This window comes from Phycisphaerae bacterium (assembly GCA_018003015.1).
Taxonomy (GTDB): Bacteria; Planctomycetota; Phycisphaerae; order UBA1845; family PWPN01; genus JAGNEZ01.
Window position 1 is genome coordinate 1 of the sequence record JAGNEZ010000036.1, and the last position, 57,671, is coordinate 57,671.

Sequence of the window (57,671 nt, forward strand, 5' to 3'; positions counted from 1 at the left end):
GGAGCCATGCCTCAATAAATCCCGGGGCCTGGGGCAGAGCCCCAGCGGTGCCCGACCACACCCAGCTTCGAGGGCAAACCCTCAAATAACGTGATCCGAAGTCCCTCAGAAAACGCGAGCACGCTCATCTCCCAGCGAGACCACGACTGTGGTTCTTCGGAAATGCATCGGATGCCAAGAATGCGCGGGCGAGAAGGACATCGAAGGGTTTCTTGAGCGGCTTTCGATAAAGCCAAGAGCCTTCTTCGAAGAGATTGACGGCGACTGGTCTGGGAGGCCGTTCATTGGCCAGCACGTCTTCAGGGTCGTTCAAGCGGCTGGTTACGGGGGAACGGAGGACGACCTGTGGCTTTCCGTTACCGGCGGTGCGGCTCCCTATGGTATTAAGGGGCATAAAGTCCAACGCAAGGTGTCTGCCGTCGCCAAGCTCAATCCGGTGGTCAGGCCAACCCGTCGTGCCCGAAAAACCCGCCCCGGATCTTCATCAGAGTGACTAATGCAATCCTGACGGCGGCTCAACGGCAAGGCATGGCTCGAAGGAGTTCTGAAGCCAGATCATGGAGAGCGGCGGAATTCTCTACGGTTTGCCGCCAGCTCGCGGGAATGCCGTCAAGGCCGTTGTACGCGCCGCTGATCGCTCCTGCGATACAGGCAATGCTGTCCGAATCACCCACCGTATTTGCCCCAGTGATGACCGTCTGTCGGTAGTTTCCTGGGCTTCGACAAACACAATACAGGGCACTGGCTACCGCTTCGTGGCCTACCCATGACTCCCCAAGCACCCCGTCGCACAGCACCTCGTCGGGATGACGAGCCAGAACATCTGGAATCCGTTCAACCAGTTCAGCCACCGGGTGACCGCCGTCCATCTTGCCCATGATGCTGCTCAGTCTCTCTGGATAGCGGGCGGGGTCATCGCCCCGAACCGCCCATGCGACCAGCAAGGCGGCTGCCGCCGCCGACGCCTGGGCGGTGGGATGACGATGGGTCAGGACTGAGCTTGCCCTGGCCACCCCAATCAGTCGGGCTTCGTCATTCCAAAAGTACAGCCCAATCGGTCCGGTCCGCATCGCACTGCCGCAACCCATGGAGCCTGGGACACCCGCCTCGCGCCAGGGCAGCCCCTTCTGGAGATTGCGGCAGTCTGTACTGCGTTCGAGGCTTCACCTGCACAAAGGACAGCGTTAGGATCTTGCCATGAGCAGTGCCGGTCGAGAGCCCGCCGAGGATGTCAAGCGACGGATCGTCATCGTAGCCTGGCGAGACGCAGGTCTGACGGTGCTTTCCGCCCTCCTGTCAGCCGTCAGGTTGGGGCTTCGGCTTTCGTAGGTGCGAGTATCGAATCATGCGAGGCATCACGATTTCCGAATGCGTCGTCGGACTCCCGAACATCTGCGGATTGGAGGAGTCGATAAGTGAGGCTGTGGCCTGGCCCGGTTCCCTCTATCTGGCTAAGAGCGGCATCGACTTCAGCCGCATCAAGAGCGCTTTCGCCATCGCGCTGCACATGCACCAACCTCTGATCCCCGCCGGGGCTATTGATCTGCGGACGCCGGTCATCAGCAACCTCAAGTACATGATGGATAATCCAAACACCGGGGACAACCACAACGCGCCCGTCTTTCACCAATGCTACAAGCGGATGGGCCAGTTCATCCCTGAGCTCGTCCGCGAGGGGATGCGGCCGCGGGTCATGCTTGATTACTCGGGCTGCCTCCTCTACGGGCTCCGCGCGATGGGGCTGGACGACGTGTTCGACAGCCTCAAGGCCATCACCTGCGATCCTTCGTACTGGTGCTGCGTTGAGTGGCTCGGTTCAGCCTGGGGTCATCCGGTAGCGCCGTCGACTCCGGTGCAGGACTACCGACTCCACGTCCGGGCCTGGCAGCACCAGTTCGCCGCGATCTTCGGCCTTGAGGCGCTCAGTCGCGTGCGAGGGTTCTCCCCTGCCGAGATGGCCCTGCCCAACCACCCGGATGTGAACTACGAGTTTGTGAGAACCCTTAAGGAGAGTGGATACCGTTGGGTGCTGGTCCAGGAGCATTCGGTGGAGCAGGCCGAGGACGGAGGCCCCATTCGTTATCCTCACGTCCCGCATCGACTGCTGGCGAAGAATTCACGCGGCGAGCGCCTCAGCATCACCGCCATCATCAAGACCCAGGGTAGCGACACCAAACTCGTCGGCCAGATGCAGCCGTACTACGAGGCCAAGGGCCTTTCGCGCGTGTGGGTGGCTGGCGAGTCGCTCCCCCCGCTCGTGACACAGATCGCCGACGGCGAGAATGGCGGCGTGATGATGAACGAGTTCCCTCCCAAGTACCACGCTGTCATGCGGGAGTGTTCGGGAAGTGACACGCCCATCGTGAACGTCACGGAGTACCTGGAGTACCTCGAATCGATAGGCATTACTGACGAGGACTTGCCTGCCATCCAGCCCATCATGCAAAAGCGCGTTTGGGACCGCTTCGAGAATGGTGCCGGGCCGGAAGCGCTGGCCAAGATTCTCAGGCAGTTGAAGTCCGAGGACGGCAGATTCCACATGGAGGGCGGCAGTTGGACGAACAGTATCTCGTGGGTCCGCGGCTACGAGAACGTGCTGGGGCCGATGGAGACAGCGAGCGCGTTGTTCGCGGAGAAGGTGCTTGATCGCGGCGTGCCCACGTCCGACCCTCGGTATCGCAACGCGCTCTATCATCTGATGATGACCCAGACCAGCTGCTACCGCTACTGGGGCCCGGGCATTTGGACCGACTACGGGCGCGACTTGTGCCGGCGAACCATGGACATTCTCGAACATGACTTTTGATCGGACGCGGGAGGAGGTTCGACGTCGGACGGCTCGGTCATCCTGCCCGAGACGCCTGCGATGATCACCTGCGTGTCAGGAAGTGCCCTGCGCCAGAAGACGCCCAAACGGACTGGGGATTGGAAGTCTTTCTCTGGCTGGGCGGGAAGGCCGACGAGGGGGCGGGCCACGGAGCGAGGGATGAACACCCCCGAAACAGGGCACCCAATATGGCAACGGACTTCAGCCCCACCCCGGTCCCAGGATTCGCCACGATCTTGGGGTCCCATCGCGAACGTTGGAACTCGTCACCTGCCTGAGTTCATCCAGGTGATCGCGAGTTGCAGCACGCTGGCGATTGAGACCCAGACGAAGTAAGGCAGCTGAGCCATTGCGACCCACCGGTAATGCGGCCACACGGCAACCGCCGCCCAGATGATGGTGGTCCACAAGATCACGATGTCCACCGAAGCCAGAGGCAGGTTCCGCATCCCGAACTGGATGGGCGTGAAGATCAGGTTTGTCACAAGGTTGACGGCGAAGGGCAAGGCAACAACCCAGGCCACCTTCCCACGAAACGCCTGCACGAAGACGAATCCGAAGGTGACGATGATAATCGGGTAAAGAATCTGCCAGATTAATCCGATGGTCGGCGGCGATGGCGTCCAACTCGGTTTGGCCAGTCCGTTGTACCAGGTCATCCAGTCCACCGGCGAATCCTCATTGAGCAGAAAGCTGACATCTTCCGCATTGTGGCTCGGCATCGAGCGTTCGTCTACCATCAACGCCGCCCTCACTCCTCATCCTCCAGCAACCATTCCTTTGCCCGCTCCACCAGTAGAAGATCCCTGGCCGCCTCGCGGATGTCCTCCTGTCGGTCCATCTCGATCTCCTCGGGATCGTCGTCTTCGTCGTAAAGGCTGGGGTCAAACGGCTCGCGCAATCGGGCCTTCTCCAAGTACTCGGCAAGCTGCCAGCGTTCAAAGATGATTTTGATTTCACCAACGAAGGCGGGGATTTCCGCGCGAAAGTCGGCGTGGGTCTCAGCAGCTTGGAGGAAGTTCAGGAATTTCTCTCCAATCAGATACTCCAGGGCCTTGTCGGTGCCGAACTGGCCTTCGATGTTCTGGGCAGCCTCACATTGCTCGATCCAGATCTTGCACGGGTTCATTGTTGTCTGTACCCCCTCAAAACTCGAACGGTATCGACTCTACCGTCGCCCGCTTGTCCTTCGGCATGAAATGAATGTACCTGCGCGTTGTCTTCGGGTCCAGATGCCCCACGAACGCTGCGATCTGATCCCATGTCTTCCCCTGCGCCACCAGAATCGAGATGAACGAATGCCGCAGCGCGTGATATCCGTCGAGCCTCTCGAAGTCCGTGCCCTCAACCAACTTCTCAAACAACCTGTCCGCCTTGTCACACCGCCGCTGTTCCAGCGTCCGCTTGCCGTTGCCTTTCCACCGGGAATTGATGCCCGAGTAATTCATGTCATCGAAAATGGGAAACAGGATCTTGCTGCCCTTCGGTAGCTTCTTGATGTGCTGCTCCAGCGCCTTCGATACCGAATCCTTCAACTCAATCGTGAGTTGGACCTCCGACAGACCCCGTTCCCTTGCGCCCTTCTTGCTCGTGATCGTGAGTGTGCCTTTCACGTAATCCGTCGGTTTGAGCCGAACGAGCTGTATCCGCCGCATCCCCGTCGAGCAAACGAGTTGGATCGGCAACAGCATCTCGGACATCTTCTCCGCCGTCTTTTTCACGAACTTGTTGATCTCGTCCAGATCGAGCACCCAGCGAGCGGTCAGGTCTCCCTGCTCCGTGGCCGGTGTGCGAGCAAGAAGGCGGTTCATTTCTTCCGTGGGCAGAAACGGTTTCAGGGTGGAACTTCCAAGTGACGGAATCGTGAACGGGCATGAGGTCAGCAGCGGCGGCTTGCGGGTCACTGCCCAGTTGATCGCGGACTTGAGCGACTTGAAATCGGCCCTGATGGTCCCGTGGCTGACGTGGCGTTTCGCGACGGCAGTTCTCTTCTTCTCCCGCTTCGCATCGGACTTCGCGGCCTCCTGCCCGACCTTCTTCTGTCTGGCGGCGTTTTCCTGTTCTCGTTTCTGCTTGAACTTGGCCATGTCGTTGTCGGTCAGGCTCATCACCCGCTCGTCCCCCAGGACGCGGATGAAGTGGTCAAGATGGATGCGGGTGCCTTCGAGGTGGCCGGGGGTCCGATCCGTAGATTGCAGGTGGTCGATGAAGGCGTCACGGAGTTCGGACAGGGTCAGGGGATTATCGTCGGATGGTTTTGCGAGCAGGTGTCCGATTTCGGGGGAGCCGAACAGGACGTCGAGGATGGAATGGCCGTCGGCGAGGAGTTTGGAGGCGAGGGCGCTCTTGCCGTTGCGGATACGGGCAAGTTGGTCTTCCGCGTCCTGTTTGATTTGCATGGCTTCGGCTTCGTTGTCTGTTCCGAGGGCTTTGATGTGTTGTTTGCCCTTCCACCAGAAGATCAGGGAGTAAACGCCGTTTCGTATTCGTAAGGACGCCATAGCCTTCACCTTTCACAGCCCACGCGCCAGGAAACACGTTGGCGTTCCGTTGGCTAACCGTTGTCAAAACGTTGGCGCGCATCATTATAACGGAAAAAGGACTCACGCCAAGGTTTGACGTAAGTCCTTTATTTGTATGGGTTTAATTAATCGGGGCGACAAGATTTGAACTTGCGACCTCTTGACCCCCAGTCAAGCGCTCTAGGCCAGGCTGAGCTACGCCCCGATGGTCTCGGGACCCTGCCCAACCAGAGGAGGCCGGCGCCGCGCCGTCGCCTGCCACCGTGCTGCCCGCTTGGGCGGAGTCCAGTCGTTCTTCACTTGCATGTCATACTAGCAGATCGTGCCTCGCCCGTAAACAAGGCTCCCGCCCCCGACAAACCAGACCACTGAACCGGGGGAAGATCTGACCTGGAGGTGTCGCGAATCCGACGCTCGGAGCACATCGGCCACCGCCGCCTCAGGGCTTCCTCGACGCCGGCTCGTCGCCGTAGCGATCATCGTGACAAGAAGCCCCCAGCGTGGCGGTCATCACCGGCCCAGCCTTGGGCCTCACCTGGCGTTGACGACCTGTGAGGCCGGATGGTGCTCCCGTAAGCGGTTCAGGTGCGAGTTGCGGATGACTACGTCCATCTCCACCGCGTGGTCGGCATAGCGGCGATCCAGTACCTCGGCGTGCCGTTCGACGTAGGCAATCGCCCGCCCGTCGGTCGTACTCAAGCGGATCACCGCCCGCTGGGAGGGGCCACCCGCCAACTCCCGGACTCGTTCGGTCAGCTCCGTCAGGCCCACCGCCGTCCGAGCCGAGATCGGCAATGCGTCCGGTAACTGGTGCCGGAGAACCTGGAACATGGCCTGATCCTCCACCGCATCGGTCTTATTCAGCAAGACGAGCGAATGGTGCCCCGTACAGCCGAGATCATCGAACACCCTGGTCACCGCCTGGTACTGGCTCCAGGCCGTCGGGGCAGAAGCATCCACGATATGGAGGAGCAGATCCGCGTGAATGGCCTCCTCCAGCGTGGCCCGGAAGGACGCCACCAAGTGGTGGGGCAAACGCTGCACGAAGCCAACGGTGTCGCTGAGCAGCACACAGTCACCGGCCCCCAGATTCCAGCGTCGCGTCTTGGTGTCAAGCGTCGCGAACAGCCTGTCCACCGCGAGCACGCCGGCGTCCGTGAGGGCGTTCATCAGCGTGCTCTTCCCGGCGTTGGTGTACCCGACGAGCGAGACATTGAAGTGGTCGCCTCGCGAGCGGACCTGCCGGACCTTGCGGCGATCGATCTCGGAGATCTGACGCTTGAGCATGGTGACCCGGCGGTTGACGATCCGGCGGTCGATCTCGATCTGCCGCTCTCCCGGTCCACGCGTGCCAATCCCGCCCACCGAACCAACCCCGGTTCCGCCGCCCGCTCCGGCGATCCGCTCCAGGTGGGTCCACATGCCGCGAAGCCGCGGCGCGGTGTACTCGAGCTGAGCGAGTTCGACCTGCAACCGAGCCTCATGGGTCCGGGCCCGGTTCGCGAAGATGTCCAGAATCAGCTCGCTGCGGTCGATGACCTTGCACTTGCACGCCTCTTCAATCTCGCGAATCTGGGTGGGCGAGAGGTCGTCGTCGACGATGACCACATCGGCCCCCTGCCGCTCGACCGTTTCGGCGAGTTCCTCGACCTTCCCTTTACCGATGTAGTAGCGGCCGTCCGGACGCTGCCGGCGCTGACGCACCACCCCGACAATGCCAGCACCGGCGGATTCCGCCAGCGATGCAAGTTCCTTCAAAGAGGCCGCAGGATCGTAAGGGGAGTCGTCGAATGCAACCCCCACCAGGACGGCTTTCTCGCGTTGAACCGAGATATTGTCTCTTAGTTCCGTTCCCAACTCGATTCCATTATAGCCGCCCGACGCCGCCAGGGTCAATCGGTCAACTTGAAGGTCCGCGTCACGGCCCGCTTGAGCCCCCGATGCTCGACCTCAACCGTAAGGGTCGGCCGGCCGTCGGGCATGAAGAACGGCATCGCGAAGTAGCCGCTCGGGCGGACGGTCGGGACCGACCGGCCATCAACGGTGACTCTGGCACCCGGCGGAACCAACCCCCGGATGCCAATGTGGCGCGGGCCTGCCGGCACCACCGCGCCTTCCGGCGGAGAGGTCTGCACGACTAGCAGGGGCCCGGTTCGAAGGGCTTCAATCTCCTCGGCCAACGCCTTCCGGGCCTCGAGCAGGACGTCCGGATTGCGGGTGTAGTCGTGGAACGACCATATGACCCGCCGGCACAGCTCCAGCGGACGCTGGCGGGGATCGAGCCAAAAGGCCTCCTTCTCGCCGACCTGCTGCTTGATCTGTCGCAGGCGATTCTCGAGGACCCAGAGATACTCATAGTCCTGCAGCCCGTCGCGCTGGGTGCTGAACCGCAGCGAGCCGACCAGCCCGGTCCGGCCGGGGTAGGCGATTGCCCGTTCGCCTGGCGAATAGGGCGAGCCAATCGCTTTCTCACTGTACGGATCCCCCTCCGCGAAGTGATTCAGTGCCCAATGCAGGAAACCGCGGAGGTCGTACAGGTAGTTGAGCCAGTGCAGCACGCGGACGTGGAGCAGTGGCTGATCGACCCATCGGTTCGGGTATCGCCCCACAGGATGGCAGCAGATGTAGAACCACAGCTCGGCCCCCTGGTGGCGGGCCTCGTCGAACCTCGAATACCACAAGTTCAGGTGGCTGTATTTGGGGATCCAGATGTCGAGCTTGCCCGGGTATTCCGTTTCCACCGCCTCGGCACAGCGGACGCCGGGCGCAGTCTGGTGAACGCGGTCGACCAGCGCGGCATACGTCTCCTCGTGATGCACGAACGGCTCGTCGCTGATACTGACCACGAAACGCCTTGACCAGCCCCGGCGCTGAATGAGTTGCTCCAGGGCCGCCAGACGCCGAAAGTTGGGCTCGATCGCAGCAACGCGGCTGGCTGGATCGAGGATCTCGGCGGTGAGGCGCCCGACCGAATGCAGATGAATCTGCCGGATGCCGGCCTTGAAGACCGTGTCGGCGTATCGTTCGAGCTTGCCTGTGTCCTGGGTCCAGCCCTTCTGGTCGTCGCCGGTCTCGTCGATCAGCCCGATCGAGGTGTTGATGTCCGTCTGGCGATGCTCGACCAGGAACGCGCAGAAATCCGCAAGCAGCTTCCAGTACTCGTCGCTGTACAGCTTCACCCGGTCGTCGAAACCCGGACCGGGGAACCGCCACCAGTTGATCATGGACAGGTGGCGTTCACGTGGAAGCTCGAAATCCCATACGTGGAGCCTGACCCGCAGCACGGCCGGGGCGACGCCACCCTTGACCTGGAGCTCACCTGTGTACGCGCCGGCCTGGGCATCGAACGGGACGTGGAACTCCAGCCAGATTGGCTGGGCCTGGTTGGCCTTCACCGCGATCGCAGCATCCTCCCAATACGGATCGGGCAGGCTGACTGGGGCGGCGGCCACCAGTTCATCGCTGGGTACGCCCTGGCTGTTGCGGGTCAGGTCGATGTAACGAACCCACTGCAGTTTGACCCCCGAGGCTGGGATCCTGGCATCCGAAAAAACGCCGACCAGGTCGCTGATACTCGAGGTTGCCGCGGGCAGATCGGTCGGTACCCGAAACACGGCCTGGGCACTGACGATCTCGCCGCGAGCCCCCCATACCTCCAGGGCCGCGGGAGCCGAGCCGGCCTCGGCCGTTCGCAGGACCTTGGCCAGGCAGCTCTCCGGCCAGAGAAGCCGCGGCTCCGCGGCCATACCCGAAGACAGAACAGCCAGTTGGATGGCAACCGCAGCGGTTCTGATGCAAGCCTTCCGTGTCGTGTTCATGGGATTCCTCGGTCGAAAAGACCTAAAAACCTCCGCAGCCGGGCGTGGCCCTTTCCGAGCCCTCTGCCGTCGGTCCATGCCCGCTCAGGGCACCATTAGGCAGTCAAGCACCTGCCGCTTGAGCCGAATCCTGCTGGCGGCGCCGAGTTCCATCGCCGGGCAGCCGTTGAAATCCAGTCCCGTGACCTTGAGCCGGCCCGCGTCGGCACGCTGCAACTGAACGAGACCGGCCAGGTCCTTCACCTGCTCGACGGCCTTTTCCTGCTCGTCTGGCCCAGCACGTAGATACTGCTCTGGCGACGGACGATGTGGTGGGTCGGATGAAGGGCTACCTTGCCTTGCGGTGTATGAACTTGTCCAGGTTGGCGAACATCTGGGCCCGCCGCCTGGGGTCGCTTTCCAGGAAGGTGAACATGGCCGCAGCCACGACCTTCTCTCGGATATAACCATGCTTGGCAGCTTCCTTGTCAAAGGCGGCGATCAGTTTCGCGGGCAGGTAGTACGCCCGTTTGGGCTTGTCCATCGCGTTTCTCCTGTCACAGCATCGAGCATTCCTCGGTACATTAGACAGGCGACAACCGGTGGTCAAGGGCAAAAACCAGACCGGACTGTCAATCTACCTCCATGACATCGTTCCAGCGCCGAACAGGCGGGTCTGAGATCGAGGCTCGCCCAGGAATGCCCTGAGAGGCTCAGGTCCGAATCACCTCCTGGACTGTGAGGGGCATCTCCCTCCAACGAAAGGTGCACCACGGCGCGGTCAACCGGCCTCCTGGCGCATTCGGGCGAATGTCTCAGTCACCGTCGGCCCAGGGGGCTTGTCCAGCAGGCTGACGGTGACGATTGCCAGACTGGCCAGGGTAAACCCCGGAATCATCTCGTAAAGGTCCCACAAGCCGTAATGACGCCAGAGAATCACCGTGGCGGCGCCGATCAGCATCCCGGCTAGCGCTCCGCGGCGGGTCATGCGCGGCCAGATCACGGAGAACAACACCAAGGGTCCGAAGGCGGATCCGAACCCGGCCCATGCGTAGGCGACCAGGCTCAGTACCCCGCTATCCGGGTTGGAGGCAATCGCAATGGCAATGGCGGAGACCAGCAGTACCATCGCCCGCCCGATCCAGACCAGTTCCTTCTGCGAAGCACCCGGATGACAGAAGACCTTGTAGAAGTCCTCCGTCAACGCAGAGGAGCAAACCAGCAACTGACAGGAGAGCGTGCTCATCACCGCCGCCAGGATGGCCGACAAGAGAATGCCGGCCACCCACGGGTTGAACAGAACCTGAGACAGCGTGATGAACACGGTCTCGCGGTTCGCCCGCACCGGCGCCGCATCCTCCGGATGGGCCGCGAAATAGGCGATGCCAAAAAAACCGACCGCCATGGCGCCCAGCAGGCACAGGACCATCCAGATCATCCCGATCCGCCGGGCGCTGGGGATGACCTTGACCGAGGAGGCGGACATGAAACGAGCCAGAATGTGAGGCTGGCCCATGTACCCCAGCCCCCAGGCCAACAGCGAGATGATCCCCACCCACGAGGCGCCGCGAAACCAATCGAGACGAGTGGTATCCAGCGATCGAATCACATCCCACGCTGCTGCTGGACCACCCACCTTGGCGAACACGACGAGTGGAGCCAGCAACAAAGCGAGGATCATCAGCGTGGCCTGGACGGTGTCGGTCCAGCTCACCGCCAGGAAACCACCCACAAACACGTACACGATGGTGGTGGCCGCACTGGCCCAGAGGGCCGTCGGATAATCCATCTGGAAAGTCCTTTCGAACAGGCGAGCTCCCGCCACCATCCCGGACGCACAGTAGATGGTGAAGAACACCAGAATGACCAGGGCCGAAAATACACGCAGCAGGACTCTCTCATCCTCGAAACGATGTGTGAAATAGCCGGGCAGCGTCAGGGCGTTTCGGGTTAACTCGGTGTACACCCGCAGCCGGCCGGCCACCAGCCGCCAGTTGAACCAGGCCCCCAACGTGAGACCCAGGGCGATCCAGCTCTCCGATAGCCCGAACGCGTACAATGCCCCAGGAAGGCCCATCAGCAGCCAGCCGCTCATGTCCGAGGCCCCGGCACTCATCGCCGTGACGAAGCTGTTCAAACGCCGGCCGCCGAGAATGTAGTCCGAGAGGTTGCTCGTGCTCCGCCATGCGACAAATCCGATGACGACCATAACCGCGATGTAGATCAGGAAAGCGATCGTGGTCGGATGGCTCAGGTTCATCAGACAGGATCCCCGGTGACCTCGCCGGATCAGCCAGGCACCTTACCTGTGAACCTGTACCGCCGCAATGTGTCTCGCCGGCTCAGGAGTCCGAAAGGGCTTCGTGATTGCCTTCCAAGTCCAGTACCCTGGTCGTATCATGCACAGCCTGGTTCGAGGGAACACTGTCCACCGCTCAACTGGGAGGTCACTGATGAAGCCGCTGCTATCAGGTCCGTGGGCCCTATTCACGGTCGCCGCCGCCGGGGGTGTCTTCGCCGAAGAGGCGCCGCGGACTATCGGGATGGAGGAACTGCATCGGCTCGACCTGCTGCCGGCCTTCAAGACGTCGGTCAAGGTCGCCTCCATCTCCACCTATGACCACACCGGTGGCAACGACGACGGCTTCTCCGGCAAGTACTCGTTCGTCCGCAAGGAAGGCGACGATCTGGTTCTGGCCGACCTGAAGGGCCCCGGCTGCCTCTATCGCTTCCATACTCCCACGCCGACAGACGACTTGATCGAATTCTACTTCGACGGTGAGGTCGAGCCGCGGATCAGGCTCCCCCTGAGGCAGATGTTCACCGGCCAACATGAGCCCTTCGTGGAACCGATCTGCGGCCACGGGGCCGGCGGGTTCTACAGCTACGTCCCCTTGACGTACAAGAGGTCGCTCAAGATCCTGCTCAGAGCCAAGTCGTTCCAGTTCTATCAGCTCAACTATGCCACCTATCCCGAGAACGCCTTCGTCGAGACGTTGATGCCGGTGCACTCGGCCGCCTACCTAGATCACCGGGCGAAAGCTGCGGCTCTCTTCTCACAACGCGGCCAGGATCTCTTCGAGTTCAACCTGCCGCCCGGAACGACCGTGAAGCGTCAACGCGTCGAGGCCTCGCTCCAGCCGGGCCAGACGTCCACGGTATTCAGGACCGAACACCCAGGCCGGATCGCCGCTCTTCGTCTGGGACCGGCCGACGCCCTGGCCGGCAAGGACCGTGACATCCTCCTGCGAATCACCTGGGACGGCGACGATCAGCCTGCGGTGCTTTGCCCGGCGGGCGATTTCTTCGGTTACGCCTGGGGAAAACCGGCCACCGGTTCCTGCCTGCTGGGCACCGCGAACCAGGCCAACTACTGTTTTCTTCCCATGCCGTTCGATCGCTCCGCGGCCATCGAGCTGATCTCCGCCCGCCGGGAAGGCTCACCGGTCAGCGTGACCGGCGAAGTGGTCACCGCCGAGCTACCCCGCCGGCCGGACGAGGGCAAGTTCTACGCCATCTGGCACCGGGAAAACCCCACCACCAAGGGCAAGCCCTTTACCTTCGTTGACACCCAGGGGCGCGGGCACATCGTGGGCCTCATCCTCCAGGCTCAGGGCCATTCGACCGGCACGACCGGGTTCTTTGAGGGCGACGACCAGACCACCATCGATGGCGAATTGGCCGTGATCGGGATCGGATCGGAGGACAACTTCAACGGCGGATGGTACGACGTGGTTGACCGGTGGGACGGCGCCCTGTCCCTCCCGTTGAGCGGATGCCTGGGCTATCAGAAGCACCTCGGCCGCACCGGCGGCTACCGCTTCATGATCGGCGACGCCTACAGCTTCAGGAAGAGCGTGCGCCAGACCATCGAGCACGCCCCTGAAGGCAACACTATGATCACCGACTACTGCGGCATGACCTACCTCTACTGCGAGCCGCGCCCCACGGTGGCGTTCCCCATGCCCGACGCGGCCGCACGCCGGGTGGTCGATTTCAGCAAGATCACCTTCGCCGCGGGGTGGAATCTGCCGATCCGCGGCTTCTGCTATCAGGGTGGCACGCTGACCAAGCAGGGGGCCAAGATTGACGGCCGCGATGTCCGCTTCTTGTCCCTGCGGGCCGAAGGACACGACTTCTTCGGGCCGCCGTTCATTTCCATCACCTGTGACCTGCCAGAGACGGCCAGGTACACGGTGCACATCGAGCCGGTCAAGGGGCCCCAGCAGGGTCACGTGCAGCTCTTTCAGACTGAAGCGCCTGTCGGCGAACCGGCGGACCTCTTTGCCGAGAAGCCGACCCGGAGCGGACCGATCAGAATGGGCGTGATCTCCGCCGCCGAAGGCCCCAACCATCTCATGTTCAAGATCGTGGGAAAGAACAACGCCTCGAAGGCTCTCGGATTCGATCTCGTGAACATCATCTGCGAACGCGAGGAGTAGGAGCCTACCGGAGCCGGGGGTAGTGATGCGATTGACTTGCAGGTGATCACATTCAGCAGCTCCCTGGTCAAGACAACCTCTTCCCGAGGTCAGATCAGAAGCCGGGGTACACACCGAACCAGCGGCGGCTGTTGGACTCGCTGCCGATCACCTTCAGCCGTAGGGGTTCCCCTGGGGCGGCAAGGGACGACGGCAGCGTCAGCGTGAACAGCCCGGATTCAGGGAGCGATGGGTCTCGGGTGTATCTCAGCTCGACCTTCTCGTCCGGGCTGGACCAAACAGCGTCCTGCTCGCTGATCGTGGGGATTGCGATGACCTTCACGTCATTGACGTACAGCGCGAACGAACCTTCCGGCTGGGCGAAGTAACCCATGCCTCCGTTCCACGAAACGGTGAATGTCGGCCGTTCGCCCACGTTGGCGGGTGCGGGGTAGGTCTCCCAGGCAAGCACGTTTTTGCCCTTCATCGCTCGGGCGACATCCAATCGCCAAAAGCCGGGCGGCAGGTTGTCCTCGGCCGAATCGCCCGCGGTCACCGTCTTCCGCCAGCCGGTCTGCGCGTGAACCGCAAGCTCGACCTCGCCACGCGGTTTGAAGGCGTCCGACCGTGCGTAGGCAATCAGACCGTCCAGGATGCAGGTTCCCTCGGGATGACCCGCAAGCAGATCCAGTCCAAAGGTCAGCAGGACCCGTCCCGCCCCGACGCGACCTTCCGCCCCGTACAAGAAGTAGCTACTTCCACCCTCCCCGACGGCGAACATCTCGTCGGGCCGCAGTCCGGACAGCGCCGGCAACCGCAGACCTTGTTTCAGGATCCTGAACGCCAGCGGCGAGAGATGGCCCGCATGTGGAAAATCGCCCAGAGCCGGGTGCCGGGCGAAGGCGGTGCCCACCTGCGACCCCATCCACCACCACCCGAGGCTGACGTTCGGGGAGCCTTCTGTCCGGTTGATGAGGATGACGCTCTTGCCGGCCGCCAGGGCCGGAGCGACATCGGGTGAACCGAAACGGGAGATGAGCAGGCTCGCCTTCTCCGCATCGGGCGTGCCAGCCTCCGCCAGGTCGCGATACAACGGCCTCAGCGCTTCCCTTAACGGCGCGGAGACGGCGATGCCCTGGCCGCTCGCCGTCGTGCGTGTGGGAAAAACCCAGAAGTCCCAGACGTTCTTTATAGGGGTATTCTCGATGGATACTTCGAGCGTGGCATGCGAAGGCCGCTTGAGGCCCGGGATCTCGATCTCGACCTGGGCCAGCTCGCGCACAGCACCCGGTTCGACCACCCCACCTTCACACACCGCTCCGGCCAGAAGCGTCTCGCGGGCACGCAGCGTCCAGATGACTCGGGTCCGCTCCAGCCTCCGCGGACCATAATGCGAGATCCATAGACGCAACCCAAGACGCTCCCCGGCTACCGCGACGGGCGGCTCGCGCTCCGTCTTGAGCAGCAGGACGGTCTCACCGTTGAACAGGCGGAATGTCTCCGGAGTCGAGCCGTTGGATTTCGCCTCCCAGAATGCGTTGAGCAGTCCCTGGGCACTGTACGTCCTGCCCTGGCTCACCATGACGTCCACAATCGTCCAGAAGCAATATCCGTCGCAGGCGGGATCCATGCGCGCGGCCTCGATACCCTGCTTCTGGTAATAGCCCTGCAATGCGTGGGCGGCATCCTGGCAGGCGTCGCCCCAGCGGCGATCAAGTCCCGCCTCGGCCAGCCATTGGTCGCGCATTTCAAGCGTCACCGGCGGCTGCAGGACACCGGTGAACTTCGGGGCCAGACGCGGATCGAGCTTGACGCTCAAATTCAGATACTCGTGGGCGACAAAAGGCGCCTCGCAAGGGAAACCTCCCGGCGGCCAGACGTTGATCGGACCGCTCCGGTAGTCCGAGTTCTCCGCGGTGTTCAGCGTGCCGTCCTGGTGCAGCACCAGACGGTCGGGATCCAGGCGTTTGGCCAACTTGTACAACTCGTGATCCAGCGGCCGTCCGAGCAGCCCCTCGTTACCCATGCAGTAGGTGGCCAGCGAGACGTGGCGGCGGTAGTGGGTGATGAGCTCCTCCAGATCGCGCAGCGGATCAAACGCGAACGCTTCGGTCGGATAGTCGCCGTAATAGGGCAACTCCGGCTGGATCATAATACCAGCCTCGTCCGCAGCCTCGAAGAACTCGGGCAGCTCGCAATGGGTGTGCAGGCGGACATAAACGAAACCCGACGCCCGCGCGGTTCTGAGATGCTTCAGGTGCTCCTCGCGCGAGGCGGGCGACATCAGCGTCAGCGGGTAGACGGCATCGTCGCCGTAGCCGCGGAAGAAGAAGGGAGCGTGGTTGAGGAAGAAGCGGTCCCCGCGGACTTCAAGCTTGCGCACCCCGAACCGCTCGGTCCAGCCGTGCACCGGCCGCGTGCCATCGCAGAGCGTCAGCTCGGCGTGGTAGAGCGACGGCGTCTCGGGCGTCCACGGCTGAAAGAGCGTCAGCGGGACGCGGCACACTGCTTCGGCCCGTTTGTCCTTGTGGCCCAAGGCGATCTCCTCGGCACCCTCGCCCGCAAGCTGTCCGTCAGCGGTCTTCACCCTGATCCGCAGCATCGGATCGCTGAGCATGGCGCGCGGCTCGCTCCACGCGAGCGTCGCGTGGACCTCGGCCGTACGCCCGTCGAAATCGCCCCGCACCCATGCATAGTCGATGCGCGTGTCGGGTGTCGCCTCCAGCTCGACATCGCGGTAGAGACCACCGAAGCGATGAACCGCGCTGAACAGGCCCTTTCGGCTGGGCAGAACGTTGCTGACCTCCGCGACGACGGTTGCCGGCTTGCCAGCCTGGACCAAGTCGGTCACGTCATACTTGTAGGTGCCGCAGTAGTGGTCAACCCAGGCCACCGGTGTGGTGTTGACCCAGAACCAGCCCTGCGAGCGCACGCCACCAATCTTCAGCCACACGCGCTGCCCCCGCCATGACTCCGGAATGGCGACCGTCTTGCGGTACCAGGCGTCACCCTTGTACACGTGGCGCAGCGGCTTGGCGCAGTGGTCCCACTTGCAGTCCCACGAGTCGCCCATGCCCGGCTCGCCGACTCCTTGGGCCTCCCAGCATCCCGGCACCTGAACCGTACGCGCGCTCGGCCAGGGCTTGGCGAAAAACGCATTCCAGGTCGGGTGACGCAGCGGACTGACCTCCCGGGTGACGAACTCCCACTCGCCGCGCAACGAAACCGCGGTCTGCAGCGGCGATCGCACAACCGGATTCACTACCGCCGGCAATGCCTGCCGCCCGGCCCACGAATCCGCCCCCCCCAACCAGCCGCCACCCTCCTCGGCCCGGCTCGGACTCGCCAAGAGCAAACCGGCCAGAACAGAAGCCGCCGCGGCAGTCCGAATGACTCCAGCATGCCTCGTCAATCGGTTGGGGCAACCGGTGCGGACCGGTCGCGTTGACATCGCCTGCTTCATGGCAGCTGCCTCAGTATCTGACAGTCACCGACAACCTGCCTGCCAGGCCAGTCAGTTCGACGGTCTCTTTCTGCTTGTTGAAGCGGGTCCACGGCTCGCCGTTGACCTGCACGCCCTGGATGGGGAACGCCTTTGGATGGCGTAAACGTAGGAATACGCTCTGAGGTAAGCTCCGATTCGGTATGTCAACGGTGGCGGTGATCCTGCCGTTGTCAGTGTCCGAGACGATTTCGTACGCCAGGAGTCCGAAGTGGGTCGGAGCGTTCCTGACCGCAACCCTTTTGCCCTGCTCCAGCCAGGCTCGCGGCGTGGCCCGGGCGATCCACAGGCACCGACTGTCCTCCATCACCAGCAGATTGCGGAAGTTCTCCATGAACCAGCCCGCCGTACCATTGTCCGGAGCTTCGCAATTCGTGTACCCGCCCAGATGCCAGTGCTCCCAGAGCTTGCCATCGGCACCCACCACGGCAGCGTAGGAGTTCATCCAGAAGCGCAGAAAGTTCGGAACGTCGTCCTGCAACAGGTAGGTGTTGGCGGTATGCGAGGCCTTCGGCAGGATGACGTAGGACTTCCAGAACCAGGCATCGTCCGTGGAGAGCCCCTGTTTCTTCTTCGCCTCCTCCAGCTCGCTTACGGCTTTGGCGGACGTGCCCATCTCCTCCATGATGCTCACCGTGTCGACCATGCGACGATCCTCGGCCTCCACCGCCGCGAACGGCTCGACCAGCGGGAGCCCGCCCATCCAGATGTCGCAATCCGGGAACTGGGGGGCCCCTAGCTCGGGGCCGGTCAGGCCGTGAGCATACGGCATCCGCGGAACGTAGTGGTGATACATGCCGTCGTGGCCGAGCCGGACCGGCGACAGAGCCGCATCACGGTCAACGACCCGGCGGAGGTCGTTGCGAAACGCTGCGGCCTCGTCGAGGTAGGCGCGGGCGGCCGGGGGATCGAGCACTGCCAGGGCGTCGGCGAACCGCTGCAAGCCCTGGAGCGCAAAGGCGTTGTCACAGTAGTACCAATGCCAGTCGCAGGTCGGTAGGGCATAATCACCAAGCATGCAGGGCGGCATGAGGCCGGCCACAAGGAGGTTTCGACGGTTGGGGATGTCCTTCATGTAGAGCGCTCGCTGCCGGATGATCCAGTCGGCCGCAGCCTGCATGCGGACACGGTTCCGCTGGAACCACGCCTTGTCGCCGGTCAGGAAGAAGCGTTCGGCCATGCCGAACAGGAGCCTGCCCGTCGAAGCATGCGTGCCGTCGTGGCTGTAGCCCATGTCGTGTCGCATGGAAGTCGCCCATTCCAGAGCGCCGTTGCCATCCGTGTAGTCGCCGTCCGACTTGGCCCCGGGCCCCTTCAGAAAATGCTGATAGACCTTGTCAGCCTCCTCGTGCAGACCAACGAGGTCCATGCCATGAGCGACTCGGGCAACCTCGAATGCGAGCCCGCCCCACATGTGCTTGCCCTTCAACTGGAACGAGGCCGCCCGCCAGGCATCGGTCCAGCCCGCGTCCGGCAGTTGAACCTGCACCGGAGGGTCCTCGACCTTGGGAAACGGTGGGATGGCCGTCCCCGGCGGGCACGTCCACAGCCTGACTTCGCGCATCACTTCGTCCCATGAGGCGGCCTCGCGATGCTCGCGGGTCATTTGGCAGACGCTCTTGCGATTCTTGGTCGCCAGTTCGCGGACGAACTCCCTGGCGGTTTTGCCGCTGCCCACCTTGGTGACGAAAACACCGTGCTCGGGAATGAGGATCGGCCCGTTTTCAGTGTCACTGGGACGGAAAGTGAAACCCCTCGTCCGGGTCCAGACCGTCACGCGGGTGTCCAGAGCGGGGCGGCCGGCCGAAGCATACAGCAACGGCACGACGATGCCCCGCCTGGCCCCGCCTGCGCCGCCTCGTGACTGCCAACTCTCCGTGCCAGTCACCGTGGTACTCTTGTCCTGGCTCAAGGGCGACACGGAGCCGATGAGGCCCACATGGGACTCGACCCGGCCGTCAAAGTCCGCCGTTTCGGTTCCTTCTCGGAAGCCCCACTCGATCTCCAGGTCGATTCGCTGCCAGACACCCACCTCCGGGCTTGTGACGCAGATGCTGGGCACGACGGGCCAGGGACTGCCCTGCGTCGGTTCCGCTTCACAGAAGACCGCGACCATTTCCGTAGCCGCATCGACCTGGGTGCTGTAGGCAAAGTCCATCTTCGCACCGGGTCCGCTCCTGTAAGTCCACGTGCGCCGATCCGCCGATAACTCCGGCTTGGCCAGGATCCTGTCCACGGTCCAGCCAAACCAACCATAAGAGGTGGGGTAGACCCGAACCTCGACGGCTTCAGGCAGTGGCACCGTCTGGACGTTGACTGGCCAATGGAGTTGCACCTGGTAGTCGGCCAGTCGGCCGGTCCAGAGCAGTCCGGTGAGCAGTTGACCTTTCGGTTTGGGCGGAAACGGCTTCAGGAGATCGGGCATCTGGTAGTAGATGCTCTTCAACTCTGACTCGGGCAAGGCCTGACGCGCCATGCGATAGATCCGGTCCAATCGCTCCAAACGCCGCGGAATGAAGTAGGCCTCCGGCTGTGCCTGGGCCGCCAGATCGGCCCGCCACACGTAGCCCCAGGGCGCAATGTCAATTGGCTGGCCCACTCGCCAGCCACCCTCCTCAAAGCGCACCGCAGACCCCCACCCTGCGAAACCGCCGTAGCCGGGGAATAGAACGGGTTGACTGACGCCGGGGCCGACAAGAACCACGCGGCAGTCTTCCGGCCGGGCTCTTGAATCACCACCTTCGACCACGATCGCGCGGGGATTCGACGGGTCTGCCGCCGCGGATGTCGTCGATGCGGCGCCGGATGCCAACAGCGCCGCCAGCAGGACAACCGCGGGTCCGAGATTCGGGATGAGAAGTGTCATTCTGGCCGCATCGTACCGAGGCCGTCCGGCTCGTCAACCGGTCGCACTCGCAGGACTCGCCCGATCGTGAAGCCCTGAGCCGGCAATCCCATACCACGGGCCGATCATCATCGCTATGATCGTCTCCTGCCCGGCCAGGTCAACCGGTCGAGGAACGCAAACCGCGGCGCGATGCGCCCGCCTGGGGCGAGGCAACCGCCCACGTGGCCAGGCCACGTCCTCCCGGGTCCGGACTTTCGGGGGATCGGAGATTCAATGATGCTCAACGAGGAATCGGCATCCTGCATCGAATCGGAAGCGGGTCGCTTGCGGCTGACGGTGCTGCCGTCCGGCGAATGGCTGGTGTCGGGCGGCCTGTACGTCCATGACCGCCCCGGCGAACTCGCCGAAGTGTCTTCGGCGATCGCGCGACAGGGCGCAACCATCGAGCGCTTCTTCTACAACCGGTCCGAGGATCCTTCCATGGTCAGCATGACCGCCCGCGTTTCAAAGGCCGAGACTGCCGGCCTGCTGGCGGACGAACTGCGCAAGGCGGGACGTCTGGGGCCGGCGCCAGCCCAAGGCGGCGATGAGTCGGAAGTGACCGATCCCGGCGGCCTGCTGCGAGTCAAAGTGCACATCGAGCCCAGCTCAGGCTCGCTGGCAGCATTCGCGGCCGTGCTGAAGGGACACCGGGCCAACGTTCTTTACCTTGCCTACGACGCGAGCCGATCGCCCAGCCTGCTGGAGATGGCCATGGCCACGGAGTCGCCCGAGGAGGTCGCCGCTCTGCTAAACGACTTCAACAAGCGATCCTACCACTACCATGTGGAGTGGCAGGGTGCGGCCGGTAGCCCGATCGGCGACGTCATCGGCCTGAACTCGGTGGAGCGGTTCCTGCTGAACCTCAAGGTCGTTCTCCCCCGCGACCGCCTCCATGAGCTGGAGGGGCTGATCCGCTCGTCGAAGGAACTGCAGGAGACGCTGCTCCGCTTTCGGCGCGAGGCCGGCGGCAGCGACGAGTCGATGGCCGCCTCGGAGATCTTTACCAAGATCCTGGAGCTGGCCACGTCTTCAATCAGCAGAACCGGGGCCGCCTTCTGCCTGCACCTCGCCGGGCCCGTGCCCCTGAACGAGAAGGTGACGCTTTGCATGATCGCCTGCCCGACGGGCGCCAACAGCTACCTGCTCCGCTGCGACGGGGAGTACACGCTGATCGACTCCGGCTACGGACTCTACTATCCCGATGCGAAGGCCGCCCTGGCCGGGCACGGCATCGACCCGTCGCGCATCCGCAACGCCCTGTTTACCCACGCCGATGCCGATCACGCCGGCTGGGCGGCTCATCTCGAACGCGACTTCGGCACCACGGTGTACATCCATCCCGACAGCCTGGGCATCTTCGAGCACGAGAATCGGGCCTTCGGCAGCGACAGTCACCTGATGGCCCTCAACGCCCAGTTCACTAAGCTGATCAACCGGTTCACCAATCTGCACCCGCCGACTTCACCCCGCCCGTTCCCACCGGCCACCGGCCGGGCCGGCGACTTCGACGTGCTGGGCAGTTACACCATAGGCAACATCGAGCTGCAGGTGCTCAAGAGTCACGGCGGCCACGTGCCCGGCCAGGTCTTCTTCTTCGCTCCGCGCGAAGGGTTGCTCTTCAGCGGCGACTACCTGATCGACTTCGCCAGCCTCTCCGATCGCGAGAAGACCACGCTGAGCATCCCCAGGTTCCTGATGACCAGCACCAACGCCGACGCCCGCGTCTTCGGCCGCGAGATGCACAAGCTGGCGGAGCTGATGATGACTACGCACGCCCGCTTACAGGAATCCAACCGCGCCGCCCGCGTCTTCCCCGGCCACGGGAGCTTCTACCGCGTGGATGAGGCGAACGCCATGCTCGCAGGCCTGACGGCCGGACAGCAGGTGTGACAGCCCGTCGCTTGACTTCCCTGGCCCCCCGGATTGTTCCGGGGGACACTCGTAGCCTGGGCGACCCTCTCGATCCTGGCGCGGGCCGAAGATGCCTTTCATGTCAGCCCGAAGAACGCTGATGAGGCCGAGAAGTTCGTCACCGCCGCGGAGATCAACGCTCGGTGCGAGGTGGCCGTCCCGGTTGTTGCGGCCACGAAATGCCCAAACGAGAAAGCCCCGCGTATCCCACGCGAGGCTGTCTCAGCTGCGCGGCAGGCAGGTCATGGGAAGCGACTGGCCGCGCTGATGCTCGAGGCTATTGCCGGACTCGTCAACGTGCGCCCTGCACTTCGTACAAACCTACGGACTCACGCGAGCCGGCGCTTGACCCAGCCAACTAGACCGAGGCCCAACAGGCCTAACGCCATCGCCGCAGGGGCCGGGGCGACCGGTGTCTTGGTGTCGGGCACCGCGATCTTGCAGAGAGCATTGCCCTGCGCGTCAAAGGCACCCGAGAAGTTGTACGGGTCGGCCACGTTCACCATGAAGTCCTTGTTCCACGCGGTCGGCACTTCCCCGTTCGCGCCCCCCTTGGCGTAGAAGTTGCCCCACATCGCCGCACGATCCGAATCGAACGACAGCGTCAGCAACGTCGACCCACTTCCATCGAACTTCAGGCCGAAGATGTTGCCCGGCAGCTGCGGGTTGGAGTTGCCCATGGCGCCGGGCTGGTACGTACGGGGATCACCAGAAGCCGGATCAATGGAGGGCTCTATCAAGTCAGCAAGCGTGAAGTTGTCAGAGACCTGAAGCAGCATGTGACTGACGCTCTTGGTCAGGGGATCCCCGTTATCGGCGGACAACGTATACACGTAGTGCAACGTGCCGTTGTGGTTGTCCGTGATATTCCACGTGATCTTGAAGAACGGCTCCTCCGCCCACTTGTTGGCCGCTGTCACTCCACCATTCATCGAGGTCAACGAGCCTGAGCTTAGATCCGCTTGGGCAACGACCGGGCACAGCAGCATTGCCGCACCTAGGGCCCCAAACAACCGCAGTTTCCAGCTGGTCCTGGGATTCATGATTTGAAGGCTCCTCTCCGTTCTTCTGGGGGACTTTGTCTTCATTCTCCTCCAGCGAACGCGCTCGCTTCAGGACGCTGCCCCAAAGCACCGCGTTGCCAAACAGTACCGTCCGAGGAAGGACCCCCCGCTTGCAGCTATGGTCCCCGACAGACCGATCCCTACTACGCCAATCATAAACTGTCACCGGAGGGATAGCAAGTGTAATTCAGTGCCAAAGTATGGCGTGAAGAGGCTTTCATGAGTGTTATCGGACGACTGCGCGGGCTTGGAGGGGGAACCCGCGAGTCATCAGGCCGGCTTCACTACTCCATCAGGCCCAACCGGAGCGGCAGCGAAACCCGAGAGACGGCGGCTTGGTTCGAACCGCCGTTCCGCCCCGCAGCCGCTTGGCCGACGACCGCCGCTGCCGCCGCCAGCGCTCCGGCCAACTGATCTTTGCGTCTCTCCAGGACCCCCATTAGACTGACCGCGGTCCCGGATCGCTCGCCGGCTCGGTTAACTGAGCGAACGGCACGCCGAGATAGAGAGAGAGCGGCGAATGCACTCAAAATCAATCGTCCGAACGTCTCGCGTCTTCGCGACCTCTGGTTTGGCCGCTGTCTTCCTCGGATCGCTAGTCGGCTGTACCTCGCCGGAGACTCGGATCAACCTGACTACCTTCGATGCCCAAGGGCAGGATCAGCAGCACTATGCCACGTTCACTCAGGCCAGCTACCGCCTTACCCCCGGGGGCACGTTCGAACTGGCTCTGCACACCACCCGGCCCAGCAGCCTCGATCCCACCCAGAGCATCACCCAGATCATCTACCTGAAATGCCTGTGGACGCCGCGACCGGGTACAACCTACGCCGAACCTTCACAGATTAACGCCAAAGTCCAGTACGCGATCCTTACCCCTCCTACCGGAGTGCGCTACGACGGCAGTGCTTTCCTCTCCTGTAAACTCGATCAGGGCTCGGGAATGCTGACCGGTCGAATCGAATCCGGGACCCTTTCCGCCCGATTCCGCGTGGGCGAGGCGATCGAGCCATTCGCTTTCGCCAAGTTCACCGGAGCCTTCACGGCCGTGGACAACCCCCGGGAGGTGGTCCGCGCCGCCCAGTCGCTGAACGCCCAATTCACCGCTCCGATCAGCGAGGAGAAGCCTTGATCACTACCGTCTCGCCCCGGAATCTTCGCCGGCGTGCTATAATCCGATAGACGAAGGACCCTCGGTCCGCGGAGTGTCCCTGATGTCCGTTCGCTGGCACATCCCGGCTGCCGTATGCGCCGTGACAATATCGGTCCTCGCCGCGGTTGGCGCCGATCTGACCGGCTACGAGTCACTGGCCGACTGGTCGGCCCTGCCCAACCCCAAGGTCGGCATGGTTGCCGGGTTGGCCAGCAGCTACGACCGGGCCGGGGCCAACAACGATTTCAGCCAGTTCGAATCACCCGTCGGCCTGGTGACCAGCGACGTAAACACGGTCGTCAAGACCATCACCGGCCCCGGAGTGCTCACCCGCTTCTGGATGCCTCACGCATGCGCGGACGAGGCCTTCACCGTCAAACTCACGATTGATGGTACGCTCCTCATCGATACCACGAGCAATGTAATCCTCGGAGGCAGCTTCGGCTACATGCAGAATCCCCTGGTTCGTACCCTGATCGGCGGCCAGGTGAGCTACGAGCCGATCGCGTTTCAGAACTCCGTGGTGATCGAATCCAACAACTACGCCGCCGGGCTCCATGCCCGGACCCACCATTTCTACCAGTACGGCTACCATGTGTTCACCGGTGGGCAGACCATCCCGTCCTACAGCGGCTCGTTGAACGCCGCCCAGCAGACTGCCCGCGACAGCGTGGTCGCCATACTCGGCAACCTCGGCAAGAACCCGGCCGGTACCAGTGAGCAGGCCGCTTTCATCGCCACCGAGGGGCAGTCCATTGAAGCCGGCCAGGCCCTGACCTTGTGTGACCGCGTCGGCAGCGGACGAGTCCGGGCGATCCGCCTGAAAATGACCGGCCCCACCGATGAAGCCCTCGATGGCCTGCGTCTCCGCGTACGCTGCGGCGGGCGAAGCCAGAACGTCGTCGATGTCCCCGTCGCCCACTTCTTCGGGGCCGGACACAAGCGGGTGGCCTTCAAATCCCTGCCCCTGGGAACGGATGGCCCGGACGGTTTCTACTGCTACTGGCCCATGCCCTATCGCGTCGGCCTGATCATCGAGCTGTACAACAGCACCACATCCGCCATCGCCATCGATTCCGCGCTCGTCGAGTATGAGTCCGGCGCCCAGCCCGCGGTGATCGGCTGTCTCTACGCCTCGTTCAGCGAAGAGACAACAGTCAGCGGACAGAAATACCATCAGTTGCTCAGCTCAACCGGCGCCGGGCACTACCTGGGCAGCCTGTTGTATGTCCAGAAGGCCGGGGTGGCCAAGATCCTCCTCGAGGGCGACGAGATCGTGACCGTCGACGGCACCACGATGCTCTTCGGCACCGGCATGGAGGACGCCTACAACGGCGGTTACTACTACAACAACATCGCCAACAGCCCACAGCGAAACACACCCGACGATCCGCCCTGGCCGGACAATGGCGTCGCGCCCTACCACGGTCTGCTCAATATCGACGACCCCGACCCCAAACGCCCAGGCAGTACCGATACGGTCTTCCGCGCCGACCAGTACCGCTGGCTCATCGGCGATGTGGTGCCTTTCACAACCGGCATCGACGTCAAGATCGAGAACTACGGGTCCTACGCCAACACGCTCTTCGGTTCGACCGCTTTCTGGTACCAGCTTGATTGGGCCGCCGATTTCGACCAGGACGGCGACGTGGACTCCGACGATTTCGCTCACCTTCAGCTCTGCCTGAGCGGCCGCGGCCAGCCGTACGAGAGCGGGTGCGACAACGCCGACCTTGACGTGGACTCCGACGTCGACGCCGATGACCTGGCCGCATTCCTGCCCTGCGTCTCCGGAACCGACGCCCCCGCCAACCCGGGCTGCGGTTCCTGACGATTCCTTGGCCGCTTGACGCTGTCCGTGTCCACCGACCGGATCTCGGCATCCTGCCCGATCCTCAGTCGAATCGCCACCGCCCACCCGTTCCCCCGGAACAGCCCAGGCGGCGCCGGGGCAGGGATGCGGTACAATGCCGAGACGCAGAACGGGCAGCGTGGCCGGGCGAGGACCGCCGGGACAGAGGTCTTCATTTCGCAGATTGAGGAGAAACGCCATGGGCAGACTGACCAAGCGGCTTGACTCGAGCCGGCGAGACTTTCTGAAAGTCGCTCTCGCCGGTGGCGCCGCTATATCGGCACCTTGGATCGTGTCTTCACGCGCGTGGGGCCGAGGGGGCGCGGCCGCGGCCGGCGAGCGGCTGACCTTGGGTGTGATCGGCTTCGGCCCACGCTGCAAGTACGACCTGGCCGCCATGCTCAAGTTGCCCGACCTGCAATGTGTCGCCCTGGCCGAGGTGCAGGCCAGCCGGCGTGATGCCGGCAAGGCCACGGTCGACGGACACTACGGCAATACGGACTGCAAGGTCTACCGCGACTTCCGCGAAATGCTCGAGCGCAAGGACATCGACGCCGTGCTCGTCGCGACCGGAGACCGCTGGCACGCACTCGCCTCAATCCTGGCCGCCGAGGCCGGTAAGGATGTGTACAGCGAGAAACCGTGCGGATTGACTATCGCTTGGTGCCAGAAACTCGCCGAGACGGTGAAAGCCACCCAGCGCGTGTTCCAGGCTGGAACGCAGCGCCGCAGCGTGCCGAACTTCCAGCAGGCGGTGCAACTGGCCCACAGCGGCAAGCTCGGCAAGATCCATACGGTCTACGCCTCGGTCTACACCCCTCAGATCGAGACCACCTGGCTGCCCGGCGAGCCGACCCCGCCGCCCGAAGTGTGCGACTGGAACCTGTGGCTCGGGCCAGCCCCCTGGCGGCCGTACAACAGCAAGTACGTGGGCGGCGGCTGGCGCGGCTACTGGGACTTCGATTCGGGGGCCCGCCTGCTGGACTGGGGAGCCCATACCGTCGATCTCTGCCAGTGGGCCAACCACGCCGACGATACCATGCCCGTCGAGTACGAGCCATCGAGCACGAATATCACCTGCCGGTACGCCAACGGGGTCAAGCTGGTGCTGGATTTCCTGAAAACGCCGTTCGGCGAGCGACCGGGGTGGATCACGCGGCTGGGAACCTGCCCGGTGCGGTTCGTGGGCGACGAAGGCTGGGTAGAGACCGGCGACAACGGTGAGACCGAGGTGCACCCGGTGTCGCTCAAGAGCGAGCTGAAAGCGACCGCAGCCGGGACCCAGGGCCTCGACGTCTCGGCCCATGCGCGGAACTTCCTCGACTGTATCAAGTCACGCGGCGAAACGGCGGCCAACCCGCGGGTGATGCGTCATTCGCACATCGCCTGCCACGCCGCCGCCCTCGCGTGGATGTTGAATCGGAAACTGTCGCTCGATCCGGCGAAGGAAGCGTTCGCGGACGATGACGAGGCGAACGGCTTGCGATCGCGGCCTGCACGCGACTATGCGGACTACTCCAAGTCATAGAAAGGTGAAGAATGCGCACACACATGGACCACGCGATGCTCAGCGTAGTGACGGCGACGGTGTTTGCGGCGACTTGCCCGGGGGCGGAGATCAACCTCGCCCCGATGGCCAAACCGTCGACTTCCTTCGTGTCCGGGCATGAGACGCTCGATGCGATGAACGACGACTTCCAGCCGGGCGGGGTGAACGACCACAGCCACGGATGCTACGGCAACTGGCCGCAGACCGGCACACAATGGGTGCAGTACGAATGGAGCCAGCCCGTCAGCACCCGCAAGGTCGATGTGTACTGGTGGGACGATGCCCGCGGCGTGCGCCTGCCCAAGGCGTACCGGTTGCTGTATTGGGACGGGAAAGCGTTCGTACCGGTCAAGGAGGCGGCCGGGCTCGGTGTGGCCGGCGGACGATACAACTCGACCACCTTCACCGAGGTCACGACGTCCAAGCTTCGGTTGGAGTTCGACGGGAACGAGAGGTTCTCGACCGGCATCATCGAGTGGAAAGTCTACGACTCCGGCAAATCACCGAAGTTCGCGCCGCGCGTGGAGGCGGGCGTCGATCGCGTGACCGTGTTGCCGGCCAAGACATATCTCGACGGGGAGGCCCGCGGAGTAGTTGATTCGATCGCCTGGAGCAAGGAGACAGGTCCGGGGACGGCAACGTTCGCGGAGGCGGACAAGCTCGAGACAACTGCGCAGTTTGCGGAACCCGGCGACTACGTGCTCAAGCTGACCGCAAAAAACGGCGACCGCAGCGCGTCGGACACGCTGAAGGTCCACGTCGAGCGAGCCCCGACAGCCTCTCATCTTCAGCCCGTGCCCACCGTGGCGTACAAGGTCAACAGCCCGTTCTGGGGGCCGCGGCTGAAGCACCAGATCGAAAACTGGATCCCACACTGCATCGCACAACTCTCCAAGACGGGCCTCCAGGAAGGCGGCTTCGAGAACTTCATCCAGGCGGCAAACAAGAATGCGGGGCGCCCGCACAAACCGCACGTCGGTCCGCCGTGGGCCAATGCCTATACGCTGAACACGATCGAATCGATGTGCCTGGCGCTCATGGTGGACGCCCAGGGCGACGCGGATCTGGCTAAAGCCCAGGCGGCGATCCGCGCGAAACTCGACCAGTGGATTCCAGTGGTGCTGGCCGCCCAGGAGCCGGACGGCTACCTCCAGACCCGGTTTACGCTCGGCGATCCGAACGAGAACGACCGGCCGCCGCCGCGCTGGTCGCGACGCGGCGACCACGAGGGCTATGTGGCCGGCTATCTCATCGACGCCGCAATGGCCCACTATCGCCTGACCGCCGGCCACGACCGGTGTCTGTACGACGCGGCAAAGAAGATGGCCGACTGCTGGGATGCCAACATCGGTCCGCCGCCGAAGAGGCCGTGGTATGACGGGCATCAGGAACTCGAGCAGGCCCTCATCCGCCTGGCGTGGCTGGTGAACGAGGTCGAGGGCGGTGGCAAGGGTGACAAGTACCTCCAGCTCTCGAAGTTCCTGCTCGATTGCCGTCGCGACGGGGAGAGCTACGATCAGAGCCACTTGCCGGTCGTGAGGCAGTACGAAGCCCTCGGCCACGCGGTTCGGGCGGTCTACTGCTACGCGGCGATGACCGGCATCGCCATGGCAACCGGCGACCCGGAGTATCACAGTGCGGTCAGGTCCCTCCACGACAACATCCTGAACGCCAAGTACTATGTCACCGGCGGTGTCGGCAGCGGCGAGACTTCCGAGGGATTCGGCAAAAACTACTCGCTGCCCAACAACGCGTATTGCGAATCTTGCGCGGCTTGCGGGCAGATCTTCTTTCAGCATAACATGAACCTCGCCTATCGCGAAGCTCACCATGCCGACCTGGTCGAGGAAACCCTGTACAACGCGGTGCTGGGCTCCGTGGATCTGCCGGGCAGAAACTTCACCTACACCAACGCCCTCGACTCCAGCGAGGCTCGGTATCTCTGGCATGGCTGCCCGTGCTGCGTGGGCAACATCCCGCGTACCCTGCTCGATCTGCCGAGATGGATGTACGTGAAGGACGCGGAGAATCTGTACATCAACCTGTTCATCGGCGGCACCGTCCGCGTCGGGACTGTGGCGGGAACAGACGTCGAGATCGAGCAGCGCACCGAGTATCCGTGGAAGGGGCGGGTCGAAATCGTCGTCAGGCCCACGGCGGCTAAAAGCTTCACGCTGCGCGTGCGCGTGCCACAACGCGGTGTGAGCGCCCTTTATCACGCTACGCCCGAAGCCGACGGTCTGGCCTCGCTGGCGGTGAACAATACGCCGGCCACCCCGGAAGTGAAGGACGGCTACGCGGTGATCACGCGAACCTGGCAGTCCGGCGATACCGTTCGCCTGGAACTGCCGCTCCAGATTCAGCGGATCAAGGCCGACGAACGCATCATCGCTGATCGCGGGCGAGTGGCCCTGCGTTGCGGAGCGCTGATCTACAACATCGAAAGCGTGGACCAGAACGTCGACGGCATGCTCAAGCCCGACACGCCCCTGACCATGGAATGGAAGCCCGACCTGCTCGGCGGAGTGATCGTGATCCGCGGCCAGTTCGCCGACGGCTCGCCACTCCTGGCCATCCCGAATTACACCCGCCTCAACCGCGGCGGAAGGTCAATCGTCTGGATCAGGGATCGGTAACCGACAGACCCTCGAACGGCAAAGCGCCCAGCACCCGACGACACCAGAACCGCGACCTGCGGCCCCTGACGCCCTCCAAAGCATGCCCACGACAACCCGGACCCCTCAGGTTGTCAGGCGGCCAAGGACTTCCGTACAGCAGATCAACGCTCGAGGCAGATGGAACGGATCCTTGACCGGCAACGCCACAACCGTGGTGAACGGCCGGCCCTGGCGATCGAGCTTCTGCGTCCACTCGCCGTGCTCCTTCACCGGGTAGTGACCATAACTGTACTCGCGGATCCGCTCGTGCCACTGTAGACACCAGTCCTCCCGGCAGCACTCGTAGGCCAGGAGCGTCGCATACAGGGCCTCGACATGCGGCCACCAGAGCTTGGAGTCATGGAACGGCCAGGCGGGCTCCTTGCCGCCCTCGGCATCCACCGCCAAAAACAAGCCCCCGTACGCAGTATCCCAGCCGATCTCCAGGTGCCGCCGGATGGCTCGAACGGCGCAATCGATGGTCGCCAGATCGCCGGCCGAGCGCGCCAGGTGGATCTGGAACCACATGGATTCAATGGCATGGCCGGGCAGCACCAAGGTCCGGTCCGGCGGTTCAACTTCCCGGCCGTCACCGGTCAGCCACTCGACGACCAGGCCGCGGTCCGGCCGCAGGAACGCTTCCATCACCCGCCGATGATGGCTCCGGGCGGCGCCGCGCACAGTCGAATCGCCCGTGGCTTCCGCCAATTCATGATACGCCAGCGAGAACAGCATGCTGATGCCATGATTCAAACGGTCGGAGGGGATCGGGTAAGGCCAGGCGGGCACTGGCTCGTCACCATGCAGGGCGTGCTCAGTCCCCTGAAACGTGTCCATGGCCAGATCGAGCACCGCTCGCTCCCCTGTCGCCCGCCACAGCTCGACGAGGGCGTAGATGGCGAACCCGTCGGCGTAAATGCTCTCGTAGCCACGCGTGATCCGCCCCTCGCCGTCAACCAGCAACGGCCAGTGACCGTTGGCCAGCGGGCCATGAGCGACCTGGAACCGGTAGATGCCCCGGGCAATGTTCAGCCATTCCGGCCGATGCGCCACACCGTTGTACAACCTGCTGAACACCCACACGGCCCGCCACTGCGACCAGCTCCACCGGTCTCGACTGACCACCCGTCCGTCATCCGTGATGCACGAGTTGATCGCTCCGTCGGCGTCGACGGCGTGCCTCGTCCAGAAGGGGATGACGTCGTCCAGCAACGTTTCGCGGTAAAGCTGGAGCAGCCCTGGGAGATCCATGCCCTCAGCTTGTACCAGGCAGCGATCGGCGTCAATCCGGACAAGTCTGGCATGAGGGCAGGACTGCGCCAGGCGAGCGGCTTCGGCCCGTTCGCCGCCCAGGGTGCATGGGCCGGGTTCACAGTCGCTATGCCGGGCGAGTCGTCGCGGCGCCTTCGGCGCGTGTCTCGCGAGGTTTGAACGCCAAGGCCTGGGCCTGGGACCAGACGCCGGGAATGGCCGTTCCGCACTTAGGACATTTGCCTTCTTTGACTGCGTTGGCGGCGATGCGATAGCCAACCCGGCGGATCAGCTCTGCCTTGCACTGGTGGCAGTAGGTGTTCTCGCCGGGGTGTGACGGCAAATTGCCGACGTAGACGTAGTGCAGGCCCGTCTCGAGGGCGGTTTTGCGGCAGCGGTCCAACGTGGCGGCGGGCGTGGGCGGCAGATTCTTGACCCGATAGGTGGGGTTGAATCGCGTAAAATGCACCGGCACGTCCGGCCCGAGGTTCTTGAGTATCCAATCACTCATCTGCCTGATCTCGTCCGCCGAGTCGTTCTTTGTCGGGATGATCAGAACCACCACTTCAAACCAGATGCCGATATGCTTGAGCGTCTTGAACGTGTTCAGCACCGGCTCCAGCGAGGCGGAGCACATCTCCGCGTAGAATTCCTGGCTGAAGGCCTTGAAGTCGATCTTGACCGCAGTCAGATGGCCACACAGTTGACGAAGCGGTTTCTCCTGCATGTAACCATTGGAGATGATCACGCTGCCGATCCCCGCCCGGCGGGCCAGGGCGGCCGTGTCGTGCACGTACTCGTAGGAAATGGTCGGCTCGGAGTAGGTGTACGCGATCGTCGGGCATCCTCGGGCCTTGACCATCTCGACGAGCCGCTCCGGCTTGACCTCGACGCTCTCGATCTGCTCCGGACGAAACTGGCTGATCTCCCAGTTCTGGCAGAATCTGCACTCGAGGTTGCACCCGGCGGTGGCAATGGAAAACGCCGACGAGCCGGGCAGATAATGGAACAGCGGCTTCTTTTCGATCGGGTCGAGGTTGGCCGAGCAGAGTGCCCCGTACACCAGTGTCTGGTACTGCCCACCCTGGTTCTCACGCACGCCACAATAGCCGCGCTCAAGATCGACAACCTTGCACTCCCGCGGGCAGAGCAGGCACTTCACCTCGCTCTCCTTGTGGGTCGGCTCCCAGAACATCGCCTTGTGCCGGATCACGCCCTTGAGCTTCGGCCCGGACGCCTCGCCCGTGCCGGCCGTATCCTCGGCAAGGGCCGGTGCCGATCGCCACATCGCCGCTGCGGCGGCGCATGCAGCACACGAGCGAAGCAAGGTCCGCCGAGTAGGCACAGTGAGGATGTGGCGATCCGGGTTCATGCTGTCCCTTCGATTGCGGCGAATCGGTCACCTCCGGAGAGCTCATCCCGTCAAGTGTGGGACCCGCATCTTGCCGATCAAGTGACAGGCTGGAGGCCTGTCCCACACCTACAACCCAGATCCGCCCAGCTTCAAATCTCGACGCGTTCGATCGCGGCCAGATCAGCCACACCCAATCCGCGAGCACCCGCCGTCTTGATGTGCACCGGTGGGCGCTTCTCCTCGGCCAGGGTCTTCATGCCTGTGGCCTTGCGCTGCTGCTCGAGCAGGTCAGCGCCCACCGCGTCCACCGCCACGAAATCGGTGCCCACGATCATGCCGCCCAGCGACCAGGCGAAGCCGGGGTTCCGCACCGGACCGGCATTGTACTGGCCCCGGGTGCCGTCGCAGACCGTCAGCCGCCATCTGGGGCGGATGAACCGGTGCTCAACCACGTCGGCAACATAAGGGTCGCAGTGGTGCTCATGGTACTTGTTGGGATTGTGGATGGCCCCGAAGAAGTTCTTCATCCCCAGCGTCACGCCGGCAAACGGGTGGTCCTTCAGAACCGGCACACAGACCAGCGCATCCACCTGCTCGGCCACGATCTTCGAGAAGCACGAGCCGATCCGGCCGTTGGTCTCGACCTCCTTCTGGTAGCCGCTGCCGTAGCTCTGGGCGTCCGTGCCGTAGCACTGCACGCCGGTCTTCGAACGGTTGAGCTGGTAGCCGGCCGCGGTGAGCTCGGAGTCAAACCGGTCCCAGATGATGATGTTCTCGGCAGGCACGTCGGCGCTTCGCAGGCCGGCCACGACCGCATCGACCACCACCGGCTGAGTCGCCAGCCCCAGCGTATTCACCTTGATGCCCACACGATCGCCGCTCTTGAAGAGCCTCCGCCAGGCGGCTTTGGCGTCGGCCTCCCCGGTCAGCTTTTGCATCGAGGCATCCAGCATCTTGCGAAGCAGCTCGCGATGCCCCTCCATTTTGCCCCCGGTAACCGCCTCGTCGCGGGCGATGACCACGCGCGGCCGCGGCTTGCCGGCCGGCGCAGAGTCGCTGCCCAGGGCCAGTGAGCCCGATACGGCCAGGCCACACGCCACACCGCCAATCCGGCTGAGCATCTGTCTCCGATCGAGAGATTCTGGCATGAACGTACTCCGGGTGATGAACAGACTCAGTCTCTTGAGTCGGCCGGTCTCGTCGTCGGCTCGGGCTCGCCGAACACCTCCGCTTCAAAGGAGTAGAGCTTGGCCTCCGGCCGCCTCCAGGCGTCGGCCGGCAGACCTGCCTTGTTGACGCACAGCTGGGTCAGAAACTCATCGCGCGTCCAGCCGCGCTCGTAGGCCACCTGGGGCAGAAACACCGCCCGCCGCGAACCCGAGTCAATCAATACCCCGTGCCGCCCAACAATGATCTCCTCGACTTTCCCCACCAGCTTCATCGGCGTCAGGTAACTGATCTCGATGTGCAGGTCGCCCAGTTCCTTGATGGTCACCGGATTGTCGGCGAAGCGATAGTCCTCCGTCGCGGCGGAGATCGCGTTGTGGATCACGGATTCGACCAACGGCCCGCGAGCTTCCATGTTCCCAATACAGCCCCGGAGCTGGCCGCGGTTCTGGAGCGTGACAAAGCAGGCCCCTTGCTCACGAAGCGCCGGCGGCAGCGTCGCTAGGTCGGGACGCGGTGGATCCTGCTTGTTGAGCACGGCCGCTAAGGTCGCGCGGGCCAGCTTCAGGGCCGCGGCCCGCGCATCGGCCGGCAGCGTCCCTGGCCGGGCAGTGAATACGAACGACTGGTAGGTCACGCTGTTCTCGTAATCGTTGGTCATGCGGCCCGAGGTGTCAAACGCCGTGCGAATGCCCAGGGCCCCTCCCTGCATGGACAGCACACGCATCAACAGCAGGATCGGCTCCCGCCCGCAAATCGTATCCTCGGTGTCGACCAGGTGCTTCGTGAACCCGTCAAAATCGCAGCGCTCGATCGCCGTAGAAGCCTTGTCGGCCAGCTCCTTCAACTTGGCGGGAATGTCCGTGCGGAACGGCTCGTAGCCGTAGTTCGGCCCGAAGTGCGTACAGTCGCTGCTGACCACGAGCAGCGTGTCGCTGTCCAGCAGCGGGAGAATCGCCGCCGCGGCCGCCGCGTGCTCGCCGACCGACATCTTGCCAACCAAAAGCGGCACGAGCTTGAAGTCCTTCAGCGTCCGCTGCAGAAATGGCACCTGCAGCTCCAGGGAATGCTCGTCGGCGTCGACACCCGGGTGCGAGGCGAACAGCGACTTTCCCTTCAGCCTCTTGACCGCTTCAGTGTCAATCGGCACATCGCCCAACGGCGTACGGTACGCGGTCCACTTGTCGGGTACGTCGATCCCCCGATAGCTGTGCGCATACCGGTGGCTGAACGCCAGAGCAATGACCCGTCTGTAACTCTGCCCGCGAAGACAGCGGTATCCGGCGGCCGCCACCGGGGCACTGAACCGGTATCCGGCGTGCGGGGCAATGACCGCCCGGGGCTTGCCCGCCAGCCTCGCAACCGGTGCCCGCTCCAGCAGCTGGTCGATCAGGGCGGCTAGTTCAGCGGAGTCCCCAGGATACCACGAGCCGGAGAACCGAGCCGGTCGGGGGTCGAAGCCGCCGCCAGGGGCGGACTGTCCGTGCGCACTTGTCAGAATGGCCATGATGAACATACCCCCTTGTAGGAGACAGGAGGCCTTCATGTTCGGTCACCTCTTTCGACGCGGCACCGTAAGTTTACCACAAAACCGCCGTCGCGGCTGGGAAGCACCCCGGGTACGATACCAACCATGAAAAAGGTGACCATTTACACCGATGGCGCCTGCCAGGGCAACCCCGGTCCAGGTGGCTGGGGCGTCGTCCTGAGCTACGGCCGAGCCCGCCGCGAGCTCGCCGGTGCCTGCCCAGCCACAACGAACAACCAGATGGAACTGACCGCGGCCATCGAGGGGCTCCGGGCTCTCAAGGAGGCCTGCGAGGTCGACCTGTACACCGACTCCAAGTACGTCCAGCTCGGCATGCGCGAGTGGCTGCCCGGCTGGAAGGCCAAAGGCTGGCGCCGAGGCAGGAAGCCGGTCAAGAACCTCGATCTCTGGCAAACCCTGGACGCCGAGGCTTCCCGCCACAACGTCCGTTGGCACTGGGTCAAGGGCCACGCCGCCAACCCGGGCAACGAACGCTGCGACCAACTGGCCACCGAGGCGATCGAGAAGATGCGGGTTGACCTGGGCGAGGACGCCCTCCGCAGGGCCCTCGGCGAGTTCATGAATCGTGACGACGAGGAGCGGAGCCTCTCGAGCCATTGAACGCCGGGTGACGGTCGCCCCCATCCGTCTCCCGTGCATCTCCGACAATCGATATCCCCCGAGCTCAGCACATGGAGATTCGTCCCTATCCGAAGGTCAACCTGCAGGTCATTGCCAGCAATGCGGCAGTTGTCGCTTTCTACCGGAAGCTCGGCTACAACGTCGAGGAGCGGCTCAGTATGGGAAAGGTGCTGCAGACTCGCGGTCCCTACTGAATCCGCAGAGAGGCCTCAGAGCGACAGGACGCACCAACGGTCGGCCTACAGATTCGGCATCGCCGACGAAAAGCAGTCCTGGCCCCCTCGTCGATGCCCCGACGGCATCCCCGGAGCTTCACCCCCCAACGCCGTCACCAGGCTCCGTATCGCATCGCAGGTGCCGCGATTCCTTCCCACTTACGCCATATCTGTGGTACACTTGAGAAGGAGAAGCAGGGGGGCCTGGCGCTACACGTGGAGGGCCATACCATGGTCGGCATCAGACCATCCCGGGCGTATGCCGTGGGGACACTCGTTCTGGCTTTGGCCAGCGGGCCCGTCACCGCACACGACGTCACCGCTGTCCTGGCTGACCCCGCCCTGCCGGTGCAGAGCGACGCGATCACCTTGACGGTCATCGGTTACTTCTCCGATGGGTGCGAACGCACAGCCTCCGCCACCGCCCAGGTCACCGACCACCGCATTCTAATCACCCTCATGCTCGTCAGTACGGAACCCGGTTCCGCGTGCCCGGCCATCGCGGTGCCGTTCGAGCTGTCGGTCGAGATCCCCAAGCTCGCCGTCGGCAACTACATCATCGACGTGAACCTGATTTCGAGCGACAACCAGTCCAAGTTCTACCCCGCCGTAAGTGAGCTGTACGTTCACCAATCGCGGGTCCCCTACAAGCTCCTGCCCGACAGCTGGTTCATGAACGAGTGTCCTATCTGCGATAACATCCCCATCAAGTGGCCGATGACTGGTACGTTCGACCTCCTGCCCATCGGGCCGGGTAACGTGTTCGATTTCTACGACGTCGCCGCAGTCAGCTTCCATGCCAAGGGCTACGACGTCTCCGCCCAGGGTCGATACCAGAAATCCGATCCGCACATCGCCGGTCTCCAGGCCATGAACCTCGATGCGACCGTCAACAAGGAGACCGGACTGGTTCTGGAGAGCCGGCTTGTTCCGTTCACCGGCGGGGGCATGCTGCCGCTGATCGACATCGAGGTGTCCGAGGTGACCGACAGCAATACACGCGTCTACCGCATGAGGATCGTGGCCGCACCCCTGCCCCCGTATCCCGACCTCGACGGTGACGGCGATGTCGACGCCGACGATCTCGCCGCGTTCACGGCCTGCGCTTCGGGTTCAGCCGTCCCTTACGCCCACGGCTGCGACCAAGCGGACTTTGACGGCGACAGTGACGTCGATCAGTCCGACTTCGGCGCCCTGCAACGATGCTACACTGGTCAGAACCAGCCCGCGGGCGAGGACTGCACCTCCAGGATACCCCACATCGCCGCAAGCTGGCAAAGCGACTGCATGCCGGGCGACCCCTCGATGGACGATTACCCGGGTTGCGGGAAAGACGAATTTGATCTGGTCGCCCAGGGCTACGCTCTCCAGGTGACCCACCGGAACATCGTCTACAATTGCTGCTTGAATGGCATCTCAGTGACCCTGGAGGCGAACGGAAGGTACCTTCGGTTGACCGAGAAGGAAGACCTCGCCGCCCCATGCGATTGCCTCTGCTGCTACGACACCTCGACCACCGTCGAGGGGCTCATACCCGGTGTGTATCTCGTCGAGTACTGCTGGGTGGAAGACAGGATCGGCCCCACCTGCCTGACCTCGGAATGGACCCTGGCTCCCTGATCCCGGCGACAACTCTCCCAGTGGCTGGTCCAAGCCAAGGACGGTACAATGCGGCCTGCAGCCCGGTGCCGTCGATGAGCCGTGTCACCGGGCGGCGCGGGGCAGGGTGCGGTAGGCCTGCGATCGCCCGGGACGCCGGGCGGCCCCCTGAGGTCGCCGCGGCCCGCATCCCTCGGGCGAGTTCAGTGCGAGTTTCTGTTTTGTCAGAGGAAGGTACCGATGCGTAAGCCAAGTGCGTGGACAGTGGTGGGTGTGCTGGTCCTGCTCGCGGGAGGGACTGCCCGAGCCGAGGTCAAGATCCTGACAGATCGCAACCAGGACAACGCAACCGGCCAGTTCAAGTTCTCCGGCGTGCCGGCTCCATCCAGGACGGATGCCGGGACTGCCGGTCAATTCAAGGTCCTGCTTGGCCAGCGCGATCCCAACGGCGGCGACGTCGACAAGCTGAACGACGGGGTAGTGCCCGGCGAAGCCGACCAGCCGGACGAGAACTTCTTCTTCGACGCCGGTACCGAGGGCGGGTGGCTGCTCGCCGATCTGGGCAGCGTCATCGAGGTCAAGCAGGTCAACAGCTACTCATGGCATCCCGGCCCCCGCGGCCCGCAGGTCTACAAGCTCTACGCCGCCGACGGCAAAGCCGACCGCTTTAAGGCCGATCTCGGGGTCGGCGACAAGCCGGAAGCACTTGGCTGGAAGTTGATCGCAAACGTGGATACCCGCCCAGCCGACGGAGAAGCCGGCGGCCAGTACGGCGTGAGCATCTCCGAGTCCACAGGCCCGCTCGGCAAATACCGCTATCTGCTGTTCGACATCTCGCGCACCGAGGCCGACGACACTTTCGGCAATACCTTCTTCAGCGAAATCGATGTCGTCGGCACCTCCGACAAGATCCCGGCACCATCCCCGCGGGGTGGGTACGAGATCGTCATCGACGCCTCCGAGACCCCCGACCTGAAAGAATGGATCGACACCAAGCTCAAGCCTACGCTCGATGCCTGGTACCCCAAGATCGTTGAGATGCTGCCCAGCGAAGGATTCGTCGCTCCAAAACGTATCGACATCGCCTTCCGCAAGGACATGCGCGGCGTCGCCGGTACGGCCGGAACGCACATCTCCTGCGCCGAACGGTGGTTCAAGGATAATCTCGACGGCGAGGCGGCGGGAGCGGTCGTGCACGAACTGGTCCATGTCGCCCAGCAATACCGCAGCCGGCGCAACCCGGGCTGGCTCGTGGAGGGCGTCGCGGACTACATCCGCTGGTTCAAGTACGAGCCGGTCTCCAAGCGGCCTCGGCCCAATCCCGACCGGGCCAAGTACACCGACAGCTACCGCACCACCGGGGCTTTCCTCGAGTACGTGGCGGCCTGTCATGACCACGAATTCGTGGTCAAGATCAACGCGGCCATGCGCGAGGGCCGCTACTCCAGCGGTCTCTGGCAGAAATACACCGGCAAAACGGTGGACGAACTGTGGGCCCTGTATGTGGCCACACTGAAAGAAGGCAAGCCTAAACCCGCCGCGGCAAGGTCTGGCCCCAATACCCTCACCGCCGAGGAGGAAAAGGCCGGCTGGCGACTCCTTTTCGACGGCGAGAGCCTCAGCGGCTGGCACAACTTCAAGCGCGAAGGCGTCCGGCCCGGCTGGCAGGTGCAGGACGGTACGCTGGCCTGCGTCGATCCCAGAAACGCCGGCGACATCGTCACCACCGACAAGTTCGCCTGGTTCGAGCTCACCCTCGAGTACAACATCTCCAAGGGCGGCAACAGCGGTATCATCTACCACGTGACCGACGAGGAGGACGCCGCCTGGGCGACCGGACCGGAGATCCAGCTCCAGGACAACGCCAACGCCCACGACCCGCAACTGTGCGGCTGGCTCTATGCACTCTATCAGCCACCCGACGACCCCAAGACCGGTAAGCCCATCGACGCCACCAAGCCCTTTGGCCAGTGGAACCAGGTCCGCATCCTCATCAGCCCGACAAAATGCGAGCACTACGTCAACGGCGTCAAGTACGTCGAGTACGTGCTGGGCAGCGAAGACTTCAACTCCCGCGTGGCCAAGAGCAAGTTCGGCGGAATGAAACGCTTCGCCAAGGCCGGCAGCGGCTACATCGGCCTCCAGGGCGACCACGGGAGCGTGTCGTTCCGAAACATGAAGATCCGACCGATCGAGGCCGCCAGGTAACCGCCCGCGGCCGAGGCTTCACCTCAGCGCATCGGCATCCTCCGCCTGATCCAACTCCACGCGGATCATCCAGTTACCCTCTCCGAGCGGTCCGCCCTTCTTGCCGGGCGTGGCCACCTGGGAGTGCCCCTGGCCGCTTGAATCAAAACCCACGTAGACGCCCTTGGTTGCAGTCGGCTTGAAGTTCAGGCAGATCTGGAACTCGATCGGGACACGCGTCGGCGGCACCTCGAGACGCGTCCAACTCATGTTGCCGTACGCGAAGCTGCCGATCGGTTTCCGCCAGGTGGCCACAACGGCCAAGTCCTTGTCACACAAGGCGATATCGAACGGCGACGGCGGCGCCTTGGGCGTGCCGTAGCGGGACCCGTAAACCGAGATCGCCCGGATGTACCACTTGCCGCCCGCCGGAGCCTTGAACAAAACCGCATGCCCGCCGCCGGCAATCGACTTCTTGCCGTCACAGCTGTCGTCGTCGTGCTTGAGCAGCGTGGGCTGGCCGCTCAGCTTCGAGACGGCGATCGTCTCCGCCTTGGTCTTGCTGACCGCAACCTTCTCGACAAACAGCGGCCCGGCCACTTTCCACCACGCGGCAATGGCATCCTTCTTCGCCGGCTGCATCTCCTCCAGAACCGCCAGCAGGCCGGCGTCAGGCTTGCCCGCGTCCACCTTGGCCGCCTCCCAGGCCGCGAAAAGCCGGGCGAACTGGGTCGCTCCAGTAATCGCCTCCAGCTTCTGCCATTGCCCGGCGCTCTGGTCGATCGGCGAAGGCTTGGCCCCGGCCAACTGCTTCTTCAACCTCGCCGTGCCGTCCTCCCGGTAATCGTAACCGTCTGGCCAGAGCTTCTCGCCCTTGGCCGTCCAGACCCGATCAACCACCACCGAACCAGCATAGTGAGCCCATCCTTCCGCCGCCGCCGAGGTCATCCAGTCGCGACTCTTGAGCGTGCGGTACATGGCCATGTGGCCCAGCTCGTGGCACATGCCGTACAGGTTGAAGACGCCACTCTTCGAAGGCTTGGCCAACTTGTCCTGCGAAGATAGAGAAAGAAACAGCCGATCCTCGCCGTCGGTGTAGAGCCGGGTGGTCTGGTCCGGCCCGCATTGGACTTCCAGAATCACGGTGTTCGGCATGTCGAACTTGAGGGTGTCGGCGTAGACTCGCCTCGCAGCAGCCAGCGTCTCCGCGAGAGCAGTCGCATACTCGGCGCTGATCCCCTCGTAGCTGACCTTGACGTGCGCGATCTCCTTGACCTCGGCTCTCGCCGGGGCAGCCAGAATACCGGTGGCAACCAGAACGGCGACAACAGACGGCATCACGGTTCTCATGTCCCTGCTCCTTCGAAATGCGCGTGGGATTCCACCAAATACTCTGTTAGACGCGCAGGCCATGGGTTTGTTCCTTCTTTTTCCGCTTGGCCTCGCGAAAACCCCCTTCCCCGAAGCCTTTGCCCGGCCCTCACCCGTGTCTCTTGAACAGCTTCCGCTGATGGGCGGCCAGGGCGGTCCGGATCGACCCCGAGGACGACGCAATCGCTTGCCAGTAGGGCTTCCATTCGGGATCGGGCCGGCCTGGACGCCGAAGGTACTGCTTGAGAAACCGCAACCGGTCGGTCCGGGTGAGCCGCCGGCAGTGGTCCAGACTGACGTTCAGTCGGGTGATGGCCCGGAGCTGCCGAGCCTCGCTCGGTCGGCAAACCTGACGCAAACCGTCCAGGTCCACCAAACTGAGCCGCGGCGGATCATCCGAAATCGGCGACCACTGGACCATGATGTTCGGAGCCTTGAAATCACGGTGGACGAATCCCTGTTCATGCATCAGCCGCACCAGCCGGGCCAGCTCCTGCGAAAGCCACAGCTTCACGCGACGTTCCCGGCCGGCCGGCAAGGCCCGAAGCTCCATCACCAGCAGCGAATCCAGATCGTGGCCATCTTCCAGGTACTCGGTGATCACAAAGCTGTCCAACACCAGTCCGAACCGACGACGCTCCAGCACCGCCAGCGGGCGGGCGGTGGGAATACGCCGGTGCAGGAGAGCGTTGCCCTTCATCCAGGTCAGCATCGGACGCGAACCCAACAGGGCGTACCGCAACAGCTTGAGCGGGTTTCGCGGGCGCGATCGCTTGCACACCACTTCGAGCGGCTCACCCTCGCCGGCATCGAGACGCTGCCGGCAGACGATGGCCGTCGTCGAGTCCTTGATGACTCGGCCGCGGTCCGTGGGCGTGAACCAGGCGGCCGGTTCACAAAGCCACTCCCGCCACTGCTGCCCGGTGAAGATCATGCGCGACACGCGCGAGCCGGGCATGGGGTGCTTGCATGCCAGGTAGGTGTGGGCCCGCCAGCCGTCCGGCAGATCGAGCCGGGCAAAATAAGATCCCGTCCGCAGCAACCGCCGGTCGCGCCGGGCGTATAAGCCATGGGCGTGACGGCGAATCGCCCATTCCAGGGCCTCGATGAGGCCCCGGCGGTCGCCACCCAGTTCACGCCCGCAGGCCGCGGCGCCGCGGACCTCCCTGTGCCAGTGCACATAGCGGTCCAGAAACCGCACGCGATCGGTCACCGTCGCGTGCCAGCTGAACCACTGGTTCAACTGAGCGAGGTTGCGCACAATGCCCGCATCGCTCACCCGCTGGCCGGTGCGGATGTCGTGCAGGTCGACAAACAAGGCGCGGTATTCCCCGCAGCGAGTCCGGATGAGCACGTTACTGGCATGGAGATCGAAATGCTCGAAGCCGTTCTGATGGGCCCGGGCCAGAAGCTCGGCCACGGCGTCGATCACCGCATTCTTGAGCCGGCGCTGACCGGTAGTGGCAGAAGACAGTTCCTGCCAGCATTCCTCCAGCGGCCGGACGTCCTCGCGGCCCAGCGTGATGTAGATGCTGTCGACCTCACGACCACGGATCGGAGCCTCGGCCGTCGCGACCGGCTCAACCGCGCCGATTCCGTGAGAGCGGGCGTACTCCGTGATACGCCGCTCCCGAGCGGCATCCGAACCCGCAAGGTGACGCCGCAATAACCCCCACCGCCCGACCGGCCGGAAGAGCTTGGTATAGAGAACCACCTCCCCGGCCCGCACTCGGAAAACCTCACGCCCCCCATCGCTGCCCTTCACCCGCTCGGCCCGCGGATCCGCGGCAAGGCCCAACCAGTCCGGCTCGCGGACATCGTCAAAGAGATGAAGCCACTTCGGGTGGATCCACCACTGCCACCGCCCCCGTGTACGCCCCACCCACGCCCCCGATGATCCCCGCCCAGAACCGGCCCCTGAGCTCGGCTCGTGTTCCCCGTGAGGTGAGGCGTCTGGCGTCGTTTGGCATTCTCTCATCGCTACCGGCGGGTTATCGTATGGGGCGGTAGACAGGCCTGCAAGCTTGGGATCGAACCCACGTGAAACCGGTCTCAGCAGGCGCCGTACCGCCGTCTCCCCGGTGCGGGTTCAAGCGGGATCCCCGCATCCCGAGGTCTGCTGGAACAGCCTCTGGTGCGGTTTTCCGGGTAGACAAAAACAGCTGAGCGGCCATGAGTCTCATGATGAGTGACGACGGCAGTGACCTGACCGCCGCGCTGGCGGGTGACCGGGAGGCGTTCGCGCGATTGTACGACCGCCATGCCGCCGTCGTCCTCTCACTGTGCCGGCGAGGCTGTTCGCAGGCCGAGGCCGAGGACGCATGCCAGGAAACCTTCCTGCGGGCGTACCGCCGACTCAGCCAGGTGCGCGACCCCGCCGGGTTGCGGCCCTGGCTCTACGCCATCGCCCGCCGGGTCTGCTCGGATCGGCGGCGATCGGCCGAACGCCGCGGCCGGCACGAGGAGCAAGTCGGTATGAACCTGCTGGCTTCACCCCCGGAAACGCCAAGCCCGCCCCAGGCGGCCGAACAGGCCGAACAACTCGATCGGCTGACCGCCGCCCTCGACCGGCTCCCGGATGAAGAACGCTTGGCCATCCACCTGTTCTACCTGGAACCCGATCCGCCAATGGCAGCCTCGGCGGTACTCCACCTCTCACGGAGCGGGTTCTACAAGCTGTTGACCAGGGCCCGCGAACGGCTGGCCCGTCTGATGCGGGAGGTGCAACCCGTATGACCACGTCACACGATCCGTCACCGCAACCGGACGACCCGCGGAACGCCGGCCCACCTCCGGCCGACGAACTCGACCGGCTCCTCCGCGCCTGGCATGAACAGAACACCCAACGAGCCCACGACCTGCGCGACCGGCTCATGATCGCCATCGCGAAACAGGACCAGACCAACCCCACCCCATCCTCCCTCGACGACCATGAGCCTCAGGTTGCGCCCGCATCCCGCCGAGCCACCGCGCCCACTCCATCACCCCTCTACCTCGTCAGGAGATTCCTCTTGAACCGCTACTCGCCGATCGCCGCAACGTTGATCCTGGCCGCCGTGCTTGTTCCACTGCTCATGCCGCCAGGTACCTCACCAACCTATGCAAGAAACGTGATCCTCGCCCCCGAGGGCGGCCGACTCGATGCCTTGGACCGCGACGGCCAGGTCATGGGACCCTGCCCCCTCCGCCACACCGACGTCGATGTCTCTATCAGCGCTTTCTTCAGCCGCGTCCGCGTGACCCAGCGGTTCCAGAACACCTACGCCGATAAGGTCGAAGCAGTCTATACCTTCCCGCTCAGCCATCGCGCGGCCGTCGACCGCATGACCATGACCGTCGGCGATCGCGTCATCGTCGGCGAAGTCCACGAACGCCAGCGAGCCCGGCGAATGTACGAAGCCGCCCGCGAGCAGGGCTACGTCGCCAGCCTCCTTGAACAAGAACGCCCCAACATCTTCACCCAGTCGGTCGCCAATATCGAGCCCGGCGCCGAAGTCACCATCGATATCAGCTACGTCGAGATGCTCGAGAGCAAAGACGGCCTGTATTCATTCAATTTCCCGATGGTCGTCGGCCCACGGTACGTCCCCGGCACGCCGACCGGCGACCTCGGGGCAGCCGAACTCCCCCCCGGCCTGAAACGACGCGGCGGCATTACCCTCATGGCCCCGGCGACACTCACCATCGGCGACGCCGGTGATACCAGCCGCTTGGGTACCCTCCAGAGCGGCAGGCTCGACACCCTGCTCCAAAACGCCGTCCCCATCAGTGTTCCAGACGCCACCTGGTGGGCCAGGCTTGGCCAGGGTGGCACCGGCGTCTCGCCGGTGTCCTCGGGTGGTGAGCCAGCCCTCTGGTACCGCTTCGAAGCTTCATATCCCAACGGCGCCAAGGAACGCGGTACCCTCCATACCGACGGCACAGGCCAGATCAACGGCCGGTGGTTCTACGTGAACACCCAGACCAGCGCTGAACCGGGCACCGGCTTCTCGCCAAATACCAACCGTGTTCCCGATGCCGCGAAGATCACGCCCATGCCGGTCAAGCCGGACAAGCGCGCCGGACATGACGTCTCTCTCCGCGTCACGATCGACACCGGCGGACCAGGCATCCTCTCAGCCAAGTCCGAACTCCACGAGGTCGTCCGAACCGAAACCGTCAAACGCGACGACGGCAACCCCCGCAAGCTGAGCCTCGAACTGATGAAGGCCGACGAAATCCCCAACCGCGACTTCATCCTCAACTGGCACCAGACGGCCGACACCATCCAGGAGGCAACCTTCACCCATACCGACAAAAACGGCAAGTTCTTCACCCTCATCGTCCAGCCACCCGATCGGGTCACCCATGAACAGGCCGTACCCCGCGAACTCATCTTCGTGCTCGACTCCTCCGGCTCCATGAGCGGCTTCCCCATCGAGAAGGCCAAGGAGGTCATGAGTAAGGCCATCGATACCCTCCGCCCGCGGGATACCTTCAACCTGATCACCTTCTCCGGCGATACCCGCATCCTGTGGGATAAGCCCCGCCCATTCAATCAGGCCAACCGCGATGAGGCTCAGGCGTTCCTGGCCGCCAGGCAGGGCAGCGGCGGCACCGAGATGATGAAGGCGATCAACGCCGCCCTCATCCAGACGGCGAGCTCTGCGGCAGAGGCGATCACCCTTGAGCAACTCGCCGATCTGCCAGCCGACGGCCGCACGGTGAGCGTACGCCTCGACTGGAGCAAGCACCCCGGAGCGATGCTCAGCCTCCCCTACAAGATCGAAGGCGACCGCAGCCCCCTCTCCTTCGCCCTCAAGAACGGGGCCGCCATCGAGACCCACATTCCCGTGAGTGGCCTCCAAAAGGGCGATGACAGGAATCTCAAGGTTAGCGTGCTGACCGGCAAATGGCAGACCAGACACGGCCATGCCATGCTCATCGTCGATCAGGTGGACTGGATCCGGCCACCAACCGAAGGCCCGGTCCGCATCTGCTGCTTCATGACCGACGGCTACGTCGGCAACGACATGCAGATCATCGACGCGATTCGCCGCAACGCCCACACCACCCGTGTCTTCAGCTTCGGCATCGGCAACAGCGTCAACCGCTACCTGCTGGACAATATGGCCAAGGCCGGCCGGGGTGAGGTCGAGTACGTGCAGGTCAGGCCGGGTTCCGAGGCCGCAAACCAGCCGGGCGGCCAGAACGATGCCGTCGAGCAGGCCGTCGCCCGATTCTCAAAGCGGATCCAGACCCCGGTGTTGATGGACGTCTCGCTGGCGTTCAGCGAGAACCTCGACGTGACCGACCTCGTCCCCACCCAGGTGCCCGACCTCTACGACGTCAAACCACTGGTCCTGCACGGCCGGTACACCAGGCCCGGCCAGGGCACACTCACCATCCGCGGTCGCAGCGGCTCAGGACCGTATCAGCGAATCCTCCCACTCGACCTGCCCGATTCGCAGCCCGAACACGACACCATCGCAACACTCTGGGCCCGGGCCCGGGTCGAGTCGATCATGAACCAGGACCTGGCCGCCATGCAACGGGGAGCGTTCCCCGAGCCGCTCAAAAGCGAGATCGTCGATCTCGGCGAACGGTTCGGAATGATGACCCCGTTCACCAGCTTCGTGGCGGTCGAGAAGGCCCGGATTACCATCGGCGGCCAGCCGCGGCTCGTGGCCGTGCCCATCGAGATGCCCCAGGGCGTCAGCTACGAAGGCATCTTCGGCCCCTGCGTTCAAGGTACGGCCAGTGCGGATACGTTGTCCAAGGACTGCCTGCGCGAAATCCGCTTCGCCGCCAAGGTGACCGCAATGCAGGCCGGCCAGGCTGCGGGTAGACAGTCCGACAAACCGGCGTTCACGCCTTTCAGCGCATCGGGTGACCTTGAGCGGCAAGAGCAAGTCTCGACGCTGAACACACTTGCGAAGAAGCCAGAAGGCACGGTCAGGGGAATCGAGCAGGAAACGCTCGGCAATGACTTCACATGGGGATTGCGCTCGGAACACCTGTCTCAAGAGTCCTTGTACGGTCAGAACACGGAATGGGCGGATGCATCAGCCTTTCCCGGCCTTCTCCTAGATGGCCGGCCCGACGTTGGGGCCCGCGGGTACTTCTCCTACTATCCCTCGAACCACGCATGGGACCGCTACGACGTAGACGGTGATGGAGCCTCGGTCAGCTACGGCTTCCAGGCCCGGTACGGTAACACGAGTGTGTATGACTTCTACGGTCTAGTACCAGGGCAACTGACCAACGAGCAAACCGTCGGCCTCCAGTTTCAGCCGTCTACGCCCCTGACGCCGTTCTCTACCCGACATGATCTGAACGTCAAATCCGCAACCGCCCAGAGAGGACAAGTCAACGAAGCCCTCATCGAAGCAGGTTCGCGGCTGGGGTCAACGGCCACTGCTGGCGAGGCCGCCAGGCAGATCGAAATAGTCCAACTCCGAAAGGGCAAAGCCTCGGAGGTGGCATCTATGATCAGGGAGGTACTGAGCTCTGGAAAGCACTTCGTGAGAGGTGCACCTGATTCGCTGAAAGTGACGGCTGATGACCAGACTGACATGTTGGTGCTGAACGGTACCGACAAGGAGAGGGACCTGGCCAAGCGAATGCTCGCGACACTGGACGTCAAAGCCCCCGCGGCGAGTCAGCCGGGCACGCAACCCGCTCAAGCGGCCATTTCCGCCCCCGCCCGCCCGCCGACCACCCAACCGGCCGAACCAGCCGAGACGACTGAGATGGTCGCCCTTCTCGACACCCTGGGCACCGATCAGGGCCGAGCCTGGGCCACGCAGACCCTACTCCGCGAACGACTGGCCTTGCTGGTCGCCGCCCTGGTGAAAGAAAGGCGGATCGACCAGGCCCAGAAGCTGGCCAACGCCCTGGCCACCCTCGCCCCCGATTTCCCCCCCGCCGTCCAGATGGCCAAGGTCCTGGCCAGCCCCTCCTTGGCACCGGCCGAGCGAGACCGGCAGATCGCTGCCCTGGCCAATGAAGCCCTTAAGCCCATCGAGGCCGCCGTCCGCCGTGCAAAGATCATCCGACGACTGCACCCGGAGCTCCAAAAAATCGTCAAGACCCCGGAAACTAAACCAGCCGACACGCGTATATCTGATGCCAACGCGGACCTGATCGTCACCGTGCTGGCGACAGATACACAACCGAATACTCTGGCCGCCCTCAAGCAGGCCGGTTTCCGGGTCGAAGCGGTGGCCGAACGAGCCAAGCTGGCCGTCGGCCGCATCGCACCCGATAAGCTGGAGAACGTCGCATCCCTCGACGTCGTCCGCAAGATCGATCCGGACAAGCGGTAGCGTCAACGCGGCGCGAACCCCCTACCCATAGGGGTACCGTGCCGTGGACCCCGCTCTCGGGCGAGCTCGCGGAATACCTTTCTCCTCCAGAAGTAACAGGGCCGGTCTGACGGAACAGGCCGGCCCTGCGACTTCCTCGCTCCGGTCAACTGCCCTACCTACCCGATCCGCTTGCCCAGCAACCGGGCGACCTCCACGCAATCCTTGTCACCCCGGCCGGAAAGGTTGACCACGATGGTGTAGTCCTTGGGCCGCTTGGGCGCCACTTTGACCACGTGGGCCACCGCGTGGGCGCTCTCCAGAGCGGGGATCAACCCCTCCGTCTGGGACAGCAGCGTGAAAGCCGCCAGAGCCTCGGCATCAGTGGCACCGACGTACATCACGCGACCGCTGTCCCTCCATGCCGAATGGAGCGGCCCCACGCCGGGGTAGTCCAGCCCGGCCGAGACCGAGTGAACCGGCGAGGTCTGACCGTCCGCGTCCTGGAGCACGTAGGTAAACATGCCGTGGATTACCCCGGGCGAGCCCTTGGCCAGGGTCGCGGCGTGCCGATTCCCATCAAGCCCTTCACCAGCCGCCTCGACACCAACCAGCTCGACCGATTTGTCGGACACCAGCGGACCGAAGACGCCAGCCGCATTGCTTCCTCCACCCACGCAGGCCACCACCATGTCCGGCAATCGCCCCTCCGCGGCCAGAAACTGCTCACGCAACTCACAGCCCTCCACCGACTGCAGATCGCAGACGATCATCGGGAACGGGTGCGGGCCCATCACGCTGCCAATGATGTAGTGGGTACTCTCGACGCTGCCCATCCAGTCGCGCATCGCCTCGTTGATCGCATCCTTCAGCGTCTTCTGACCGCTTTCGACCGCCACCACCCGCGTGCCCAGAAGCTCCATACGGAACACGTTGAGCTTCTGGCGGCGGACGTCCTCCGATCCCATGTAAACCACGCAGTCGAGCCCAAAGACCGCCGCCGCCGTGGCCGTCGCCACCCCATGCTGCCCCGCCCCCGTCTCGGCAATCACCCGCTTCTTGCCCATCCGCATGGCCAGAAGAGCCTGCCCGAGCGTGTTGTTGATCTTGTGCGAGCCGGTGTGGTTCAGGTCCTCGCGCTTGAAGAAGATCCGGGCCCCGCCCAGCTTCTCGCTCAGCCGCCGGGCAAAGTACAAGGGGCTCGGCCGCCCCACGTAGTCCTTCAGGTACCCCCGCAACTCGGCCCAGAACGCCGGGTCCTGCTTCGCCTTGTCGTACTCCCGTTCGAGCTGGTGAATGGCCGCCATCAGCGTTTCGGGCACGTACTGGCCGCCGAACAGGCCGAAACGACCATGCTCATCCGGGGCGGAGAAAACGTGACTCGCGGATGCTGTACTCATGGCCCAGATTATAGCCGGAACCGGAGTGAAGGTCAGATGACCCAGCTCCAGACTTCAGAGCCCGAACCAGCAGAGCCGGCATCGGCGAGACGCCGCCGAGGAATCGGGTGAGAAATCTGCATCACGCCGCCTGGCGCGAGGGCTTTCCATCTCAGGGGAAACGCCCCGATCCGGGACCCGCTCGCCACCACCACCCACCATCGCTACCAGATCGGTCACCATCCCCAGGACCGACTGGAAAAGGGGGGCCAACGCCTCGGCCGCCACCGCCGCTCGCTCATGTCGTCACTTCGCCGGTCATCACCATGGCCGCCGCGCCGATCAGACCAGCATCCGGACCCAACGCTGCCGCATCAATCAGAACGTGCCCGGTCGCGTTCGGCTGCCCGACCTCCGCTAGGCCACGTCGTACCGCCTGAAGATAGGTCTCCCCCAGCGCCGAAACACCTCCGCCGATCAGGACCTTGTCAGGCCGGTAGATCACCGACCAGGAGGCAATGCCTGCCCCCAACCACCAGCCGCATTCATCGATCGCCTGCTCGGCCACGGCGTCACCTTCGGCCAAGGCCGTCCCGATCTCCACGCCGGTCAGCTGACCATACTCCGCTTTCATCGCCGCCAGCCGTGACGTCGGCTGAGCATCGGCCAGCTCCGCCGCCCGCCGTTCTAAGGCCGGACCCGCCGCCAGCGATTCCACACAGCCGCGAGCGCCGCACTTGCACGCCGGACCTCGGGCGTTCACGATCACGTGACCCAGGCTGCCAGCGATGTGGTGCCATACCCGAAGAACCTCGCCTCCAAGGATGACGCCCGCGCCGATTCCCGTCCCGATCGTGGCGACAATCAGACGATCGACGCCACGGCCCGCTCCGAATCGCGACTCGCCCACCGCCGCCGCATTGCAGTCCGCATCGAAAACCACCGGCAGCGAGAGCCCATGCCGGAGCCTGGCCAGGAAACCACACTGGTTCAACGTCGGAAGGTTCGTGGCAAAAACAAGCGCGGTGCGGTCTCGGTCCATGTACCCCGGCATGACCATCCCCACCGCCGAGGGGGCATGCCCTTGACGACAAGCCTGCCCGATCATCTGCTCCACCGCACCCGCGATCAGGTCCGTGATACGCTCCACCGGCCAAGTCGCCTCGATCGGGATCTGCCGTCGAAGGCGAACCGTACCGGTGTCCTCCACCGTGGCCAGCTTGACACTCTGACCGCCTAGATCCACGCCGATCGCACACCGCCCACCCGTCACCACACGTCCTCCATCCGCAGGGTCATCATCACCGGATCGTCAACTCCGGGCAACTCCCCCAAGCCAGTCCTCTCCACCATCGACCGGACCGCAAACGAGACGGCGTTCGAGCAATCGGAATCGCTCGAACGCCGAGATGCACTTGCCGCCCCAAGAGAACGGCACCGCTACATTTCCAGGCGAGGCAACCGTCCACCCGGGCTCTATGGCCGCGGCGCTCCACCTCGGGGTGGAACACTCTCCCCGGCAACGGTTCGTACGCCTTCATCAACCTCAAGCATGGCCAGTTGAGAAGCCACACCTGGCTCGTTGTGGTTCAACTCGTGCGCCTTACGCAGCGAGTCAAACGCCATGGCTCGATCGCCGGTCCTGATATACAGCCGGCCCAGCTCGCTGTACGCCCGGGCCGCACGGGGGTTCGTCGTCAGGGCAAGCTTGTAGACCCGCAAAGCCTCATCATACTCCCCCCGGTCTCGATACTGATTGCCTAAGACGACATAGTGCTCCCAGTGCCCGCGGTTCGTGTCGGCCACATCCTTGGCCACCGTCAGTGCCTGATCATACTTTCCGCGGGCCTCAAGAGCCTCGGTCTTGGCGTCGATAGCGGCCAGGTAGTTCGGCCAGCTCTTCACCGCTTCCGAAAAGTACAGCACCGACGTGTCGAGTTCCCGACACGCCGAGGCAACGTCGCCGTCCCGGAACTTGCGTGCAGCCATGGCCCGATAATTGAGCCCCATGTAGTAGTTCGTCTGAGGATCCGTGCGCTTGATCTCCAGGGCCTCACGCAGCGTGGCCGTCGATTCCACATACTGCTGGTTGCGGAACTGCTCAATGCCCGCTTCGCGAAGGTCCTTCAGGTCGGGCGCGCAACCCGTCAAAAACCCGACCACAGACCCCAGAAATACCAGCGCGGCAAACCCCAGACCCATCTTCGTTTGGACGACCGTGTTACGCATAGCCGCAGCCTCCCTGACCATGGCTTGACACATCCCTGTCCGCAACATCATAGGCCCGAGCGGGGTCGGGTTCAATCGATCCGGGGGCTATAATACCGTCGATGATCAAGCCAACACAACGCTTCGTACTGCTACGCCATGTAATATCGGACAACCGTCACTGGGATCTGATGCTGGAAAAAGGCAACCACTTGGCGACTTGGCGACTCTTGACCCATCCTTCATCACTGGCGTCGGCCGGTCCAACCGATCAACTGCCAGCCGAACGCATCGCCGATCATCGCCTGGCCTATCTCACCTACGAAGGCCCGGTCTCGGGGGGGCGAGGCGAAGTCACTCGAGAGGACGCCGGAGAATATGAGGTCTGCCACGAATCCACCGATGTCTGGCGGGTAAGACTGACGGGAAACCGACTGAACGGGCTCTTCGATCTCCCCATCGCGACTGGAAAAGGGTATGTCCGACGGGCAAGCCCTGTCAGCGACTCCGGCGAGAGCCCAACGGCTCCAACGTGAGAATCAGGATCCCCGGCTCTGCCCTGACCTCCGCAATGCGAAACCGCCGCTGAACATTGGGCCAGTCCCACTCGTTGGGCAGTAGGATCCCCTCAAACAGACCCGTGAGCGAAGGAATCGGCCACTCGACTTGCCCGCGGCCTCCCCTGCTCCGCAAAGCAGCGTCAATCCTGCCCAGTTGATCCTCGATCAGAACTCGTGGCACAGGCAGTGAACCGCAAGTGACGTCCGTGAGCCATACCCGGATGCCCTTCTCCTCGACATGAGCCTGCACCTTGAGGCTCAGCACCGTCTCCACCCCGCCGCTGCGGGCGGCTACCGCCAGACGAGCACCATCAGGCTCAATCACCACCATCGGATCACGCAGCCCGGAAGGAAGCCATTTGCGGGTCATCGGGTCAATGGCCTCGCGCCCTGCCACCCAGGTGTTGAGCTGCTCCTGCGTGAAGCGACACTCGAATTCGCCTTGGGCCTTGTTCAGCCCGCCACCCACCCCGTCAATCATGTTCGCGAACTCAGTCCTCACCGCCACGGCCGCCTCGGGCGAGATCTCAATCGGGCGGTACCACGCCGGAATGTGCTGGAAAAGCAGCCAACCCGTAATGGCGACCACAACCAGCAGCAGAGCGGCAGCAAGGCCCAGTCGCTTCGACCAGACCGCCCAACGCCGACGCTGCGGCACACCCCGCGACACACTCATGGCCTAAGGGTTTCCTCCACTGACGGCCGCTCGGACGCCCGGATGGTTCGGGTCGATGCTCAACGCTCTCTGTAACGCCTCCTCCGCATCCGATCTCTGACCCAGCTGCAGGTGAATCGTCGCCCGGGCGAAGGGGTAATCGGCCACATCGGGCTCGAGCTGCTCGGCTTGCCGAATGGCCTCAATGGCCGCCCCCGGCTCACCGAGCTGCGACTCCGCCAAGCCAAGATTGTACCAGTACCGGCCCTGGCCGCGATCCTTGCCAATGGCCACACGGATCGAATCGCGGGCGTCCGCGATCCGACCCAGCTCGGCATACAGCAGCCCCAGGGCATAAGGATAGGCTGACTGGCCGGGCTCAATCTCCGCAGCCTTCCGGAGCTGCATGATCGCCTCCTCGGATCGGCCAAGGCTCTGGAGAGCAATGGCCAGTCCGTACCGCACCGCGGCGGCGGCCGGATCCCATGCGATCGCCTTCTCATACCACGGTAAGGCCTCCTGGGTCTGGCCGCGATCCATCAACAGCGCGGCCTGATGTAACGCCCCAGTCGGCTGGTCCTGGTTGGCCGCCAACAAGCCCATCAGGTCCTTCCCCGCAGTCGAGTTGAGATCGAGCCGTGTCCGCAACGCCCAGGCGGCCTTCAGACGCACCAGCCGGCTGGGACTCTGCAACTTGGCGGCCAACGACGCGGCGATCGACTCGGCGTAGGGCTCCAGCGATTCGATCGCCACGGCCTGCGGCAGCGGGGCGGGATCGTCCAGCAGGCGGATCAGTGACTCGACCGGCACCCGCCGAGCACCGGGATCACGCGCCTCCAGGGCGAAGGGGGCCAGAAACCGGGCATAGACGGCCCGCCACGTGGGGTTCGTCTCCTCCTGGAGCAGCCTGACCACATCGGGGATGGCGCTCGCATCGCTCTGCTTGAGCCGGGACAGCAGCCGCGAGCGCACGGCGGTCGGGCGGTTCATGCGCGGGCCGTACCACTGCCGCACATAATCGATCGACCACTGCAGCCCCTTGTCCGCGTGGCAGCGGGTGCAGGCGTTCGGGATGCCGTAGTCACGCGTCAGTTCCGGGTCGGGCACGGTCATGCCGTGATCATGTCGCGGATGCCGCTGCATGAACGGCGTCACCGGCATGTGGCAGTCCACGCACAAGAAACCGCCCTTGTCCCGCGGATGGAGACTGTGCTTGACCTCGTCGATCGGAATCCTCGTGGTAATGCCGTTCTCGTGACAACGCAGGCAGAGGCGATTGTCACGCCGCGTGGGCTTGCCGATGTGCCACTGGTGACAGTCCGTGCAACGCACCCCCCATTGCTGCATGTAACTGAGACTGAAAGCCGCAAACTCGAAATCCTCGTCACGCACCTGGCCGTCCGGGTAATACAGGTCGGTCGGATCCGGCACCATCAGCTCATAGTGGTCGGAAAACTCGTCGCCCGCCATGAACCCCCCGGTCAGATCCGCGCGCCGGGCATGGCAAGAACCGCATACCGATAAATACTTCTGACGATCCATCGGCTTGATCGTCGGGTCGCCCTTCTGGTCCTTGTGGGCCCGCTGCCATTCGTTGTGAGCCCGCATCGGACCATGACACTGCTCGCAACCGACGCCTTGCTCCACGTAGGTCGAACGGTACCCGTCCTTGGCCGGATCATAGTCCTTGCGGAAACCCGTGGTGTGGCAGGCCGCACACATCGAGTTCCAGTTCATCCCCCGACCCGTCCAGTGACCCCACTCGCCGGCCTTGCGGTCCTCGCTCCCGTAAACGTTGAACCACTCCTTGCGAGCCGGCTCGAACGCCAGTTCCGTGACCTGCAGCCGTCCACCCGGCGCCGGAATGAGATACTGCCAGAGCGGATCCACGCCGATCGCCCCAATCGGTTCGAATGCCTGCTGCGTGCCGTCTAATCCGGTGGTCACAATCGAGAACCGGCCACCCTCCGTCTGGGCCACCGATAGCTGCGAACCGTGGACGATGATCTGCAGAGGTTCGAACGCCTCCCCGTCCAATGCCGGCACGATCGGCCGCTGAGCCTTGGCATGGTGCGAACGCTTCCAGTCATCGTACGCCTGCTGGTGGCACTCCGCGCAACTCGCCGAGCCGCCGTAGCTCGCGTAAACACCCAGCCCCGCCGGTTGGGACATCGGCGGCTCCCCCCCGAACAGGGTGCACGGGCTCATCGCAAGCCCAACCGCGACCACGGCAGGAAGCACCCTACGCTTCACCGCATTGACCCCCTTGCACGAGGACCGCCGGCCCAGCCCTCGCGGCTCGCCTGGCAAACCGGGCCGGGCTTGAGCTCGCATGCCACGGGACTCGTCTCTCGTCGCTCATCAGCATCCCTTGGGTAGAGGCAGGTAGAGTAGGGCCACACGCCCGGTACATTGCAGAAGATGACAGGGAACCCGTCGGGCCAGCTCCGCGGCGAGATCCTTCGTCTCCTTTAAACCCTCGGCCGCCAGCCGTATCTTGAGTAAATCCGTGTGGGTGAAGGCGACTCGAACCTGGACCACAAAGGCCTCGCTCAGCCCCTGGTGCCCGAGGGCCAACTTGGCCTTCAGGGCATTGCCCCGGGCGCTCAACGCCTTTCGCTTGGCAGGCTCCGGGATGGGCCCCGGCTCACGTCCCGCGGCGGGTCGATTCATGCCCGCCACCTTACCGCCCACGGCTCGTGATCACAATCTTGACACCCCTCCCCGCCTTCTTACAGTTGAGACCGGTTCCGCTCAGCAACAGATTCCGGCGGGTGGGCGAAATGGCCAGACGCTTCTTCATCATCGACGGCCTCGGTCAGATCTTCCGCTCCTACTACGCGCCTTTCCAGCACCTCAGTTCACCCCGGGGCGAGCCAACCCGGGCCACCTTCGTCTTTACCCAGATGCTCCTCCAACTCATCCGCGAGCAGAAACCAGACTACCTGGCCATGGCCATGGACAGCCCCGACGCCGCCGTCTTCCGCCGCGGAATCGATCCCCAATACAAGGCCAACCGCGAACCGCCCCCAGAGGACCTCGCCCCCCAAATCCAGCGAATCCTCCAGATCGTTGCCTCCCAGGCCATCCCGATCATCAGCATCCCGACCTTCGAGGCCGACGACGTGATGGCCACACTCTGTCGAAGACTGGCCGACCAGCACGACCTTCAGATCTGCCTGGTCAGCAAGGACAAGGATCTCGACCAGTTGCTCTCCGATCGCGTCTGTCTCTTCGATCCGGGAAAGAACGAGTTCCTCGGGCCAGAAGACCTCCGCAGGGCCAAAGGCTATGGGCCGGATAAGGCCGTCGAGATTCAGACCCTGACCGGTGATTCGACCGACAACGTGCCCGGCGTCAAGGGGGTCGGCCCCAAAAAGGCCGCCGACCTCATCGCCCGTTTCGGCTCCGCCGCAGTCGTGATCGAACATGCGGCCGAACTCACCCCCGCCATGCGCCAAAACGTGCAGGCCTTCGCCGAGCATCTCGAACGAACCCGGCAGCTGGTCACCCTCCGCCAGGACGTCCCCTTCGAGTTCAACCTCGAAGCCTGCCGGTGGACCGGGTTGAACGCCGCGGCCCTGCACCCCGTCTTCGTGGAACTGGGCTTCCGGCGCCTGGCGGATCAGTTCGCGGATCTCGTCGGCAGTGCCTCGGATGCCGGGGCCAAGTCAACTCCCCCGCCGAGCACGCCTCAGGCCGCCAACCGCCCGACTCAGAGCGGTCAGGGCCAGCCCTTCGGTCCGCAGCACGACCTCTTCTCGGGCCTGAGCCCGGTTCACGCCGCCCACGAACTGCCGCCATCCGGGCCGGCACCCGCTGCACCCGGTCCGGGGCAACTCTTCGCCGCTCGCCCCGAGCGCGAGTACCTCCTGATCGACACCCCCGAATCACTCACGACCTTCCTCGCCGAGTTGCGGAAACAGCCTCGCTTCGCCTTTGACACCGAAACTACCCACATCAACCCCGCTTGGGCGAAACTGGTCGGCCTGAGCTTCTCCTGGAAGCGCGATACGGGATACTACCTGCCGGTCCGAGGCGTGGGCCGGACCCTGCCCCTGAAATCGACCCTCGAAGCCCTCCGGCCAATCATGGCTGACCCCAAGGTGGGCAAGATCGGGCAG

The 57,671-nt window shown here is 63.9% G+C and carries 38 protein-coding genes, 1 tRNA gene and 1 pseudogene (1 of these 40 running past the window's edge); 15 read left to right on the forward strand and 25 right to left on the reverse strand.

All coding sequences use genetic code 11. The features are described from left to right. Nucleotides 1–515: 515 nt before the first annotated feature. Nucleotides 516–1,121: an ADP-ribosylglycohydrolase family protein gene (locus KA354_15640; protein ID MBP7936075.1), complete on the reverse strand. Its 606-nt coding sequence runs from the start codon at nucleotides 1,119–1,121 to the stop codon at nucleotides 516–518. Nucleotides 1,122–1,345: 224 nt separating this feature from the next. On the opposite strand from KA354_15640, the gene KA354_15645 reads away from it, so the two are divergent. After that, nucleotides 1,346–2,806 (forward strand): glycosyl hydrolase family 57, encoded by a 1,461-nt coding sequence (locus KA354_15645; GenBank protein MBP7936076.1) that lies wholly within the window; start codon nucleotides 1,346–1,348, stop codon nucleotides 2,804–2,806. 287 nt (nucleotides 2,807–3,093) lie between these two features. Here KA354_15645 and KA354_15650 read toward each other — a convergent pair whose 3' ends face one another. The 9 genes from KA354_15650 to putP all read right to left on the reverse strand — a co-directional run bounded on the left by KA354_15650 (nucleotide 3,094) and on the right by putP (nucleotide 11,406). Further along, nucleotides 3,094–3,495 carry a tryptophan-rich sensory protein gene (locus KA354_15650; GenBank protein MBP7936077.1) on the reverse strand — a complete coding sequence of 134 codons (402 nt, stop codon included), beginning with the start codon at nucleotides 3,493–3,495 and terminating at the stop codon, nucleotides 3,094–3,096. An 83-nt stretch (nucleotides 3,496–3,578) separates the two neighbouring features. Beyond that, a complete protein-coding gene (locus KA354_15655; protein ID MBP7936078.1) occupies nucleotides 3,579–3,956 on the reverse strand; it encodes a hypothetical protein in 378 nt (125 codons plus the stop codon). Nucleotides 3,957–3,972: 16 nt separating this feature from the next. Further along, nucleotides 3,973–5,328: a site-specific integrase gene (locus KA354_15660; protein ID MBP7936079.1), complete on the reverse strand. Its 1,356-nt coding sequence runs from the start codon at nucleotides 5,326–5,328 to the stop codon at nucleotides 3,973–3,975. Nucleotides 5,329–5,478: 150 nt separating this feature from the next. Continuing rightward, a tRNA-Pro gene (locus KA354_15665) sits at nucleotides 5,479–5,554 on the reverse strand. Nucleotides 5,555–5,880: 326 nt separating this feature from the next. After that, the gene (gene hflX / locus KA354_15670) at nucleotides 5,881–7,206 is read right to left on the reverse strand and encodes a GTPase HflX (protein MBP7936080.1); all 1,326 of its coding nucleotides are present in this window, start codon (nucleotides 7,204–7,206) and stop codon (nucleotides 5,881–5,883) included. Between the two features lie 35 nt (nucleotides 7,207–7,241). Beyond that, nucleotides 7,242–9,167: a DUF4091 domain-containing protein gene (locus tag KA354_15675; GenBank protein ID MBP7936081.1), complete on the reverse strand. Its 1,926-nt coding sequence runs from the start codon at nucleotides 9,165–9,167 to the stop codon at nucleotides 7,242–7,244. Between the two features lie 84 nt (nucleotides 9,168–9,251). Further along, a complete protein-coding gene (locus KA354_15680; GenBank protein ID MBP7936082.1) occupies nucleotides 9,252–9,410 on the reverse strand; it encodes a hypothetical protein in 159 nt (52 codons plus the stop codon). An 85-nt stretch (nucleotides 9,411–9,495) separates the two neighbouring features. Beyond that, nucleotides 9,496–9,690 carry a hypothetical protein gene (locus KA354_15685; protein ID MBP7936083.1) on the reverse strand — a complete coding sequence of 65 codons (195 nt, stop codon included), beginning with the start codon at nucleotides 9,688–9,690 and terminating at the stop codon, nucleotides 9,496–9,498. A gap of 237 nt (nucleotides 9,691–9,927) precedes the next feature. Further along, on the reverse strand, nucleotides 9,928–11,406 hold the full coding sequence (gene putP / locus KA354_15690; protein ID MBP7936084.1) for a sodium/proline symporter PutP: 1,479 nt from the start codon (nucleotides 11,404–11,406) through the stop codon (nucleotides 9,928–9,930). A gap of 193 nt (nucleotides 11,407–11,599) precedes the next feature. On the opposite strand from putP, the gene KA354_15695 reads away from it, so the two are divergent. Then, entirely contained in the window at nucleotides 11,600–13,588 is a 1,989-nt protein-coding gene (locus KA354_15695) for a DUF2961 domain-containing protein (protein MBP7936085.1), read from the forward strand. Nucleotides 13,589–13,682: 94 nt separating this feature from the next. Here the strand turns inward: KA354_15695 and KA354_15700 are convergent, their stop codons facing one another. Then, nucleotides 13,683–17,018, reverse strand: a complete 3,336-nt coding sequence (locus KA354_15700) for a hypothetical protein (protein ID MBP7936086.1) — start codon at nucleotides 17,016–17,018, stop codon at nucleotides 13,683–13,685. Nucleotides 17,019–17,040: 22 nt separating this feature from the next. Then, a complete protein-coding gene (locus KA354_15705; GenBank protein MBP7936087.1) occupies nucleotides 17,041–19,935 on the reverse strand; it encodes a hypothetical protein in 2,895 nt (964 codons plus the stop codon). 255 nt (nucleotides 19,936–20,190) lie between these two features. On the opposite strand from KA354_15705, the gene KA354_15710 reads away from it, so the two are divergent. After that, on the forward strand, nucleotides 20,191–21,849 hold the full coding sequence (locus tag KA354_15710) for an MBL fold metallo-hydrolase (GenBank protein MBP7936088.1): 1,659 nt from the start codon (nucleotides 20,191–20,193) through the stop codon (nucleotides 21,847–21,849). Between the two features lie 350 nt (nucleotides 21,850–22,199). Here the strand turns inward: KA354_15710 and KA354_15715 are convergent, their stop codons facing one another. Next, entirely contained in the window at nucleotides 22,200–22,913 is a 714-nt protein-coding gene (locus KA354_15715) for a hypothetical protein (protein ID MBP7936089.1), read from the reverse strand. A gap of 541 nt (nucleotides 22,914–23,454) precedes the next feature. On the opposite strand from KA354_15715, the gene KA354_15720 reads away from it, so the two are divergent. From KA354_15720 to KA354_15735, 4 genes are all read left to right on the forward strand, one after another. Beyond that, a complete protein-coding gene (locus KA354_15720; GenBank protein MBP7936090.1) occupies nucleotides 23,455–24,066 on the forward strand; it encodes a hypothetical protein in 612 nt (203 codons plus the stop codon). 82 nt (nucleotides 24,067–24,148) lie between these two features. After that, nucleotides 24,149–25,918, forward strand: a complete 1,770-nt coding sequence (locus tag KA354_15725; GenBank protein MBP7936091.1) for a DUF2961 domain-containing protein — start codon at nucleotides 24,149–24,151, stop codon at nucleotides 25,916–25,918. A 220-nt stretch (nucleotides 25,919–26,138) separates the two neighbouring features. Further along, the gene (locus KA354_15730) at nucleotides 26,139–27,467 is read left to right on the forward strand and encodes a Gfo/Idh/MocA family oxidoreductase (protein ID MBP7936092.1); all 1,329 of its coding nucleotides are present in this window, start codon (nucleotides 26,139–26,141) and stop codon (nucleotides 27,465–27,467) included. Nucleotides 27,468–27,478: 11 nt separating this feature from the next. Then, on the forward strand, nucleotides 27,479–30,124 hold the full coding sequence (locus KA354_15735; protein ID MBP7936093.1) for a glycoside hydrolase family 127 protein: 2,646 nt from the start codon (nucleotides 27,479–27,481) through the stop codon (nucleotides 30,122–30,124). 105 nt (nucleotides 30,125–30,229) lie between these two features. On the opposite strand, the gene KA354_15740 is transcribed toward KA354_15735, so the two are convergent. From KA354_15740 to amrB, 4 genes are all read right to left on the reverse strand, one after another. Beyond that, on the reverse strand, nucleotides 30,230–31,396 hold the full coding sequence (locus KA354_15740; GenBank protein MBP7936094.1) for an AGE family epimerase/isomerase: 1,167 nt from the start codon (nucleotides 31,394–31,396) through the stop codon (nucleotides 30,230–30,232). 127 nt (nucleotides 31,397–31,523) lie between these two features. Next, nucleotides 31,524–32,768 (reverse strand): AmmeMemoRadiSam system radical SAM enzyme, encoded by a 1,245-nt coding sequence (gene amrS, locus KA354_15745; protein ID MBP7936095.1) that lies wholly within the window; start codon nucleotides 32,766–32,768, stop codon nucleotides 31,524–31,526. A 131-nt stretch (nucleotides 32,769–32,899) separates the two neighbouring features. After that, nucleotides 32,900–33,898 (reverse strand): DUF362 domain-containing protein, encoded by a 999-nt coding sequence (locus tag KA354_15750; protein ID MBP7936096.1) that lies wholly within the window; start codon nucleotides 33,896–33,898, stop codon nucleotides 32,900–32,902. Nucleotides 33,899–33,924: 26 nt separating this feature from the next. Further along, nucleotides 33,925–35,463 carry an AmmeMemoRadiSam system protein B gene (amrB, locus tag KA354_15755; GenBank protein ID MBP7936097.1) on the reverse strand — a complete coding sequence of 513 codons (1,539 nt, stop codon included), beginning with the start codon at nucleotides 35,461–35,463 and terminating at the stop codon, nucleotides 33,925–33,927. A gap of 87 nt (nucleotides 35,464–35,550) precedes the next feature. Here amrB and rnhA point away from each other — a divergent pair, with 87 nt between their 5' ends. The 4 genes and pseudogenes from rnhA to KA354_15775 all read left to right on the forward strand — a co-directional run bounded on the left by rnhA (nucleotide 35,551) and on the right by KA354_15775 (nucleotide 40,109). Then, nucleotides 35,551–36,066 (forward strand): ribonuclease HI, encoded by a 516-nt coding sequence (gene rnhA / locus KA354_15760; protein ID MBP7936098.1) that lies wholly within the window; start codon nucleotides 35,551–35,553, stop codon nucleotides 36,064–36,066. Nucleotides 36,067–36,155: 89 nt separating this feature from the next. Next, nucleotides 36,156–36,281: pseudogene (locus KA354_15765) on the forward strand (GNAT family N-acetyltransferase). A 252-nt stretch (nucleotides 36,282–36,533) separates the two neighbouring features. Beyond that, a complete protein-coding gene (locus tag KA354_15770) occupies nucleotides 36,534–37,922 on the forward strand; it encodes a hypothetical protein (GenBank protein MBP7936099.1) in 1,389 nt (462 codons plus the stop codon). Nucleotides 37,923–38,141: 219 nt separating this feature from the next. Then, nucleotides 38,142–40,109: a DUF1080 domain-containing protein gene (locus KA354_15775; protein MBP7936100.1), complete on the forward strand. Its 1,968-nt coding sequence runs from the start codon at nucleotides 38,142–38,144 to the stop codon at nucleotides 40,107–40,109. Between the two features lie 18 nt (nucleotides 40,110–40,127). Here the strand turns inward: KA354_15775 and KA354_15780 are convergent, their stop codons facing one another. Beyond that, nucleotides 40,128–41,438 carry a hypothetical protein gene (locus tag KA354_15780; protein MBP7936101.1) on the reverse strand — a complete coding sequence of 437 codons (1,311 nt, stop codon included), beginning with the start codon at nucleotides 41,436–41,438 and terminating at the stop codon, nucleotides 40,128–40,130. A 130-nt stretch (nucleotides 41,439–41,568) separates the two neighbouring features. Continuing rightward, nucleotides 41,569–43,341: a hypothetical protein gene (locus tag KA354_15785; GenBank protein MBP7936102.1), complete on the reverse strand. Its 1,773-nt coding sequence runs from the start codon at nucleotides 43,339–43,341 to the stop codon at nucleotides 41,569–41,571. A 290-nt stretch (nucleotides 43,342–43,631) separates the two neighbouring features. Here KA354_15785 and KA354_15790 point away from each other — a divergent pair, with 290 nt between their 5' ends. Together KA354_15790 and KA354_15795 are read left to right on the forward strand one after the other, a co-directional pair. Then, on the forward strand, nucleotides 43,632–44,195 hold the full coding sequence (locus tag KA354_15790; GenBank protein MBP7936103.1) for a sigma-70 family RNA polymerase sigma factor: 564 nt from the start codon (nucleotides 43,632–43,634) through the stop codon (nucleotides 44,193–44,195). After that, the gene (locus KA354_15795) at nucleotides 44,192–48,766 is read left to right on the forward strand and encodes a VWA domain-containing protein (protein MBP7936104.1); all 4,575 of its coding nucleotides are present in this window, start codon (nucleotides 44,192–44,194) and stop codon (nucleotides 48,764–48,766) included. The genes KA354_15790 and KA354_15795 overlap by 4 nt, the downstream gene beginning before the upstream one ends. Before the next feature lie 158 nt (nucleotides 48,767–48,924). On the opposite strand, the gene trpB is transcribed toward KA354_15795, so the two are convergent. From trpB to KA354_15810, 3 genes are all read right to left on the reverse strand, one after another. After that, nucleotides 48,925–50,145, reverse strand: a complete 1,221-nt coding sequence (gene trpB / locus KA354_15800; protein MBP7936105.1) for a tryptophan synthase subunit beta — start codon at nucleotides 50,143–50,145, stop codon at nucleotides 48,925–48,927. A 277-nt stretch (nucleotides 50,146–50,422) separates the two neighbouring features. Then, nucleotides 50,423–51,397 carry an ROK family protein gene (locus KA354_15805; protein MBP7936106.1) on the reverse strand — a complete coding sequence of 325 codons (975 nt, stop codon included), beginning with the start codon at nucleotides 51,395–51,397 and terminating at the stop codon, nucleotides 50,423–50,425. A 203-nt stretch (nucleotides 51,398–51,600) separates the two neighbouring features. Continuing rightward, entirely contained in the window at nucleotides 51,601–52,353 is a 753-nt protein-coding gene (locus KA354_15810; GenBank protein ID MBP7936107.1) for a tetratricopeptide repeat protein, read from the reverse strand. A gap of 101 nt (nucleotides 52,354–52,454) precedes the next feature. On the opposite strand from KA354_15810, the gene KA354_15815 reads away from it, so the two are divergent. After that, nucleotides 52,455–52,868 carry a hypothetical protein gene (locus tag KA354_15815; protein MBP7936108.1) on the forward strand — a complete coding sequence of 138 codons (414 nt, stop codon included), beginning with the start codon at nucleotides 52,455–52,457 and terminating at the stop codon, nucleotides 52,866–52,868. On the opposite strand, the gene KA354_15820 is transcribed toward KA354_15815, so the two are convergent. From KA354_15820 to KA354_15830, 3 genes are all read right to left on the reverse strand, one after another. Continuing rightward, complete coding sequence (locus tag KA354_15820) at nucleotides 52,831–53,568, reverse strand: hypothetical protein (protein MBP7936109.1); 738 nt, start codon at nucleotides 53,566–53,568, stop codon at nucleotides 52,831–52,833. The genes KA354_15815 and KA354_15820 overlap by 38 nt on opposite strands. 3 nt (nucleotides 53,569–53,571) lie before the next feature. After that, nucleotides 53,572–55,719 (reverse strand): tetratricopeptide repeat protein, encoded by a 2,148-nt coding sequence (locus KA354_15825; protein ID MBP7936110.1) that lies wholly within the window; start codon nucleotides 55,717–55,719, stop codon nucleotides 53,572–53,574. Between the two features lie 189 nt (nucleotides 55,720–55,908). Further along, complete coding sequence (locus tag KA354_15830) at nucleotides 55,909–56,220, reverse strand: YhbY family RNA-binding protein (protein MBP7936111.1); 312 nt, start codon at nucleotides 56,218–56,220, stop codon at nucleotides 55,909–55,911. A 110-nt stretch (nucleotides 56,221–56,330) separates the two neighbouring features. Between KA354_15830 and polA the strand changes: the two genes are divergently transcribed. After that, nucleotides 56,331–57,671 carry the 5' end (the start) of a DNA polymerase I gene (gene polA, locus KA354_15835; protein MBP7936112.1) on the forward strand. It continues 1,533 nt past the right edge of the window, so the window shows 1,341 of its 2,874 coding nt (coding positions 1–1,341); the start codon lies at nucleotides 56,331–56,333; the stop codon falls past the right edge of the window.

Bases quoted from the DNA above. Each gene is read 5' to 3' on its own strand.
- KA354_15645 (MBP7936076.1), top strand. From the start codon at position 1,346: ATGCGAGGCATCACGATTTCCGAATGCGTCGTCGGACTCCCGAACATC.
- KA354_15655 (MBP7936078.1), bottom strand. From the start codon at position 3,956: ATGAACCCGTGCAAGATCTGGATCGAGCAATGTGAGGCTGCCCAGAAC.
- KA354_15660 (MBP7936079.1), bottom strand. From the start codon at position 5,328: ATGGCGTCCTTACGAATACGAAACGGCGTTTACTCCCTGATCTTCTGG.
- KA354_15675 (MBP7936081.1), bottom strand. From the start codon at position 9,167: ATGAACACGACACGGAAGGCTTGCATCAGAACCGCTGCGGTTGCCATC.
- KA354_15685 (MBP7936083.1), bottom strand. From the start codon at position 9,690: ATGGACAAGCCCAAACGGGCGTACTACCTGCCCGCGAAACTGATCGCC.
- putP (MBP7936084.1), bottom strand. From the start codon at position 11,406: ATGAACCTGAGCCATCCGACCACGATCGCTTTCCTGATCTACATCGCG.
- KA354_15695 (MBP7936085.1), top strand. From the start codon at position 11,600: ATGAAGCCGCTGCTATCAGGTCCGTGGGCCCTATTCACGGTCGCCGCC.
- KA354_15700 (MBP7936086.1), bottom strand. From the start codon at position 17,018: ATGTCAACGCGACCGGTCCGCACCGGTTGCCCCAACCGATTGACGAGG.
- KA354_15705 (MBP7936087.1), bottom strand. From the start codon at position 19,935: ATGACACTTCTCATCCCGAATCTCGGACCCGCGGTTGTCCTGCTGGCG.
- KA354_15710 (MBP7936088.1), top strand. From the start codon at position 20,191: ATGATGCTCAACGAGGAATCGGCATCCTGCATCGAATCGGAAGCGGGT.
- KA354_15715 (MBP7936089.1), bottom strand. From the start codon at position 22,913: ATGAATCCCAGGACCAGCTGGAAACTGCGGTTGTTTGGGGCCCTAGGT.
- KA354_15720 (MBP7936090.1), top strand. From the start codon at position 23,455: ATGCACTCAAAATCAATCGTCCGAACGTCTCGCGTCTTCGCGACCTCT.
- KA354_15725 (MBP7936091.1), top strand. From the start codon at position 24,149: ATGTCCGTTCGCTGGCACATCCCGGCTGCCGTATGCGCCGTGACAATA.
- KA354_15730 (MBP7936092.1), top strand. From the start codon at position 26,139: ATGGGCAGACTGACCAAGCGGCTTGACTCGAGCCGGCGAGACTTTCTG.
- KA354_15735 (MBP7936093.1), top strand. From the start codon at position 27,479: ATGCGCACACACATGGACCACGCGATGCTCAGCGTAGTGACGGCGACG.
- KA354_15740 (MBP7936094.1), bottom strand. From the start codon at position 31,396: ATGGATCTCCCAGGGCTGCTCCAGCTTTACCGCGAAACGTTGCTGGAC.
- amrS (MBP7936095.1), bottom strand. From the start codon at position 32,768: ATGAACCCGGATCGCCACATCCTCACTGTGCCTACTCGGCGGACCTTG.
- KA354_15750 (MBP7936096.1), bottom strand. From the start codon at position 33,898: ATGCCAGAATCTCTCGATCGGAGACAGATGCTCAGCCGGATTGGCGGT.
- amrB (MBP7936097.1), bottom strand. From the start codon at position 35,463: ATGAAGGCCTCCTGTCTCCTACAAGGGGGTATGTTCATCATGGCCATT.
- rnhA (MBP7936098.1), top strand. From the start codon at position 35,551: ATGAAAAAGGTGACCATTTACACCGATGGCGCCTGCCAGGGCAACCCC.
- KA354_15770 (MBP7936099.1), top strand. From the start codon at position 36,534: ATGGTCGGCATCAGACCATCCCGGGCGTATGCCGTGGGGACACTCGTT.
- KA354_15775 (MBP7936100.1), top strand. From the start codon at position 38,142: ATGCGTAAGCCAAGTGCGTGGACAGTGGTGGGTGTGCTGGTCCTGCTC.
- KA354_15780 (MBP7936101.1), bottom strand. From the start codon at position 41,438: ATGAGAACCGTGATGCCGTCTGTTGTCGCCGTTCTGGTTGCCACCGGT.
- KA354_15790 (MBP7936103.1), top strand. From the start codon at position 43,632: ATGAGTCTCATGATGAGTGACGACGGCAGTGACCTGACCGCCGCGCTG.
- KA354_15795 (MBP7936104.1), top strand. From the start codon at position 44,192: ATGACCACGTCACACGATCCGTCACCGCAACCGGACGACCCGCGGAAC.
- trpB (MBP7936105.1), bottom strand. From the start codon at position 50,145: ATGAGTACAGCATCCGCGAGTCACGTTTTCTCCGCCCCGGATGAGCAT.
- KA354_15810 (MBP7936107.1), bottom strand. From the start codon at position 52,353: ATGCGTAACACGGTCGTCCAAACGAAGATGGGTCTGGGGTTTGCCGCG.
- KA354_15815 (MBP7936108.1), top strand. From the start codon at position 52,455: ATGATCAAGCCAACACAACGCTTCGTACTGCTACGCCATGTAATATCG.
- KA354_15820 (MBP7936109.1), bottom strand. From the start codon at position 53,568: ATGAGTGTGTCGCGGGGTGTGCCGCAGCGTCGGCGTTGGGCGGTCTGG.
- KA354_15825 (MBP7936110.1), bottom strand. From the start codon at position 55,719: ATGTCCCAACCGGCGGGGCTGGGTGTTTACGCGAGCTACGGCGGCTCG.
- KA354_15830 (MBP7936111.1), bottom strand. From the start codon at position 56,220: ATGAATCGACCCGCCGCGGGACGTGAGCCGGGGCCCATCCCGGAGCCT.